Below are 54,816 nucleotides of genomic sequence, written 5' to 3'. Positions count from 1 at the left end.
AATACACAATTTCTCTACGATACTATTGCTCCAACTGGTCTCTTCGTTGCGCCTTCGCTACGCTCCCGACGAGTAGGTTCCGCACCAGTGCTCGGCGGCCAACTCGCGAAACTGGTGTCCGTTTCCGTCACATCCGAAGTGTTTCCCTGGCAGCGGTCTCGACGTCCTCGGGCGAGACGGCGAGAACGTCGTGCGACCAGAACCCACGACGGCGCTCGACGAATAGGCGAGTTACTACTGGGTGCTGGTGGCAACCTCGAGGAGCGGTGGACCAAAAACAGAACATAATCGCACCTGGATCGAGGCTCGAGTCGTCTGTCGACCGACGGCACCGGTATTGACAGCACGTAGCGTACTACGCCCGTTACTTCACGAGCGAGACGAGTACGAGCACCAGTCCGCTCGAGACGATCGCCGACTGGATGAGTCCGGCCGAGAGGATCGAGAAGCCAAACGTGTGGTAGATGAGCCCCTCACAGACCGCGCCACCGGCGATGAACACGAACCCTGCCGAGACGTACAGCATCGGCTGACTCTGGTTCCGACGGTAGCCGTGGTAGGCGAGCAACGCGACTGCCAGCCCCAGGACGAACGTGATCAGTTTCGCGGCGACGAGCGACGGCCCGATCATTGTGATATTCGCATGTCGTCCCAGAGTTCCGTGAAGTTGTCCGCCAACGTATCGCACGTATCGACGGTGAGCGTGAACTCGCCATCCGAGAGGTCGACGTGGAGTCCCTCGAGGACGGTTTCGAACTCGCGTCTGTGCGTTCCGTCCGAATCGATCGACGTCCGCTCGTCGAGAAGTCCGTGATCCTGCAGCGTAGAGACCCGACGATATACCGTCGCGAGCGAGGCGTCACACGCGTCACTGAGCGCTTTTGCGGTCATTGGCCCGTCGTCAGCCGCGACGAGGATTCGACGGGCGTAGTCGTCCGCCAGGACCTGAAACATATCCGACGAATCTGCCATTGCCTCCTGGTTCACGGCCAATCGGTCACCCAACGTCGGCAAATAAGCTGCGATTTTCCAGTCCAGCAAAAGACCAAGGGTGTTTTGTGTATCTCTCGATTCGGTACGAGTATCGAAACCAGTCGCCACCATGACGGATTATCTACTCGCATTTAAACCCGCGATTGGACTGTACGGCCAGCACGATCCCAGTGCGGTCCTCTTCGAGGATGGCGTTCCTGTATTCGGCGTCGAAGAAGAACGCTACACGCGGGAGAAACACGCCACCGAGACGTTCCCCTCCAATGCTATCGAGGCGTGTCTCGAGTACCAAGAGCTGGACATAACGGACCTCGACCGGATCGTCTTGCCCTACGATCCCACGCTTCGCGGGAGGATCACCGCTCACTACGTGACCGACGCAATCCGCGCACCCGGATTCGGCCGGACGATTTCTGCACTCGAGGAGGCGCTCGTCACGCAGGTCCGGAGTCGGTTCTTGCCGACGCGACAGATCGAGCGTCGACTCGAGGCCTTCGGTACGCCGTTACCGCCGGTCGAGACGATCGCCCACCACCGTTGTCACGCGACGAGCGCGTTCCATCCCTCGGGGTTCGACGAGGGGGTCGTTCTCACGATCGACGCGAAAGGCGAGTACGACTCGACGGTCGTCTGGCACGCCACCGAGGACGGCCTTCGGCGGGCTCGGACGTACGAACACCCCAACAGCCTCGGACTGTTTTACGCCATCATCACGGAGTACCTCGGCTACCGCATGTTCAACGGCGAGGGGAAGGTCATGGGGCTGGCACCGTACGGCGAGGACAACACCGAAATCGAACACACCCTCCGTACGCTGATCGAAACGGGCGTCGACTACGACGTGACCAGCTTGACGAAACGCTGGGGGACCGGTCACGGCGTGGAAGCGCTCGAGGAGGCGTTCGACCGACCTCGAAACGAGACGCCCGGCGAGTTCGACCAGTGGGAGAAAGACCTCGCTCACACGGCCCAGAAGTTGCTCGAAGAGACGGTTATCGACATCGTCGAAGCGGCCGTCGACCGCCTCGGGACGGGAAAAGTCGCCATGGCCGGCGGCGTCGCGCTCAATTGCAAACTGAACCAGCGCGTTCGCGAGTTGCCCGTCGTCGAGGAGACGTTCGTCCAGCCAGTCGCTCACGACGCCGGCCTCGCGCTGGGGGCTGGCTGGGCGCGCCAGCGGCCGATTAACGTCGACCGGCAGACGCACGTCTACCTCGGCCCCGAGTACGAAACCGAGGAGATCCGGTCGACTCTCGAGACGAACAAACTCTCCTACGTCGAACCCGACGGCCTCGAGCGCTACGTCGCCGAACGGATCGCCGACGGCGACCTGGTCGGCTGGTTCCAGGGCCGGATGGAGCTCGGGCCGCGGGCCCTCGGCGCCAGAAGCATCCTCGCCGATCCGCGAACGGCAGCCTCCCGCGACCGAGTCAATCGGTTCGTCAAACACCGCGAGGAGTGGCGTCCTTTCGCGCCGTCGATGCTCGAGTCGGCCGCCGAGGAGTACCTGACCGACGGAGAACCGGCCCCGTTTATGATCGACGCGTTCGACGTAAACCCGGAGACGGTCGGCGATCTCGAGGCCGTCTTGCATCCCGCCGACGATTCGACGCGACCCCAGACGGTACGGAAAGACCAGCATCCACGATACCACCGGCTCATCTCCGAGTTCGCCGACATCACGGGTGTTCCCGTCGTCCTGAACACGTCGTTCAACGACCACGCCGAACCAATCGTCAGAACCCCGACGCACGCGATCAAGGACTTCTACGGGATGGGACTGGACGTGCTCGTCCTCGAGGACCTCGTCGTGGAGAAAGAGTCGGCATAGAACGCGAGTCGCCGACTACCGCACCCACGTCGGCAATCGAACGACCGAGAGCCAGAACGTCTCGAGCGACTGGATCGTCTCGATGAACTCGGTGGGATCGACCGGTTTGGTGACGTAGGCGTTCGCGTAGCATTCGTACGATCTGCGCATGTCCTCGCGGCTCTCCGAGCTGGTGAGTACGATCACCGGAATCGTCATGAGGTCGGGGTCGGATTTGAGTTCCTCGAGTACTTCCACGCCGTGTTTTCGGGGCAAATTGAGGTCGAGTACGACGAGATCCGGGCGCGGCGCGTTCTCGTACGCACCGCGGCGGTGACAGAACTCGAGCGCCTCGATTCCGTCTTTCGTGACGTGCAGTGTACTCTCACTGTCACCGGTCGCGAACGCCTCGGTGACGAGCCGAATATCACCCGGATTGTCCTCGACGAGGAGCACGTCGGCCGAGGGTTCGCCTTCTTTCATCGTCTCTAGTCGGTAGATGGGGTAAATGAGTATATCGGCCCGAATCGAGGATTCGGCCAGGTGGAAGACGATCAGGGACGCGTCGCCGCAGTCATCTACTATCGATGGAAGGCACTCGAACATCGTAGAGGATTGATCCGATCGATTCCTTTTCGACCTGCGTAGCCTCAACACGGACTCTATCGTTCGTGAAGAAAATTAGCGTCGATACCGTCGGGAGAAATCCCGGTTCTCACGACAGCTATCGTTGGCAACGTCATCGGCGGGTCGAACGTTGATACGTGGGAGGAGACGGCTACTGGCGGAGTAGTCTCAAGAACAGTAGGTGGTATCGGTCGGCTGCTCACTGGCCAATTGGAGGTCGAATGTCGGTCTCCACTGAATTTTGAGAATTCATTGACAGCTCACTCAACTGTATTTCCTCCAAATATACAGGTGATAGATTATATACTACTGTATTGAGTCAGAGCATGCATTATGGGATTAAAGATACTGAAGGAAAGACTGTCGCGACGAACCGTACTGAAAGCGAGTGCAGGCGCACTCGGCCTTGGATTGCTAGGCAGTACTGGAAGCGCACAGGGTGGTCGAGAAGCGGACCGTAAATCACGAGACGGGCCCTACATAACGGCTCACCGAGGATACAGAGACGTGTTCCCCCAGAACACGATTGCGGCCGTCGAAGGTTCGTCGCGACTCGGCGCTGAGAGGATCGAAATCGACACAGAGGCGACGAGCGACGGGGAAATCGTCGTCTTCCACGACGCACGTCTCGATCACCTCACGGACAAAGAAGGGCTCGTCAGCGAAACGCACTCCGACTCCGTCCTGGAAGCGGAAGTACTCGACTCCGGGGAGACGATCCCGACGCTGGCCGAAACGTTCGACGCGGCCAGACCGAACGTCACGATCAACATCGAATTCAAAGATCGAGGGCCCCTCTCCTGGGAGGAGTTCGCGGAGCGGACACTGCGTATCGCGTCGCGATATCCTGGCGACTACTACGCGTCCTCGTTCGATCCGGACGCGCTCAGAGCGGTTCGTAACGTCGACCCGAGCGTCGCCGTGGCGCCGATTTTCGGGCGGAACAAGGACGAGAATCTGGCGATCGCCAGGGAGCTGGATGCCGAAGCGGTCAATCCATCGACCGGCGTGCTCGACCGTGACCTCGTGGAAACCGCACACGCGGAAGGTCGCGAGGTCAACGTCTGGACAATCGATAGCTGGCGAGAGGCACAGGAGCCAATCGAGTTGAACGTCGACGGCCTCATTGCGGACTATCCAAACATGGACACCTTCGCTACCAACAACTAACCCGATCCTCGAGAGGTCACGATTACCGACCGAATTTCGATTTCGACGGCATCGAACCTCGTGGACGCAAGTTTCACTCGAGTGGTGCGACTCGTCGATTCAAATCCAGAGCGTGTGCGTTTGGCTCCCTCGCAACACTCGGTCGAGTAGTGCTCCGTCTGGGATTTGAACCCAGGTCATCGGCTCGAAAGGCCGAAATGATTGGCCGGACTACACCAACGGAGCGAGTCGCATCCAATCGTTTCCCGGGGCTAGTAAAAAGCGTTCCGTTCCGCGGCGAGGGTGATAGCCCGTGACGAACGCCTCGAGTCCTCCGATAGCGCGTCGAATCGTTCGCTGGCGCTTCGAGCCCCACTTCCGACGGGAGCCTTCGCCACCTTCTCAACGCTTTTCGTCCAGGCGCGCGAGCACGCACGTACAGCATGAAATTCGTCAGATTTCGCGATCCGGCCGGAGCGATTCGACGGGGCCGACTCGAGAACGGCCGCGTCCAGTTCGGATCCGATAGCTACGACCTCGAGAGCGACGAAGTCGACCTTCTCCCGCCGTGTGAGCCCTCGAAGGTCGTCTGCATCGGACGCAACTACGCCGACCACGCCGCGGAGATGGACTCCGACGTCCCCGACCGCCCGTTGCTCTTCCTCAAACCGCCGAACACCCTGGCAGCCCACGGCGATACCGTCACCGTCCCCGGCGGGAAGGAGCGAATCGACTACGAGGCCGAACTCGGCGTCGTCATCGGCGAGCAGTGTCGCCACGTCCCGGTCGAGGACGCGATGGACGTCGTCGAGGGCTTCACCTGCGTGAACGACCTCTCGAACCGCGACGACCAGCGCCAGGAGAAAAACTGGGTCCGCGGGAAAGCGTTCGACGGCGCCGCGCCCATCGGTCCCGTGCTCGCGACGCCCGACGAAGTACCCGCGGACGCGTTCGTCCGCTCGCGCGTCAACGGCGAACTGAAACAGGATGGGGCGCGCTCCCAACTCATCTTCTCGATTCCGGAACTCATCGCGGAGATCACGACCTACCTCACGCTCGAGGCCGGCGACGTGATCGCGACCGGCACTCCCGAGGGCGTCGGGCCGCTCGAGGACGGCGATACCGTCGAAATCGAGGTCGAGGGTGTCGGGACGCTCGCACACGAGGTTCGGATCCCTGACGCGCCTCGCTGACGCTGCGCACCATACTACACGATATATTTTGTAGTATCGACCCACGAGTCGGCGCCGTCGATTTCGATTCCAGAGCGTGCGCCGACCGACATTTATCGTCCCCGAGAACGAATCGAGGCGTATGCGACGAGACACGGCCACGAACTCGAGCCCGTTCGCTCCGACTCGAGACGCGAATTCACGTGCGACGGCGGAGGCGTACTGATGGCGATTACGTTCGACGGTCCCATCCTCGTTCCGGCGGCCGACCCCGACGATGCCGAGCGAACGGCGAGGGCGCTCGCACCGCGTATCGGCCCGGAAAACACCGTCCTGGTCGTCCACGTCGTCGAGAAAGGCGGCGGGGCGCCCGACAAGGCGCCGCTCGAGGCTCGACGAGAGTTCGCCGACGACGTCTTTTCGCGAGCACGCGGTCCACTCGAGGAAACGGGTGCCCGCGTCGAGACAGAGGTCCTGTACGGGACGGACGTGGTCGACGCCATCTTCGAGGCTGCTGACGACCGCGGGGCCGACGGGGTCGCGTTCGTCCCGCGGAAGGGGAACCGGCTGGTCGAAATGTTGAGCGGCGATACGACCCGACGGCTGATCAGAAAGGCGACGCTCCCGGTACTGGTGTTGCCGGTCGAGGAGTGAGTCGGTCCGCAGTCAGCCACAGTCGGCCCACTGTCGGTCCACGGTCGGGCCCAAACCCTAGAGGTACCCGTTCTCGAGCAACAGTTCGCCGTTCAGCACGCTCGCGCCCGCCGCCCCGCGAATCGTATTGTGGGCGAGGCAGTTGTACTGCAGGCCGAAGGTCGACTCCTGGAGCCCGCCTACGGAGATTGCCATTCCCTCTCCCAGGGTGCGGTCGAGGCGAGGCTGGGGTCGCTCGAGGTCCTCGAAGACGTGGATCAGCGGCTCCGGCGAGGAGGGGAGGTCGAGCGAGGGGTACGCCTCGAGTGCCTCGGCGGCGGCTTCGTGCGTCAGGTCGTCGCCGGCCTCGACCCAGACGTTCTCCAGGTGACCGTCCAGCGTCGGAATGCGGTTACACGAGGCGCTGACGTCGACGTCGTGCTGGGAGAGTGCCGCGCCGTCGAACGTACCCAGGAGCTTCTTCGACTCGGTCTCGAGTTTCTCTTCCTCGCTCCTGATGTGGGGGATGGCGTTGTCGATGATCTCCATCGAGGTGACGCCGTCGTAGCCGGCTCCCGACACCGCCTGCAGGGTGGCGACGTGGACGCGTTCGAGGTCGAACTCGGCCAGGGCGGCGAGCGTCGGGACGAAGGTGATCGTCGAGCAGTTCGGGTTCTTGACCAGCGCGCCGTCCCATCCGCGCTCGTCGCGCTGGACCTCGAGCAGGTCGAGGTGCTCGGCGTTGACCTCCGGGATGATCAGCGGCACGTCCGGGGCCATCCGGGCGTTCGAGGAGTTCGAGGAGACGACGTAGCCCGCCTCGCAGAAGCCGGGTTCGACGGCGGCGCCGACGCTCGAGGGGAGCGAGGAGAAGAGGAGGTCGACGTCGTCGGGAACGGCGTTGGGGTCGGTTTCGGTGACGGTCACGTCGGCGACGGCGTCCGGAATTGGCGTGTCGACGCGCCACTTCGCGGCCTCGCGGTAGGGTTTGCCTGCACTCGAGTCGCTGGCGGTGAGCGCCGCGATGTCGAAGTCGGGGTGAGGTTCCAGAAGCTGGATGAGTCGCTGTCCGACGGCGCCGGTTGCGCCGAGGATGCCTGCTCGTACGGTCATTGTCGGCCCTGGGAACCGGGCGCGCAAAACGGTTTGGATGGTGTCACCGTTTGCAGTGGTTCGTGGGGTGTCACCTTGCAGTGACTACAGTGATGTCACGGTTTGCAGCGACTCGAGGGGCGTCACTGTTTGCAGTGACTCGAGGACTCGTGACGCGAACGACAGTCGCTCGAGGCGCGGGAATTCGTTGAGAACGAGTCGGCTGAAAACGAGGTAGGGGGTGGGAGCTGCTCAGTCGTCCGCCGGCGCCACTCGCGACTGCACCTCGAGGTCGCCCTCGTCGAGGCGCTGCTCGACGTTGCGGGCGGCTTCGACCATGTTCTTCATCTTCCCGTAAGCAACCTTGCGGGGGAGGAGTTTCACACCGCAGTCGGGCGAAACGACCAGCTGTTCCGGGGGGACGACCTCGAGGCCCTTCTCGATGTTGCGCTCGATGTCCTCGACCGACTCGACCTCGGCGTCGTGGACGTCGACGACGCCGAAGGCCAGGTCCTTCGTGAACTCGGGGTCTTTGAACACCTCGAGCTGGTCGTAGTCGCCGTTGGCGAGCTCGAGGTCGAACTCGTCGACGGGGAACTCCAGTATTTCGGGGTAGATCCGGGAGTAGTCGCCATAGCAGACGTGGAGGCCGATTCGCACGTCCTCGGGGATGTCGGCGACGATGCGCTCGAGACACTCGCCGACGATAGCGTGGTCGTCGGGCGTAGTCGCGAGGGCGGGTTCGTCGATCTGGATGTACCGCGCGCCAGCCTCGACGAGCTTTTCGATCTCCTCGTTGACCAGATTAGCGAGGTCGTACGCGAGGGCCTCCTCGTCGTCGTAGGCTTCGTTGAACGACCAGTTCGCGAGGGTGTACGGACCCGTGATGGGGACCTTCACCGGGCGGTCGGTTGCCGACGCCGTAAACTCGTACTCCTCGACCAGCCACGTCTCGTCGTACTCGACCTCGCTGACGACGGAGGGCTTGTCGAAGTAGTTGTGGCCCCAGACCTTAACCGGACCGTTGAACTCGTAGCCGTCGATCCGGTGGGCGAAGTACTCGACCATCTCGTTGCGCCGCATCTCGCCGTCGACGACCACGTCGAGGCCCGCGCGCTCGTGTTCGTTCGTGATGAGACGCGCCGCGTCGTCTTTGGCCTCCTGGTAGTCGTCGGCGTCGAAGCCGTGCTCCGGGTCCTGGTACAGTTCCTTCGCCCGGTTGAGCCACTTGGGCTTGGGGTAGCTGCCGACGACCGTCGTCAGCAGGAAGTGCTCGGCCGCGTGATCTTCGGGTCGGAACTGGTCTTTGTTCGCGTTCTCGTGTCGACTCATGCGTGGGTCACCTCCGCGAGCGCGGCGGCTTCCGCGAGGGCCTCGAGTTTCGCCTCGAACTTCGCGTACGGCAGGTAGAACGTCTCGGTGTTCGTCGTCAGGTACGTCGTCTCGAAGTCGGTGACCGGAATCTGGTCGAACACCCAGTCGGCTCGCTCGCGGATCGCTTCGGGTTCCTCGAGGAGGGTGTTCTGGCCGTCGGCCAGCCCCAGCGAAACGTCGTCGGTTGCGCCGTACTCCTGCAGGTTGTAGAGATTCTGCTCCTGTTCGGTCACGAAGTCGAACCCGATCGCGTCGAAGTCGGCGTCGAGCAGGTGGGCGTAGACCTTCTCCTCGAGCGCCCCGTAGAACGGCTGGACGATGACCTCGGCGTCGGTCGCGCTCGCGACGGTGTCGACCGCCTCGCTCGCGCGTTCGTCGAGACCGTCACTCGGCGCGTTCTCGACGAGCGACGGCTCGAGCAGGAACAGCGTCTCGTGGGCCGGGAACGCCTCGACCTCGCCGGCCAGGAAGTCGGCGACGGCCGACAGGAACGTCTCCTCGTCGCCGTAGTGGTCGTCGGTGGCCAGGTCGAAAAGCGAGTACGGGCCGGGGAGGACCGCCTGGTGCGGTTCGTCTGTCAGCGCGGCGGCGGCCTCGAGTTCGCCCGCGACGTCGCCCGAGAAGCCCAGTTCGTCGGTGACCACGGGGTCGCGATAGAAGTTGTTGTTGTCGTAGTAGCGGACGATGCCCCCTGTGTCGACGGCGTCGTGGACGGTCAGCGGGTGCGCGAGCATGTCGTCCCAGCGAAGCTGGCCCTCCGAGATCAGGTCCAGTCCGGCCTCGACCTGCGTCTCGACGACTTCGGCGCGCGCCTCGTCGTAGATGCTCGTGACTGCCTCGCCCTCGTCGCCGCTGATGAGGTCGTGTTTCTGGTGTCCTTTCGCGTCGGATAAGTCCTCTTTCGCCCAGTCCGGGAGCGGAAACAGCCCCGGCGTGGTCGATACGTACTCGGTCATGCGTAGGCAGGGCTAGGCTATGCCGGTGCTTAATATTTTCCATACTCTTGTATGCCTACGAGTTATCTGTGGTGGACTCGAGAAGGCGGTTAGTCCATTTGAAGATGGCATCGAAACGGCGGAAGTCTCGCTCGAGGCAATCACTCCGTGACGCGAATGGCCACAGAAGGCAAATATCGAACCGACTACCGAACCAGTTCGAGCACCGTCAGCGTCTCGAACGGGAACGACTCGTCGGCGACGGCGACCGCGCTGAACCCCTCCTCGCCCGCGCGTTCGACCACCGCGTCGACCCCCGTGAGACTGCTGACCAGCAGGAGGACGACGCCGTCGGGGGCCAGTACCCGGGACACCGTCTCGAAGAACGGGTCGATCACCGCCCGGCCGTCCTCGCCGCCCGAGAGCGCACGCTCCATCCAGTCGTCCCACTCGTGATCCGGGTCCGTGGGCAGGTACGGCGGATTGAACGCGACGGCGTCGAAGGCGCCCGACTGAAACGGTGAGACGAGATCCGCTCGCACCGCCTCGAGTCCGCGCTTGCGGGCGTTCGCCGCGGCGTGTGGATTGACGTCGGCGGCGACGACTCGAGCCCCGACCTCGGTGGCGATCCGATCGGCGACGTACCCCGAGCCGGTGCCGACCTCGAGGACCAGATCCTCCGTCTCGAGTCGGTTACAGGCCGCGTCCGCGAGCAGCTGCGAATCCTCCGCCGGCTGGTAGACGTCGGTTTCGAGGCCACGGCGTTCGGCGAGATCCTTTCCCATTAGTCGTCCTCCGGGGACCGTCTGGACGCTGCCCCTCGAGCCGTCGATTCGCTCACCGGGTCGTCGACTCGCATTCGAAAGCCGTCGGTCTCCTCGCGTCCGCTCAACTCCCGCTGTGGGTACGGGATCTTGACGTCGGCTTCCTCGAACTGGGTTTTGATCGCGCTGATGGCCTTCGTCCGGGCCGTCCAGCGCCGTCGCGCGCTCGGTCGATCGATCCAGAAGCGGACGCCCAGGACGACCGACGACTCGCCGAAGTGTTTCGTGACGACCATCGGCTCGGGGACGTCCATCACCTCCTCGATCGGCTCGAGGGCGTCTCGAGCGAGGGTCGCCGCCTGGTCGACGTCGACGCCGTAGTCGACGCCGACTTCGACCTCGATGCGAAGGCGCCCTTTCTTCGAGCGGTTCGTGACGATGCTCGTCGTGACGACGTCGTTCGGCACGACGATGTACTCGCCGTCGAACGACTGAATCTGCGTGTTGAAGATCGAGATGTTCGTGACCGTTCCCTCCCGGCCGTCGATCTCGACCCAGTGGCCGATCTCGAACGACCGGGAGAACATCAGGACGAACCCGGCGAGCAACGCACCGAGGGTCTGCCTGGCGGCCATCCCGACGACGATCCCCAGGAACCCGGCCCCGACGAGGAGTCCGCTGAGGTCGTCGATCCAGATGCTGAGGACGACAACGATCGAGACGGACCAGATGAAGACCTGGATGACGCGATTCGACACCTCCTCCTGGTGTTTTGTGACCGTCGTCGAGGAGGCCACCACGTCGTGTAACAGCCGCCTCACGAATCGCCAGACGATGTACGTCAGCACGACCATCACGAACGACGCTGTCACCCGGGGGAGGAACGTCCCGTCCGGATCGAACCGCGAGAGGACCGTCGACAGTTCCTCGGTCGCCCCCCAGACTCCGACGGCCACGTACAGCGCCAATCCCCCCGTCCCGAAGAGGAGAATCGTCGCGACGATATCGGCGTACAGCGCCCTCGATCGGTCGGAAATCCAGGACTGGAGTCGTCGGTGGGAAATCAACACGAGCAGAAACAGTCCCGTAACGATGGCCGTCGCTACTCCCTTCTGGAACTGCGTGTGGAACGTGTTTTCGAGCCACTCGAGCCCGGTGAACGCGTCTACCACGGATTCTCACCCCTCATCCGAACGGCCCACCTCGTCGGCGAGCGTCGCCAGTTCGGCGAACTCGGTGGGCGTGACGGCTCCGGCCCGTTTGCCCAGCAGCTCCTCGTCTGCTGCCTCGACGACGGCGTCCGCGTCCTCGAGCCCCGAAATGTGAGCCGTATTTCGAATCGCGTTTCGCATCGTCTTCCGACGCTGGGTGAACACCGCCTTGACGAACCGCAAGAAGAACGCTTCGTCTGCGACCTCGTAGTCGGGCGTCCGCGGGGTCGACCGGACGACTGCACTCTCGACCTGTGGCGGCGGCGAAAACGCCTCCTTCGGGATCGTTTCGACGATTTCGACGGCCGCGAAGTGCTGGGCCGACACCGACAGCCGCCCGTACTCGGGCGTCCCCGGTTCGGCGACCATGCGCTCGGCAAACTCCTTCTGGAACATCAGGACGAGCGGGCGCTTTTCGGGGAGGAGGCGAAACGCGATTTCGCTCGAGACGCCGTAGGGAAGGTTCGAGACCGACGCCGAAAAGGAAGGCAGGTCGACCTCGAGGGCGTCGCCCTGGACGACGGTCAGGCGGCCAGCCGTGACCTCCTCGGCGAACTCCTCCTCGAGAAACGCAGCCAGCCGTCGGTCTCGTTCGACGACGGTCACCTCGTCGGCGACGGCGAGCAGTCGATCCGTGAGCGCACCCGTCCCGCCGCCGATCTCGAGGAGGTGGCTCGTCACCTCGCGGGTGGACTCGGCTGGTTTAGTCGGTTCCGTTGATTCAGCCGATTCGGCCGGTTCGGTCGATTCCTCGCCCTCACCTGACGACGCGTCGCGGTTTGCCGTCTCGAGATACGTCGGCAACCGGTCGAGGACGCGATCGTCGACGAGAAAGTGTTGATCGCGGTCGGGATCACCGCGAACCCCCGCCCTCGCGATCAACCCGTCTGGATCTCTCATTGCCCGGGCATAGGTGGCAGGGGGCCGTAAACGCACCGTCTCGAGAGCGCGTCACTCGCGTGAATAGTCGTTCGTCGTCGGACAAAAGCCATCGCGCGAATAGTCGTTGCAGGAAGTCGTCGCGTGAATAGCCACTGCTCGCAACCGGTGGCGAAACGAAAAGGAGAGCACGCTACTCGTCGCGCTGGTCTCGGCCCACGAACGTCCGATACTTGAGGTCCTCGTCCCGCAACTCCTCGAGGATCCGATTCGCCAGCACCTCGTCGGGGTCGTGCAGTCCCGAAACCCGATCTTCGAGGTCCTCGAAGCTCTCGAAAGGCTTTCGCTTTCGCTGGTCGAGGATGTTGTTCCGGAGTTTCTTCCCGATGCCCGGCAGCAGGTTGAGCTGGTGGAGCCGAAGCGTGATCGGCTGGGCATCGTTGTAGAAGTCCACGAACCGCTGTTCGTTTTCCTCGATGAGGTCGGCGATGACGTACTCGAGTTCGGACTGGGCACCCGAGGAGAGGTCGTCGTACTCGACGGGGTGACACTCCTCGACGACGTCGCGCTCCGTTGGCGGCTCGACGACGACTCGGGTGCCGATCGTGAGCCGCGCATCCTCGTCGAAGGCGACCTGGTACAGCGTGAAGTCGTCCACGCCGAGGGCGTAGCCGGCCGGTGACTGCTGGTAGCGACGGCGGCCACCTGAGAGCCCGTGGGCCAGATAATCCAGCACGACCGCTCGGCGCACGTCCACGTCCGTCTCATCGCTGTCGGCTTCGCTCATTGACTCGCAGTACGGCGACGGAATACTTAAAGAGTCGGCTCAGCGACGGTTCGCGCGAACGACGTACAGCGAGCCGAAGTCGGACACGGCGGCGCCCGGGGAGCCTTAAACGTACTTCGCGATGACGTTGAGGATCTCGTCGAGTTCGTCACCGGAAACGGAGTAGCGCTGCTGGGCGAACACGGTTCGAAGCTCCTGTCGGTCCCGCGGGAGCAGATTCACGATCTTGTATGCCGTCGGCTCGTCGACCTTCTCGAGGTCCTGGAGGTCCTCGACGAGGGCGTTCGCATCCTCGGTCTCGAGGATGGCGAAGCGGTTGACGTGTTCAATGGCACGCGCGAGTTCGTATCGCAGTTCGCGCTCGTCGTCGAGTGCTCGTTCGGTTTCGATGTCCTCGAGGAGGTCCTTCGTCTCCGAGACCGTCAGGTACTCCTCGTCGACGATCTCTTTGAAGATCGTCATTCCTGGGCGCGGAGGTGGGCAGCGGTGACGATCAGCGTCTTTGCCTTCCCGCCGTCGGTGATCTCGACTTTGAAGGCCTTGCCCTGTTTGCCGACGACCTCGCCGGTGTGGCCGTCGAATCGCGGGTGATAGCGCCCTTTCGGAACGCTCGGGTCGATCTTGAGGTGGACCTTCTGGCCCACGTCGTACTCCTGAATCGCACGTTGCGGTGGCGAAGTCCCGCGGTCTCGGGGGTCGTTCGAGAGCTTTCGCCGGGTTCCCTGACGAGGTCCGTTCGAGTTCGGCATAGTCGTACGACGCTCTTGACCGGTGACGGTTATAAAACGCACGTTCTCGACCCGTCTCGTCTCGAGTCACGGCGGCCGCTCGAGGAAGCTATAGGTGAGGCTATTCGTGGCCGAGTAGCCCCGAACCTCCGGCGCGAAGGGGAACAGTAATCCCGTCGGCGGTTGCCTCCGTACGTATGAGCGACGATCACGGTACCGACGATGGCAACGGTAGTGGTAACGGTGGCGGTAACGGTGGCGGTAACGGTGATAGTGGCAGTGACGGTGACGCCACACGGACCTTCCGCTTCGAGACCCGGTCGATCCACGCGGGTCAGGAGCCCGACGACGAAACCGGCGCCCTCATGACGCCGATTTTCGCGAACTCGACGTACGAACAGGACAGCCCCGGTGACCACCGCGGCTACGAGTACTCTCGCACCGGCAATCCCACGCGCGACGACCTCGAGGCCAACCTCGCGAGCCTCGAGGGTGCCGAGTACGGCCGCTGTTTCTCGAGCGGCATGGGATCGATCAACACCGTCTGCAACCTGCTGGAGTCCGGCGACCACGTCGTCACCGGGAACGACGTCTACGGTGGCACCCACCGCATCTTCACCCAGGTCTACGAGCAGTACGAGATCGAGTTCACCTTCGTCGACATGACCGATCTCGAGGCGATCGAGGCGGCCTTTCGGGACAACACCGAACTCCTGTGGCTCGAGACCCCGACCAACCCGCTCATGTCCATCGTCGACATCGAGGGCGCTGCCGAGATCGCCCACGAGCACGACGCCATCTGCGCCATCGACAACACCTTCGCCACGCCGTACCTTCAGCGCCCGCTCGAGCTGGGCGCCGACGTGGTCAGTCACTCGCTCACCAAGTACCTCGGCGGCCACTCCGACGTCGTCGGCGGGGCGCTCCTGACGAACGACCCCGACCTCGACGAGCGCTTCGGCTTCTACCAGAACTCCGTGGGCGCGACGCCCGGCCCGTTCGACGCCTTCCTCGTGCTCCGCGGAACCAAGACTCTCCCCGTCCGGATGGATCGTCACTGCGAGAACGCCCGGGCGATCGCTCAGTGGCTCCACGAGCACCCCGACGTCGACCGCGTCTACTACCCCGGCCTCGAGAGCCACCCGGGGCACGACGTCGCCGCGAAGCAGATGGACGACTTCGGGGGCATGCTCAGCTTCGAACTCGACGGCACGCTCGAGCAGGCCAGCGACGTCGTCTCGAACACGGAGGTGTTCACCCTCGCCGAGAGCCTCGGCGGCGTCGAGAGCCTGATCGAACAGCCGGCGCCGATGACTCACGCGGCTATTCCACGAGAAGAACGCATCGCGGCCGGACTCACCGACAGCCTGATCCGCGTCTCCGTGGGTATCGAGCACGTCGACGATTTGATCGTCGACCTCGAGCAGTCGATCGAAGCGGCGTTCGAATGAGTCAATCCGAATGAGCCAACTCGATCGATCCCTCCCCGTAGACGAGTCTACCGTTCGGCGCGTCGTCGCCGTCGCTCGAGAGAACGGATTCGCTCTCGTCGCCGCGGGCGTCGCGTTCTACATCTTCAACGCCCTGATCCCGCTGGTCATCTTCGTCCTGATCGGGATGACGACCGTCGGCTGGCTCGAGAGCGCCCTCCAGCTCGCGGCACCCGCGTTCGGAGCCGAACCGGAATCGCTGGTCTCGACGATGAACGGGATGATTGGCGAAGGGTCGGGTCGGGGCCGGGCCGCGGCGATCGCCGCCGCCATCCTCGCCTGGAGTTCGTTCACGACGTTCCAGTCGGTCAACCGCGCGTTCGGCCACGTCTACGGGGTTCAGGCAGAACGATCGTTACGCCGGACCGCTCGAGACACGGGGCTGGTCCTCGTGACGGTGGCCCTCGCCGTCACCGCGATGGTCGTCGTGCAGGTCGGGTTAGTGGCCGTCGCCGGAGAGACGGTCGCCCTCCTGGCGAGCGTCCCGCTCCTTGCAGGGGCGCTGTTCGCTATCTTCTTCCCGATGTTCTACCAGTTTTCGCCCCCGGACGTGACGGTTCGGGAAGCGCTCCCCGGCGTCGTCCTCGCGGCCGTTTCGTGGACCCTGGGTGCGTTCGGCTTCCGCATCTACCTCACGACCTCCGAAAGCGTCGAGCTGTACGGCGCCGCCGGCGCCGTCATGTTGCTCCTGACCTGGCTGTACGTCGGGGCGCTGGCGCTGCTCGCCGGAATCGGCCTCAACGCCGTCAAAGCAGGTCGAGTCGAAGTAGCGGACCGGTGGACGTTCGATTGACGTACAACGACCGCCGCTCGAGGCGGCGATGACGGAACGGAAAATCGATCGGACCCGATCAGATACGGCCGACGTTCTCGACGTTGACGCTCTCGACGCCCTCGACCTCGCTGAACGCCTCTTCGACGCCCTCGGTGCCACCGGCACCGTCGGGGACGATCACCGTCGGGTAGAGCGCGACGAGCCCGAACGCGACTTCCTCGCGCTCGACGCCGTTGATCTTCGCGCCCTCCGAGAGAGCGGTCTCGAGGCGCTCCTGGAGCGCGTCGAGGTCGATATCGGGACTCTGCGGCATGACTTTGATCTTGGCGGCTACTTTTCCCATGGTATCAGGGGCCGAGGAACCCACAGTCGGGGCACTCGTAGAGGTTGCTCTGTTTGCGACACTTGGCACAGCGGTAGATCTGTGCGCCACAGTCGGGACACTTGAACGACGCGGCGTTCGTGCCCGCGATGTTGATCCCACAGGAGACGCACGAGCGAGTCTCCCGTCGGTCCGTGGAACTCATACTCGCTTCTTCCCGCCCGTCGCTTTTAACGGTTGTCTTTCACGCTACCGCCGTGGGTAGCGGTCTCCGTGGTCGTCCCTTCTCAGAGTCCGGCGAGAGCCAGCGGGCCGATCAACACGCCCATCAGGTGGACGCGCCTGGCCCGCAGGCGAACGGGAACCAGCCCGACGACGGTGGCCACGCCGAACGTGAGAACGCCGACCGGTCCCGTGAACAGGAAGGCGAGGCAGACGAGCAAGGAGAGCACTACCGCCGAAATCCGCCAGTACTCGAGGCGACCGACCAGTTCCAGGTAGGCGTCGCCGACGACGATCACCAGCGCGAACCCGATGACGCCCGCCAGTACGATTCCCGAGATGAGAATCGGGAGCTCGAGCGGCGCGTCGACGCGCTGGAAGGCGACCATGACGCCCGAACGCGGCTGGCCGATGGCGACGAGCGCGAAGAGCGCGAAGATCGTATTCCGAAAACTGCGAAAACAGCAAACAGTGGTGGATTTCCCACCCACTGTTCGATACCTGTTCTTCACCAGCGCTCCAGTTAGCCGTTGCGCCTCATCTCGGAAACTCGGCACGTGCCGATGAATCTACTCGCGTCCCAGGGACGAGGACCGACCTGGAATCTCGTGCAGGTGACTCGCCGGTGGTCGCCGCATGAGCGACTTCGACGTGCTCGTATGCGCAACGTGCAAACAGACCTGGATACACGAGACCGGGTGGCGCTCGCAGACTTCTATCTCGTGCCCCCACTGCGGGAAAGAGCGCGTCCCAAAGAAGGTGAAATGCGAGAAGACGCTCGGGTCGTGGGACGCTGCCGCCGAGTGGCGATCGCGTTATCACGCCAAAGAGGTCGATGAGGCGAAACTGTACAACGACTTCGTCCTCGAGAACGGCCAGTACGGGCAACAGGAGGCCGATCTACTCGAACGCGCCGAGTCCCTCGTCGATAGCTTCGACGTCGATCTCGAGGTGTCGGACTACAACCGCTTTGAAGAACTCGTCGACGTCTCGATGGCCGAGGAACGCGAACGTTACGCCGACCTCGTCGATGCGTGGTGTTCAGAGCCCGGCGACGAATTCGCCGATCTCGTCGACCTTGAGGACCCCGATCACGAACTGTTCGAGAGCGAGATCAGAGACGACCTCGAGGCGTGGGCCGCCCGGCCCGATCGGGACGCCCTCGCACGCGGTGAGGTCACACCGACCGACCAGCCTCCCGTTTCGACGCTCGCAATGCTCGAGTTGGACGCCGACGCTACGATCACCAGCGTCTGGGAGTCTCTGTTCGAATTCGAGAGCGTGCGCACGGCGCTCGCCGACAGCCTTCGCGACCTATTCGCCGGGGCCGACGTCGCCAGTGTGTACGATGCACTCGAAGACCTGGGGATTCCCTACTGGATCCGGTCGGAGATCCTCAACGCCGCACGTGGAGACACGAACGCACTCGGCCAACTCGTCGGCGAACTCGTCCCATCGATCCACCAGAGCCCGATGGCCGCGACCGAAGACCTCCTCGCGTGTGCGCAACTGTTCGCTGGCACCGACGGGACGCTCTCGGTCGCCGTCGACAATGCCTGGCTCGAGAGCCGGCGTCGCGACCAGCGGGTCGACGTCTGTCACCTGCTCGCCGTTCTGGCCGACAGTTTCAATGTCCGCGTGGTCGCGAGCGGCCTCACCCTCTCGAAGGTCGTCGATTCCCACCGCGTCGACCTCCCAGGTGTTAGTGAGTGGTGCAGTCGTCAGCGTACTCGACGCTCTGGCGATGACGCTGCGAAGGCGATTGCCGCCGACCTCGAGGCCGACTCATTCGAGGTCACGATGCTCCGCGAACTGTACGCCGACCCGAGTGGTATCCTGTCGTACGCGGAGTTGTACGACCTCTATCCGGGCGATAACGACTCGCGTGTTCGCCAGATCGTCGGCCAGTTCGTCGACGACGATCTCGTGAACCGCTTCGGTCCCCAGCGTTCGAAGAAGGTCGAGCTTCGGCCCCTCGGTGAACAGGTCCTCGAGACGTTCGAACGTGAAACCGCCAGACAGCGGTCGATTTCGTCTTTCGTTAATGGCGGCGGTAAACAAGACAGACAGGACCGTGTATGCACCGGAACGGGATTGGGTGGGGGAGGGGACGACCAGGACAGCACCGCCTACTACCGGACCCGCTACCTGGGCCCGGCGGCGCACGCGGCGGTGGCGGCATGTGGGGAAAACGGCGGCCTGACGCTTGTACGCGGGGGGATTGAGGACCACGAAAAGAAGACCCGGTACGTGAGTTACGACGATGAACGCCGGGAGGCAGTGGTGGCTGTGAGAGCAGGCGAACCGCTGCCACTGACGGTGAGCAGTGCACTGGCGTTAGCCAGCGAGGAGTTTGTAGACCGGGTGTTGACGCCGTCCCAACTGGAGTCGATCGACGACCCATCCTCGATTATTCGCGATGCACGGTGTATCGGTGCGGCCTCCGATGAAGCGCTCGAGGACGGACAGACGTTCCGGGACAACCTCATCGAGTGGGGAGACGAGCTCGCTCTCCTCACGACCCAGTACAAGCGAGGCGAGTACGACGACGGCGATTCGTTCCGGTCGGCGATCGTCCGCTCCGCACACGGACTCTGGGGCACGATCGTCCATATCCTCGAGGCACTGGATATCTCGATCCACCGCGAGATCCGCGTTCCGGAGGGGCTAAAACTCGAGAAACGCGAGGCCTTTGCCGACTCACTGGCTCACGCGGCGGCCGTCCAATCTCTGTACGGCGCCCACGCCTGCTACCGCCAACTCTTCGAGGACCGCACGGAGAAGCGAGAGGCAGCCATGACGCCCACCGTCGACGCCGACGACCCGACCGGTTCCCTGATCGGCTCATTCATACTCCGTGGGCCCGACGTCCACAAACTTGAGGAACCGCTTCGCGACCGTCTCGAGTCACCGAAAGAGGTCCACGAGGACGCTCCCGAGTTCGGCGTCGCGATCGAGGTTCGCTCGGAACCCGGCCGAGTCGCCTACGCCAACACGCTCCAGCGCATCCTCTCTCGAAAGAACCTTCGACCGACTGCCGAGGCCGTCGCGACGACTCACGCGCTTGTCGAGACGCCCCAGGACGCCGCCCGCGTCCTGCATCGCTACCTCTCTCCGGAGTCCGATCGCCGCGAGATCCGTCCCGATGAACTCCGGACGGCCTTCGCGAACCTTGAGGCCGACTGCCTGGTCCCCGATCTCGGCACCGACGAACGCAGGACGGACTCGGCGGGCAAGATCGTGAAGGGACTGCTCGAAGCCGACGAATCGATCTCGAAAATGGAGCTCGCCGATCGGGCCGACGTCTCCCCAAAGACGGTCTACAACTATCGCGACGACCTCGAGTCGCTGGGCCTCTTGCTCGTCACCGACGACGGCTACCGACTGGCACTTTCGTTCTCGACGAGCAAGGAACGCGCGGACCCTGTCCTTCCGTCGTTCGCCGATGGATCGTTCCTCGAGGCTGTCGACGAACTGCTCATCGAGTCACTGCCACCGGATCGCTACGGCGACCCATCGGACCCGATCGGCGGCGTCCTCTTCTGGCCACAAGACCCGTGGGCGCTACTCGACCACGAGGAGTACGGTCCGTGGATCCGACTCGCGGCGAAACTCACGGGCGAATCATCGCCCAGTGCCGAGGATTCGGACCTGTTAATGGGGCCGGTAAATAAGCAACAACCGATCAAAACCGCCATGCGACAGGCCTCCGCCGACTAGTCGGTCTCAACGTTCTCTCTTCTTGATCGATGTCCGATTCTTTACCTCTGCAATTGTACGACCCACTGACTTTTAGGGCGGTGATGAGGTTGACTCCTATATAACATTAGCAATGGCCATACAACACATAACAATATCTACAATAGTAATTGGCTCACAGATGATCGATGGATTACAAAAATTAAATATAGAAAAAGAGAGTTGTCAGCGATAGATGGGGGTAGAGGGAGAAGGTGCCGAACAGTACCTAATAATCGGAGGAACTGATTCAGTTGATACCGATATCATTGCGACAATTTTGGCAAGTGAGGACGCAGTTTCAGTTGATAGGGCTAATAGTAAGTCAGCAGCAGCCAAATTCCTGAACACAAAATCATATTCTGGGATCATTAGTGCGATCCCCAATACAGATCCACTATACTTTCTTAATTGGATCTCAACACGGACAGGGAGTTCACCGTTGATTCTGTTATGTACGACTGCGCACACAGAAGCTCTCAATTGGGCGGCTGTCTCCGAAGACACTCACACACTGTGGTACGAAGCAAACACTGTTCAGCAACTCACGAATCATATCCAGCAAATTGTCGCGGGGTCAGCCCTGAATGAACAACTTCAACAGCATCGGAGGCTTCAAGAGACCATTCATGAACTCACCTCACGCCTTTTGACACTGACGAAACGCGACGAAATCGAAACAACCGTCTGTAATCAGCTTGCGTCTACAGACCTATATCAAATTGCATGGTGTTCAAGATACATTCAGGACTCAGATAAGCTCAGGCCACGGGCAGCTGTCGGCATTAATCCTCGTCACACACCAGAGTTCACAACATCCGATTTTGCCCTTGATACCGTAGCAATCGAAGAAAACAGCAGTACAGGGACAGACGGTTCCACAGTATCAATTCCCCTTCGTCATGAGACAACATTATTTGGTGTACTTTTTCTTACAACCTGTCGAACCATTGATGAGGTAGAACGAGAACTTCTTGCAGATATCGGAGCGACTGTAGGAGCGGCCATCCACACCATCGAAACGAGTATACACAGCGACGGAAGTCAGCCCCCACTCGAGACGTTCACTCGCGTGTTTTCCCATGAACTTCGGAATCATCTCCAGGGGGCCAGAGCGGCCCTCGAAAACGAGCACGATATTGCTGAACAACGTGATCAGCTTCTTGCCACCATCGATCGAATCGAACACTTAAACCGCGAGGCATCAATCATTGCTCAGAACTCACTCGACGAGGCCGATCAAACCGTTGTACAACTCTCTACGCTCGTTGACGCTGCCGCGTCTGGGCTCGCAGAATTCTCTCCGCAGATAACAGTTATAGCTTCGACACCAATTCTGTGTTCTCGTCCGCTCGCCGTATTACTCTTCGAAAACCTGTTCCGAAATGCAGCCGATCACGCTGGTTCCGATGTAGCCGTTCGGGTTGGAACCTGTCAAGAAGGATTTTTCGTCGAAGACACGGGTTGCGGGATTTCTCCAGAGAAACACGATGCAATCTTCGAGTGGGGCCATACAATGAATGGGGGGACGGGAATAGGGCTAGCGCTTGTAAAGCGAATCGTCGAACTCCATGACTGGGATTTAACGGTTACTGAGTCGGAGGAGGGTGGCTTTCGAATCGAGATTATAAACGTTGATACCCGCGAAAAAGACACGCTCAGCCCACAAAAGATAAGCAGTTATACGGATTCATTTTCGAGGGATTGAAATGCGGCCCGGAAACTCTCATCATCAAATTCCTGGAACGTCTTTGATAATGAATTTTGCATTTGGCGAAATTCAGTCTTCAGTGCTGTATACTTGCTGCTATTTGCGAGTTCATCTTCGTCTAGCTCTGTTTCAAGAACGCCAACGGTAGAGGCGATCGCGAACCCCTCCTGGATGTGATCACTATACTCTGAGCGGGCGCGAAGCGCCCGGACTTTCTGTTGTAACTCTTGTTCCAAAACTGGTTTGACAAGATAAGAGTCAAATGGGAGTTCTAGAAGATCAAGATCAGGTTTGACGCCGGTGAGCATCGCAACTTGACAATTCACCCCTTGATCCCGGATTGCCTCAAGGACTTCATCTCCACTCAAATCCGGCATTTGGCGATCGAGCAGGACGATATCGACGGTCTCGTCAAACAGCTCTAAAGCAGCTTTGCCACCGTACGCCGTGCGAACGGTATATTCAGATTCTAATTGCTGAGCATATAAATCGGCGATACGCGGTTCGTCATCGACAATCAGTATCACTGTATTCGAATCGTTAGGCATGCTTATTATATCGAGTTTCGTTTCTCATTCCATATATAGTGGCATCTCTAGACAATTATCACCTTTTTCGAAATTCTATTATTCATTAAGTTATTTACAATGTAATAATTGTCTATGGTCAGTACAGAGCGGTGTTCAATTCTCAATAATCGCTCTTTTGATTTAATCCCGCACATAGCTCTTAGTTACCTACTATTCGGCGTTGAGGTCCTCTTTACCAAGTCGCAGGAAGAGACTCACCACTGCCTTCGCGAATCAAACCGGATACCATGCGACATTCGCGCCCTGTATTCAACGGATCGGGATTGAACTACCGAGGTGTTGTCAAAAGTGGCGTGCTGAATACAGTGCTCTGTAGGATCGGTACCTGGCGGTGGATTCATCGGTAGCGGACGCTGCGGCGGAGGTTGTAGACGGTGGCCTTGAGCACCATCTCGCGGAACTCCAGGTGCCACGTTCTGGCTCGAACGGCTGCCCCGAGCGTCCGTTTGACGCTTGAGAAGGCGGTTTCGACCATCCAGCGTCTGTTGTAGCGGTCGCTGTTCATCCGGGCATTGTGTGCGTGGTCGAGCGCCCAGTAGATCCGATGTTTGATCAGCGGGCGGATTCCGCGTTCACGGAGGGCGTCGCGGAAGGCTTTGTCGTCGTAGCCGCGATCCGCAGCGAGGCTCCGCAGGTCGGTTGCGTTGCGTCGAGCGACCTGCGGGCCGATTCGGAAATCCGACGGCGTACACGTCGTCGAGTGGATGTCGGTGATATACAGCGTCTCGACATCCACGAGGGCAGTGACTTTCAGCGTCCGAACGCGGTAGTGTGAGCGGGTTGCGTAGTGACGGCTGGGCTGGTCACGGTCGAAGCCGGCCGAGTCGATCGCTGCGTGACCGCTGCGAGTCTCGACCGATGCAGCGAGAAACGCTCGCCACGTCGCCATCGTGATCGTCTCAAACCAGTCACGGAGCACGGTGTAATGGGGTACCCGAGTCAGCCCGATTTCCTCGAGCACACCGGGCATTTCGCTCAGCAAATCACACGTCACGCGGTAGGATTTACCCAACTCGATCCGCAGCGCATGGAGCGTCAGCATCGTCCACTCGGCGAACCCGCCACCGCCGACGGGGTCGGCAGGGGCATCCGGATTAGCGACAACGTGTTTAGCTTTGGCGACCGACTTCCGGGTGAAGCGGCGGATTTCAGAACTCAGAACACTCTGCCGCTTCGCTTTCTACGGAGATAACCCAGTCGTCACCTTCCAGTCTAGCGATCCTACAGAGCAGAATACAGAGGATGAGTTCAGCACGGTACTCTCGTTTATTCCACACGTTCATGCCGAAACCAATCGCTACATGCAGCTGCGAACTGAACATAGTATCGAAGAACCAAGTTACCAGTTCCGCTTATTCACACTCGAATTGATAATATACGGTTAGTTCAGAAAAGATGATTTCTGACACTACCGATGGTTATCGTGTCATGCTCAACCGAGACAACGTGGTTATGGTGGGTTGCACCCTTGTGATAAAGTCCACACCGGGTTTCGCTTGGTGGATGGTGGGCCCACACTGCTGGGTCGTGCGACCTGTCACTGTGGAAAAAGCAGCTTCATCGAAATCGACGATTCGACTTGACCGGAACACTTCATCCCGAAGGTTGTGAGTGCGGTATGTATTTGCCGAATGGTACTCGGTTTGCGTTTTTTCGAACGGTTTGCTCATCCGCACTCTCGCTTGATCGAGGTGCAGTAACTGCACACTGCGTCACCGAGTACCCGCTTCAACAAGTGGGGGAGATGTCCTCTCCAACGATCGAAATGCTGATCGTATTCTGCATCATCGCCGTCGCGCTGGCACTCTTTATTACGCAGCCGATCCCGCTCGACGTGACGGCGCTGCTCCTGATCGTCGTTCTCGTCCTCCTCGAGCCGTGGACGACGATCTCTCCCGAGGAAGGTATTGCTGGCTTCGCCAATCCCGCGACGATCACCGTGCTGATGATGTTCATCTTGAGTGAGGGGGTGCGCCGAACCGGCGCAGTGCAATTGTTGGGTGAACGACTCGCCGCCTTCGCCGGGGATAGCGAGCGACGACAACTCGGATCGATCATCGGCGTCTCCGGCTTCTCTGCGGGCTTCATCAACAACACACCGGTAGTAGCGATTATGATCCCGGTGGTGAACGATCTCGCACGCCGGACGAATACGTCGCCATCTCGGCTCCTAATCCCGCTGTCGTTCGCCTCGATGCTGGGCGGGATGCTCACCCTGATCGGCACCTCGACTAATCTCCTCGCGAGCTCAATCGTGGCTCGACCAGAGTACCTGGGGCGCCCCTTCTCCATGTTCGAATTCACCGCGCTGGGGGCGCTCGTCCTGGTTTCGGGCTCGCTCTATCTGCTCGTTGCGACCCCCTACTTGCTCCCGGAACGCCTCACTCCACGGAGAGAGTTAACCGACGAGTTCGAGATAGCGCCGTACCTCACCGAGGTCGTCGTCCCCGACAGGTCGCCGGTAATCGGTCAAACCGTCCAACAAGCGTTAGCGGACGTTGACGTGGAGGTCGAAGCCGTGACGCTCCTCCGCAACGGTGACACGTTCGGTACGGCGATCGAGGAAAAGGTGCTCCAGCCCGAAGACGTCCTCCTCGTTCGGACCGACAGGGAGGCGATTCTCGACGTGGTCGACCTCGAAGGGTTTGACCACGTTTCACAGAGCGTCGTTCACGACGCGAACCTCGAAATCGATGCCAAAGCGGTCTCCGGCGTAGATGCCGTCTCGCACGGGGCGGACGCAACCGACGAGGGGCGAGCGACGCCACAGGTGCTCGCGGAAGTGGTAATCGCACCGGACGGGGCGCTCGTCAGAGAGACGCTGGCGAGCGTCCGGTTTCGTGAGCAGTACGAAGCGACCGTACTGGCGATTCGTCGCGGCCCGGAAATCGTTCACACGCGAATGGATCGGCGACCGCTCCGCGGTGGCGATATCTTGCTGGTGCAAGCGAGTCGCGAGGCACTCGATCGGTTAGGGGTCGATCGAGACGTCATCGTCGCCCAAGAATTTACGCAACCGGCGTTCCGCCGAGCAAAACTCCCGCTCGCAATCGCCATCATCGCCGGGGTCGTCGGACTGGCCGCTCTCAAGGTGGTCCCTATCCTCATCACGTCAATCGCCGGTGTGATCGCAATGGTTGCAACCGGCGTCCTCGAACCGGAGGAACTGTACGATGCGATCGATTGGAGCGTGATCTTCCTGCTTGCCGGCGTCCTCCCCCTGGGCGTCGCGATGGAAGAAACCGGTGCGGCTGCCTTTCTCGCTGCCCACGCCATCGGCCTCGCTGGTGGCCTCCACATCGTGGTCGTCCTTGGGTTATTCTACCTGTTCACAGCGCTGTTGACGGAAATGCTGAGCAACAACGCGAGCGTGATACTGATGATTCCGGTGGCGTTCGACGCCGCCGTTCGCCTTGGCGGCGACCCGTACGCGTTCGTGCTGGCTGTAATGTTTGCGGCGAGTACACCCTTGCTCTCTCCCGTGGGGTACCAGACGAATTTGATGGTATACGGGCCGGGTGGCTACAAGTTCACCGATTTCGCACGGCTCGGTGCCCCGCTGCAACTGCTCCTGACGATCGTGACGACGCTCGGCATCGTCGCAATCTGGGGCGTCTAAAGCATGTCACACGCAACCTTTTTACTACGGGCCTCGCTCACTCCGTTCGATCGATTGCAAAAAGCAAAAAACCGTCCGCGCGGGCTCCGCCCGTTTCGGCGGGGCCGTTCACTTCGTTCACGGATGCCGGTAGCGGTAATGGGTCTACTTGTACTGAGCGACCACCACCTTCACAAATTGGGCCGGATCTCATGCGATATTCGCGCTCTGTATTCAGCACAGATACTAAAAGCCGTCAAGCTGCGTGGATTTCCACAAAGCCAAAGGCACCCTTTAGAAAAGTGAAAGTGAAATCAGTCGAGCCACGGCGCCGAGGACGGTTCCAGGTCATCAGCGTCCTTCATAGTAGCTGGGGTTCCCTCCACGAGGACGCTTTTCGAGTACAGAAGGAAGAGATGACGCTCGATATGTCGGCGTTGGCATGTCCAGCGATGAATGACGTGGACTTGCTGACAGTCGAGTAGTCCTGAAAAACGCTTATCTTTAATCACGTCTATTATTCACACACCGGTGGCACTAATCATGTGCTCGTGATTGGATCCTTACAACCCGCCACCGGCCATCTGTATGAGCAGATGATTGTTTTGAGACTACAGCGGTGTTGAGGTGCACGAGTAGACGGAGACACAGTTCCCGCAGTGGCTCACTGGCATCGCCAGTTCAGTGAAACTCCTTCAAGGTCGTGTGGTTGGCTATGAGCCTACCATCCTGATCCGTCAGTAACGTCGTAGCTCATGTCGATAGGTTCCAGAATTCCGCCACTCGTCAGGACATAAACAACATCGCCTTATGGGTCGCCAATAGACCAGAGCCTCGTACCCGTTGTTTCGAAGGGCAATAACTGTCCTTGGTTCAAGCAGCTCCGGAGGATGTAGTCCACATTCCCCGAGACGTCACCGCCTCGGCCATCACTACAATCGCTGTCCGTCTCGACATCAATACCAAAACTGCTACCGGCGACTCCCTTCTCAGCCAAGAATTCGATGGGTTTTCTTTGGCTTACAATTTCTCTGTGGGCCATGAGTAACTCCAGCCTATAAATCCGCTTTCCCCCGCTTGTTAATAAGCCCTATTGTGGTAGAATGGTTGATACATGACCATTGAGGTTGTCAAGACGAATAAACCAGAAGAATGGGATTCATACGTCACACAAGCATCTCATGCGACGCCATTTCACCAGTACGCTGCTCTTGACCTATTTGCTAACCACACGAACACCGATCTTCATCTCCTAATCGGCTACAAGGGTCAAGAACCCGTTGAGCTGCTTCCGCTCTTCGAGACGAACCGAGGGCCCTTTACCAAGATACACTCTCCACCCGACGCGGCAGAACTCGCACATCTCGGCCCGGTTCAATTACACTCGAACGGTGTGAAACAGCGGAAGGTCGAGAAAGACCACCGACGGTTCGTTAACGCCTGTTGGGAATGGATCGAAACCTCGATTGAACCCGATTTTGTGTCGTTGTGGAGCAGCGATCGGTACACCGACGTCCGACCCTACCTTTGGAATGACTTTGAAGCCTCGCCCAGATACATATACATCATCGAACTTGGCAGCGGTGTCGAAGCACTCTTCAATGATCTGACTAAGGAGACGCGGCGACGAATCCGGAATACCGATGAGCAAGCCTACGAGATCATTGAAGGCGACCTCGACGCTACTCAACTGCTTGTTCGACAGCTTCAGGATCGGCATAAAGAACAGGGGATGACCTATGGTCTCACCCCCGAGTTGATGGCGGAATTCCACGCTCGGCTTCCCGATGAGCAACTGCATCCTTACTGTCTCTGCATTGATGAGGAGATGGTGAGTGGGTTGCTGGCGTTGGAGTTCGGCGACACGATGCACGTCTGGATCGGTGGCGTGAAAACTGATGTCGACCTCCCGGTGAATGAACTACTCTACTGGCACATCATCGAACAGGCCGCGGCGAAAGACCTTGATCGTGTAGACCTAACGACGGCAATGATTCCCAGTCTGGCAGACTACAAAGCCAAGTTCGGCCCTGAACCCCGAGTGATGTTTGAACTGCGATGGGAGTCACAGGTCTGGCAGGCGACCAAGTTCGGTTATCGACGCCTCCCAAAGCGGGGCCACGAACTCATCCAATCGTTATTGTCTTAGGACTCCAGAGACAGCAGCTCACCGGCCGTAGACGACCGCCGTCGGTGCTTTGGAGTGCTAATCTTGCTGGCGGCAGGCGTTACCGGACGCGTAGGGGTGTTGGATTGTCAAATCTGGGCTCAAAGCGCACAATAACGTCAATAACCAGCTCATGAGACAACGAAATGATATCTCAACCTCGATTCCAGCGGCTGACGGTCATTCAGCCTGAAGTACCGCATAGCGGAAGGGGTGGGATTCGAACGCCACGAGGCCGACTGGCCGCCGCGATGACAGAGTGCACCACGGTGCTCTTCCATCGAGCAACCCTTCCGTAGAAAGACCATCGGTAAAATCATTGTTTGTAATGGGCTATCTATTGGTAGAGTAGGCAGTCTCTATCCTTCGAACCCAAAGGGGTTCTAAACAACGTGGTAGATGACTCGCTTGAAACATTCGTCACTATGGTGCTCAGTCTGGCGGAGGAACCTCATGAGCAGATAGAGATATAGAAGGAACGAAGTTGATTAGTTTCGACTGCCACCAAGACAATTCAGACGTTCGAGAAGGTAACGTGACGTCCCCTGTGGGGGTGGAGAGTACTACGAATCATCCAGGATGCAATTGGGATTGGCCGGAATTTGAATCTCAGCAGCTCCCCCTCAGGGGGGCTACAGATCCTCAGGCGAGAAGATCAGCTGTGTACTGTGCTCTTTGAGCCACTCCGTGGGTGGCGTACTCGGGGTCATGCTCGGCGACGAGCGCCCAGAAGGCATCCGTGTGATTCACCTCTTGGAAGTGAGCGAGTTCGTGGATGACCAGAATACCGTCGAAACCCAGCTTCGCGGGAGTCTGTGTGAATCGCTGGCCGGCAACGGTGACTGCCCCCTCCATTGGGACCCGCGTCCCGACATCCAGCTCGTAGTGCTTGTATACGTACTGCAAGTCGGACCCTCGAGTGTGATCGCGGTTGCCGTAGATGTAGAGCAACCCGTTCGTCGTTCGATCCTCGATGAGGCGAAGGTATTCCTCGACGGCTTAGAGTTGCTGGACACCAGCCTCTAATCCGTCTAAGTACGCATTTGTGAGGCCACCAACATGAATGACGAAATCAAAGGTCTCTCTCGGTATCCTCAACGACTTTCGCCAGTGAGTCCACGTCGCCGTGGTTATCCCCATCACGAGAATGGGCTGATCACCCATATTCATTCGCATTCAGTAACAGGATTATGAGCTAATCGGTACGGGGGCTCCCACTGGAGCGACAGTCGGGTCCCACCACCTACTCGGCGATTCACAGGGTCGCGACTCGGGTGTGCTGCGTACCGTTGGTTAGTCGCCGCGTAGGCTCTGCGTCATCGCCTGGAGTCGACTAATCCATTCTTCCTCCCACTCGAGCCGAGCCGTTTCGAGGTCAGCGACGAGCGCATCGTACGTTTCGTGGTGCATCCCCGCTGGCCGATCGGGGACGTGAGGAACGGTCTCGTTGTTCGGATGGGGACGTCGCCCCTGGGGGTCGAGCTTCGCGTACGCCCGTCGAAACCGCAACTCGGCTTGCTTCAGATCGTCACCGGACGTTCGGCTCGACGTATACCCGAGCCCGTAACAGTGGCGACACAGGAAGAGATCGTCGTGGGGCGGGCGATAGAGTTTGCCCACGCGGCGCTCACAGGTGTCACCGTCGACGACACCGGGGCACTGAAACCACGGGCGCGCTCCTCCAAAGTGGCACTCGGTATACTCAAGTGAGACCTGGTACTCGTGGGGGCGCTGTTCGCCAGTCCAGGCATCGGTGACTACGTACGCAAGTCGAATCCAGGGGCACGGTCTCCCTCCGAGGGGGGACTGAGGTGGACGGTGACGCTAGCGTCGGGATCTGCACGAGGACCCCACCACAGAGTCGCCGACTCCCCCGGAGAGGTAACCAGATCAGTGAGGCGGTCGATGTTCAAGTGGCGGCACGCCCCGATTGTCGGCGTCGTCGCGTAGTCGTACCGGCCAGAGCCAAGGCCACCCATCTGCGTCAGTCGGCGAGATCCTCGAGGAAAGACGTCGAGGTGGGACCAGCGGCTTTCCCACCGACATCGCGCTCGGCGGCGTGGGTGGTGGTCTGCTTGGCTTTGGTCACGCCGGCACGATCGAGGATGGCTTCAGCGGCACGGATGCGGACACGTTCGTCCTCGGCCTCAAGCAGCTCGCGGAGGGTTTTCGCGGCCTCGGGAACGGCGGCTTGAAGTTCGTCGCGGGCGTCATCAATGGAGGGACGGTCGGTGACGGGGATAGTCGCCATACACACCTTTCGGCCTCTGTTTTACATAAATCGATTGGTGACTTTGGAATTGCCCTCGTGTTCTCGTCCACCCTGATAGCTCAGATAGCGGCCTCAACAGTAGGTCGAAGTAGTCGCGTTTTGATAACTACTACATTGCCACCGGAGAGCGTTTGACGTTATCGTCGACGCCTCGAGGACGGCATCGGAACGGTACTATCCATTCGGATCTACCCTCGGTTCTAATCAATTGTCCAATTGTATTGCACGACGGATGCCTTCGCCGTTCACAGCGTTCAACGTTCGCCCGACGAGATCATCCAGCGTTGTTCGTAATGGAAAACGGGGCGAGAGCGCGTTCGCCTCCCAAGGGTCGCCGTACTGGACCGGGTGTTCACTTTCACGTAATCAAGCCGTTTCGGGGAGAAAGTTGGTTCAATTGCCCCGCCATGACCTGACTCTTATTGCTGGTTCGGATCGGTCCAGTGGCGCTGGACGACGGCATGAGCGGTTTACACTGCGATTTAACGGTGGGTTGAGCACACTACCGAACACGCTCCGTGAGACCGTATCTACCAAGACCCCTCGAGCGAGCACCCGGATTCGAACGAGGAAATCATTACCCCTCTCTGTCCGTGTGTTTCAGGTGTAAATGTGTCCGTTACGGTGGCGGCCGTCGGTTCGGTGAAGAAATCAACAGTTACAGATCGAATTCGATAGACGAGAGAGCGCCGCTACAGCCATTTTTGAGTCCGCACGGAGTATTATTCACCGACTGTTTGCGAAAAGAAGTGAAACGAACGAACTTACTTATACGAAACCTTGGCCAAACAATCGACCGCCCAAACTGGGCTGAGAGACATGGAAGAAGAACGAGATCCAGACGACGGAAGACGGTCATTCATGAAGAAGAGCGCGTTAGCAACAACCGCCCTGGCTGTCGGTGCCGGTGCCAGCACGAACGTGGCGGCTCAGCAAGATGACGAGAACGGTGAAGGACTCCAGGAAGGAGAAGTCGTCATCCACGGTCGCGATTACTTCCCGGACACCGATTTCACGGTGCTCGCCGAGATGGACTCGGGAACTCGAGACACCCTCGTCGAGGCACTCGGCGACGAGTTCGACGACGATTGGGACGTGTACGTGATCCAGGCCAACATCGGCTCGGGCGGCCCGTTAGGGCACATCTTCGTCGACGAAGACGAGGCGCAAGTGAGCGAAGGTGATACGGCAACGATGTCGTCTGACACCGTGTCGTACCGCAATCCGGAGCTGAACCTGCTCGAGCTGGATATCGGCGCTGCTGGAGGCGCTGCAGGAGGCGCCGAGGACGAGGAGGAAGAGGAGAACGGAGCCGGAAACGGCGGCGGCGCTGGGAACGAAACCGAAGATGGTGCCGGAAACGGCGGCGGCGCTGACAACTAAGGCGCTTACTCTTCGTCTTGTAACTTTTTATTCGAAACCCGCGGACCGAGTGGTAGCTGACACGTGTTCCAAACGCCGGTCTGTTGAGTTCGCGCTCCCCACGTTCTTGGAGCGCCACGTCTTTCCCACCGTGGACGACACTGTGGTGTATGAGCACCGAGCCAAAGCAGGAACTCACCAGCGTCGACCTCGCGGCGCTCGTCGGTGTACTCGGATCCTCCGAGGGGCCAAGTGCGGGGGACTCGCAGGCAGCGGGGTCTACCCGAGTCGCCTCCGTGTGAACCTGTTCGAAGACCGAGATGGCCCAGTCACGGGCCTTCAAGGCGTCGGTGTCGATGACCGCCACGAACCCCCAGTCCCAGCGTCGTGGCAGCAGATGCCGGCCCGAATCGTCCACGATGCCGAGGCCGCAGCGGTTGCCGTCGGGGAGGTGGTCGTAGACGAGGGTGGTTTGTGTTCTCGCAAGCGGCGACCTCCGTGACCCGATCCGGGTTCCAGACGAACATCCCATCCAGGAACTTGGGTGTGAACACGTACTCGTCGTCATTCCCTCGAGGACCGCACCGCACCCCTCTCCACGCCTTGTATCTTGCAGCGGCTCGACTAACTATCGAACTGGTGTTAAAAGCGACGTGCAAAATACAGTGCTCTGTAGGATCGCGAGACGGCGCTGAGATCAGCCTAATATCATCGGAGAACAGTCAACCACTTGGCTAGTATCTGAAATTCATCGCAGTCTCTTGATTTTGCAGGAATCTGTCCATCCAGCTATCATTATCCAGGATATATTCGGTCAGATCCTATCGCGATTAACCAGCCCCAATTGCTCCAAAGTCGCCGCAGTCTAGTGGTCCTACAGAGCAAAATACAGAGGATGCATGCAGCAGATCATTTTGAACAGGCGAGCGTAATACCAATATCAAGTTCATGGACTGCGTACGGCTGGAAGCGTAAATGAGAAGGTCGCGCCCTCCCCGGGTTCGGATTCGACCCAGATGTCACCGCCGTGGCGCTCGACGATTCGCTCGCACAGTGCGAGGCCGATGCCAGTTCCATCGTACTCGTCCTGGCTGTGAAGGCTCTCGAATACCTCGAACACCCGGTCGGCCTGCTCCGGGTCGATGCCGATCCCCCCGTCACTGACCGAGATCACCCGCTCGTCGCCGTTGTCAGTCTGCTCGACGGAGACGTGCACTCGCGGCGGGAGGTCGCCGCTATACTCGATCGCGTTGTCCAGCAGATTCTGGAAGAGCTGGCGGAGTTGCTCGGCGTCGCCTATGACGTGAGGGAGCCCTTCGGCAGTGATCTCGGCATCGTGCTCCTCGATTTTCACATGGAGGTCCTGATAGACGTCCGAGAATACGCTGTCGAGGTCGACCGGTTCGAGGGACTCTCCGCGAGTGTCGACACGGGAGTACTCGAGGAGACCGTCAATCATCGCTCGCATTCGGTCGGCGCCGTCGACGGCGAACGCGATGAACTCCTGGGCGTCTTCGTCGAGGCTGTCGGCGTAGCGGTGCTCGAGCAACTGGAGGTAGCTTGAAACCATCCGTAGTGGCTCCTGGAGGTCGTGGGAGGCAGCATAGGCGAACTGTTCGAGGCGTTCGTTGGACTCCTCGAGTTTCTCGACCACCTCCTCTAACCGTCGCTCGCGCTGCCTGCGTTCGGTGATGTCTTGGACAGCCCCTCGTAATGAAATAATCTCACCGTCGACGGTCTCCGGTACGCCCTGGAGTCGAAGCCAGCGCACGTCGTCACTGTCCGTTCGGATCCGTGCCTCCACGTCGAAGGACTCACCAGAGTCGAGCGCATTCTCGACGGCTTCCTGGACGATCGGCTGGTCGTCCTCGTGGTACATGTCGATTGCTTCCTCCAGCGGCGGTTCCTCGTCGGCGTCCACCTCCAGAACCTCGAAGATGTGGTCGGTCCAGAACACGTCCTGTGTCTCCACGTCGATCTCCCAGCCGCCGACGTCTGCGATGCGCTCGGTCTTCTCGAGCAAGTCCAGTGCTCGTTCGAGTTCTCGTTCGCGATTCTTCTGCTCGGTGATGTCGCTCGCCATACCGATCCATTCGACGATATTTCCGTCATCATCCAGCATCGGTACCGCACGCGAGAACGTCCAGCCCAGGCTTCCATCGACCTGCTCTACCCGGTGTTCCAGTTCGAAGGCGCTCTTGGTCCGGATCGCTTCGTTGATAGCCTTCTTGACACGCTCCATATCGTCCGAGTGAATGTATTTGTCGAGCCAATCGCTGGTCGATTCGTGTGTATCGGCGATGAAGTCCCGGCCTTCGAGATGGTGCATTTCGCTCCAATCGGGACTCATCCGATATACGACATCCGAGCTGGCGTTGACCAACGCTCGGAATCGCTCCTTGCTTTTCTGAAGCGCCTCCTCGGCTTTCTTATGGTCGGTGATATCACGCGTTGTCCCGGCGATGGCTTCGACTTCCCCCTCATCGTTGAGGACCGGTGCGAAGATGTAGTCATAGATTCGGTGGCCGAGTTCGGCATGTTCGAACGCTACCTCGCCACGGATGGGTTCTTTTGTCTCCACGACCTGATCGATCTCGCGCTTGTGCATCTCAGCGTGCCACGGCTCATAGCCAATTTCCAGCAGGGTCTTTCCTATGGACTCTTCGAGGGTCTGGCCCCACATTTCCAGCAGTGCCTCGTTTGCAAATATGAAGCGGTAGTCGAGGTTGAACGCGTAGACGAGGTCGGGAGTACTGGTGATAATGGTCTCGTAAAGCCGCCGCTCCTGTTCAGGCTCAGCGGTCACTCTTGTCAACTCTGTCTCCGAATCTTTGTGTTCGGTGCTATCAGTATTCGCGGGCGACTCCGCAATTTCGACGGCGTATGCGATTGTCACTCCTAACTCTGTGAGCGATTCTCGTTCAGCCGTCCCGAATCCTTGCGACCGGTTGGTGGCCAGATGCAAGACGCCGTATAGCGTCTCTTCGTAAACGAGGGGGATGAACGCACACGTTTGGTAGTCGTATTTGAGGGCGTGGTCGCGCCAATTCTCGCAAGGTGGGTCGTCAACGAGATTCTGTCTGACCGTGACCTCCCGTGTGCGCGCTGCTTCGTTTGCCAGTTTCTGTGGAGGTGATTCCCCTATGTCAAGCATTCCATCGAGCGTATTCTCTGCAATTCCGGCGGCCCCCGCCGGAATTACCCCCTCTTCCTCTGGATTATAGCGTCCAATCCATGCAAAGGCGTACAGCTCAGATGCGGCGAACTGCTCGCAAACTCGTTGGTGAATCTCGTTTTCGGTGTTAGCAGGAATCAACGCTCGGGTGACTCCTCCTATCACCTCGTTTATGGAGTGTCGTCCGAAAAGGCTCATTGATGACTCCATAATACTATAATTGGTTTACTCTACCGATTTCTGAAGTTGAGATATTATATCTTTTCGAACCAGTCTGATCGAGATTGAACAGTCCCCGTTTGTTCGACGCATCAAATGCGACATTCGCGCCCTGTATGCAGCAGACGCTCCAAGAATCGGAAGTAAACTGTTAGTTATCGGTGATGCGCTTGCCGGAGTGCATCTGCGGTCGCTGTTCCGGAAATTCGGATGTATTTCTGGGCGGTAGCGAAATCACTCCACCCCATCAAGGCCTGAAGCGGAACTGGCGCAACTCCTTGATAGGCGTGATAGCTCGCAGCGGTTGCTCGGAAACAGTGTGGGTAGACGCGCCCCCGAAGATCGGCAGTCTCCGCAGCTTCGTTCACCCGCCTATTGATCGTCGAGCGCGAATGTGGAAATGAATCGTAACGATTGACGAAGCGTTCGAGACACAATTCGAGACGCAACGACGGGTCGAACGGGATCGCCCGAGCGGACGAGACCGTCTTTGGGTGCCACCGGGCCTCTACTGCCTTGTCCTCGGTGAGGTCGTCACAGTGGGTCGCTTCCTGAGCTGCTTGGCGACGACAGTACCCACAAGCACACGGCTCGTGCTGTGGAATTTGGAGGAGCTTCCGATCCCAGTCAAACCAGTCGGTATTGAGATGTGAAATCTCGCCCCCACGGAGTCCGAGCCGACCTGCGACCAAACAGATGAACCGCGCTTGGAAATCATGGGGGCTAGGTAACTCCGAACAGGCTTCGAGCAACAACTCGAACTCTCGGTCGGTGAGAACATCTTCGTGAGAATGTCGTGTCGTCAATGCTCGTCGATGTCGCTTCGCCCACGATGATGACTCAGACTGATGCTGTGTCATTACAGCCAGAGGTGTGCGCGGTTACCAGAGAAACTATTCAAAGTTCAGATTGTTCTACAGTGCTGAATAGAGAGGGTATATTCACCAAGATACCTGATTTCGTCGTTTCCGGCTCTATTGGTTGATAATCGAGCAGGACAAGACAGTAGGTGATGGCGGGCGTACATTGGGTATGGATAACGACAATCACGATCCGGAGTCCACAGTCACTCACCACGGTCACGATGCTCCTCACGGGTACACTGACGCGGGTAGTTATGCTCACCCAGGTGGACTAACCGTCGCCGCAGATCAACTCCAGCTTGAGGCATCCGAGACGCGATTGGAGCCGGGGAAAACCCACGAGTGGACGTACCAGATACACGATGAGAATGGTGGCGTGGTCACGGAGTTCGAAGATACGCATGACCAGCTTGCTCACTTGATTCTCGTCCGTCGTGACCTCACGCGTTTCCAGCATCTTCATCCGACACTGGCCGACGACGGGACGTGGTTAGTAGAGTTGGTCCTTCCCGATCCCGGCGTTTACCGGGCATTCGTTGACGTCCTGGTAGATGGTCAGCCGACGACACTCGGTGTAGATGTACTATCGTCGGGGCCGGCTCAGTACGTAGAGCGTCCGCAAACCACACGAGAGGCCGCAGTCCAGGGATACAGTGTCGAACTTTCATCAGACCAGATCCCTGTGGGTGAGACTGTCGATATCGAGTTCGAGGTGCATCAGGGCGGAGGCGGCGTCGCTCATCTCGATCCGTATCTCGGTGCACTCGGCCACCTCGTAGCGCTTCGAGACGGTGACCTCGCATATCTTCACGTTCACCCCGAAGAGACAAACCCAGAGGACGGTATCGTTCGATTCGCCGTTCGATTCCCTACCACCGGTGGATACCGTCTCTTCCTCCAGGCGAAGCCCGATGGCGAGCTGATTACCGCCTCTTTCGACGTACAAACTGGAGAACGCTAACCCGTTTTCGGGCTACACCAGGTACAACCGTAAATGGAGAGCAAGAGATGCGCCGTGGGTCTTGTTTAGACGCGCGAAATCAGCCGGGTTAGGCCCTGATCGATTGTTCGATGTTTCTGACGGCAGCCTTTAGGACGAGTTCTCGAAACTGTCCAGACCACGTTCTTGCCTTAAGTGTTGAACCGAAACGCTTGCGCAACGCGAAAAATATCGATTCTACGATAGATCGTTGGTGGTAGGTTTCATCATCAATCCGAGCATTGTGTGCGGCGTCGAGCGAGTAGAACTCACGATGCTTGATTACCGGTTTAATCCCCTCGTTCCGCAGCATCTGCCGGAGTTCATCCCAATCAAACCCTTTGTCAGCGACGACAGTTTCCACGGTACTGAGATTTCTTTCAGGACTTGCCACGCAATCTGCGTGTCATGTGGTAGGTTCATCGAACAGTGGACATCGAGGATGGCTCGCGTAGAACAGTCTACGAGAATAGTGGTATTGACTGACTCAAACGTCCCTTTGACACGTTTTGCGTAGTTATGACACGACGAGCGATGAGCGATGCTGGTCGAGTCGATTACCTGGACCTCTCCGGTATTGAATAGTTCCGCCGACAGCTGCAACAGCATCCGCCAGACTGGCATCTTGAGCTCTTGTTTTCGAGCATAAACAGTCGTGAAGTCCGGCAGCTCATCCGGTGAAAGGCCGAGTTTGGCGACGATATCGGGCATTTCCCGAAGCACATCTAGCAACTGTCGATAGGAGTGATCGAGGTATTCTCGAAGGCCGTGAATCGCCACGATCACCCAATCAGCGTAGCCATCTTTTCCTTTGCTGAGGGGTTCTTTCGGATCGCTTCCGACAGCTTTTTGAGATAATTCGACGCATCGTTCGGTGAAGCGGGCCAGTTTAGAGTGCACATCCGACCGTGCTCGCTTCATTTCCTAGAAATCCCGACATAGAGGCAATATTACTAGCGTCTAAACACGGCCCGCGCCTTGTATCCAGCAGGCGAGATCAGAACTGACGAATTGGTGGTAAGAGCGGCGGACTAAATAGAATGGATGCAGCAAACCGATGGTGGTTCTCACACGCAATTTATACTGAACCAGCAGCGCAGTAGAGGGGCAAATCGATTACTGCTCGGTCGAGATGATGGTTTCACTGACTGTAGACAGTTCTTCACTCGCCTGTATCACTGATGGAAGCCGGTCGCCGGGCCACACAACGTCCACATCAGGCTCGTAGTGAATCAGTCCGCCGGCGGCCAGTTTCGGGAGTCGAGAGTGGACTAAATCGGTCCGCACCTTCTGTGGGTCCGTCTCTTCGAGCGTTGCAATCTGGGTAGCGAGTGATTCGACGCCGAGTGGCTCTTCGGCCAGTCCGAGTGCGCGGATAACGTACCACGACCGAGTATCTGCTGCGAGTTCGGCGAACGCCTGCGCGTCGGCGGAGAACGATTCAGCACCCGCTGCGACTAATCGGTTTGCATCGGTGCCGAGGGCAACATCCAGATGTCGCCGTTCGTTCGAGATCGCCGCGAACAACGACACGGCTCCCCCGCCGAGTGCGCCGAGAAGGGCGAGCAGTTTGGAGTCGAGTACAGTCGTGCCTCCGATCTGTTCGGCACTCACATATCCAAAGAGAAGGACTGCTGCGACGACTGTCCCCGTGAGACACCACTTCGCAATGTTCCAGCCGTCGCTACGAGGCACTTCGTGCGCCGCGATCCAGTAGCCACCGTAGACGATTGCCGCCGCTGGAGCGCTGACAAGGACGAGTTCGATCCCCCACGTTGTTATCGGTTCTGGATGAGCGACGAGATACGCAACGCCAGCAATCCCCAGTACAATGCCGACAGCCGTGACGAGCCATGATGCCAAATCGTAACGGACGTTCAGGCTCTCACGAGTGGTATTGGCTCCCATAAACTCTCACATCGATATTCGCAGCCACCGTCAAAAGACTTTCTTACAAAGAAATAAAAAGTCAAGAAATATGGCAGTGTGAGTGTCTTCCCTCTACTGACCGATCACTACTTTCCCAGGTCGACTTTCAGTCCTTGCAATATTCGTGCTTTGAGTTCAGCACGGCTGCTGAACACATCACTGACAGGGGATTTCAACAAGGCCAGCTGTTCAACAGCAAATCAAAATACTATTGCTCGAAAACACCTTGACCACCAAACAAACGCATAACCGTGCTCCTCTTTCCGGCTCCTCTTTCCGAATGCGACCGTCTTTCTCAAGTTCATTCTTAGATGCCGAGTCGAATTCCGATGAATATCGAAGTCCTCAGCAACCTCGCCAATTTGAATTGCAAGCCGGCTATCTGGCATATTGGTAATAGAAGCGGGGATGTTGTTGTCTCGGCTTGGACAATTAGTCGTCTATTTCGATATCCTGACAGGCTTCTACGATCTGGTCGAGTAGTGGCGAAAAGTTTCGGCTGCGAATATCGCCAGTCCGCCGATCAAACTCGATTGCACCGATCTCAACGAGCTTCGGGAGATCGGTATGAACCAAGTTTATTTGCACCTGTTCTCGAATATCGTTCGAAACTTCGGTGGTCGAAACGCTTTCGATTTCTGCTGACATTTCAATTGCAAGGGTCTCTACATCGGTAACTTCGACCGCGAGAAGATGATAAAGGAGATCTCGCCTGCGTTGGTTGGAGAGAACGGCGAGGAGTTTGTCGAGCTGACGGCGAGTTTCATCACTCGCGAATGGTGGCCCTCCTCTATCGTTATTCATAGGGGTAAAACGCCGTCACCGACTATAAATCAGAGGACATCGAGTTGTCAATGATCTTCGCGTGAACTGACCGAATGATACTCAACTCTTGATCGCGATTACTTTGCATGGATACCGAAGAGCGGGGGGTGCGTTGGCCGTTTTTGACCGCTGAGCGGTCACTTCCGTCGCGGCCCTTTGACCCTGACGTAGAACGTGCAGCCACTGCGCTCGTCCCGCCAGTTGCGGCGGCAATGGAAGCCGATCCATTCGTCATATCTACATTGAACGATCGTATCGACCCGGATAGTGTTGATCGTATTCTTACGGATTTCCCATCCGATTCGCAGTCGGGTGTTCGAATGGCGATCGAGGTGTCGTGGGACGGTGCCTCCGTGTTAGTTCGTGATGATGGACATATAGAAGAATACCCGACCGATCAAACGTCGGACCACAAAGAAGCTGCGGTGACGCTCGAGCATGACTGGCTGGGGAAGAATTCCCTCCTCTGGTCGGTTAGTCGGGCAATCGCGGCCAAATCGGGTAAGTCCCCAGCTGAGATCAGTGAGTTGCTTCGGGGGCGGCTTGATCCGGACGCCCTCGATCGCCTTCTTCAACCACTTTACGATGAATCAGAACGTCACGACAGTCGTCTTTTCCTCTCGGTGGATGGATACGAAGCCGTGATCGATCCTGATGGGAAGATCATAGTCGAGCCCTCGCTCGCTGTGCTCAAACGGTCAGGGACGACGCTCCTCGTTGTCGGTACCGTCCCCGAACAGGAGTTGGACCGAGCCGCTGCGACGTTGCTCGGCAACCCTGATGCTGCCCGCTCTCCCGTGTTCATCCAGCATGGACAAGATATCGAAACCGCCCGCCGACGCCTGTCGATGGCAGGTCTGACTGCGTCAAATGCCACGGCCCTGGTTGATCAATCGACTGCGAGGGCAGGCGCAGCAGCGGCCTCTGACGGGCCCAATACTGGTGACGATCACGGGCTGACGATTGTCCCGGTTTCGGACGGAATAAAAGCCTTCCCCGATATTTTTCACGAAACCATTTCGACGATCAGCCCGAGTGTGCCAGGAGAACTGAGAGTTAGCGTTGATTCCGTTCGCGCCATGCTCGTTTCGAGCGGCCTCAAGCAAACCAGTGAGGTCCTTAAAAACATCAGCCATATGGTTCGTGATCACAACGGAGTAGGGCACTTCCTGCTCCCGGTCGAGGCAGACAGCGACGAAGTTGAGGCGCTCACACCGGTATTCGATGCGATCGTCGAACTTCGCATGGGTGACGTCGGCATTGAGCAGCAGTGGCGGCTCACGGCGACCGGGTACGAGACGCCCTGGTTCTCTCTTGGATGACAGTCGAGATTCGCGAGTGCGACGACGAGTCTGGGATCAGCGTCATCGACCACATCGAAGGCCGACGGTTTTCGCTGTTGACCCAGCCGACGGTCACGCTCGAAATGGGCTCGAAGAACCGGTTTCGGGCTCCAGTCGACGATGCTGTTTCATGCCAAATAGATGAACTCGAACTGCCATATGTAGTGGCTGTCCTGGTTCGTGATGCGAGCGGCGAGATGGTAGCCGAGTGCCACGACTTCGCCCTGGAAGAACTGCCAGACGGCGAGTACGAAATCGAGATCGCAGCCCCAATCAAGCTCTATCTGCGGGTGTCGGGGCAAGTGACCATCCGTTCGTTGAGCGACACGATGTCCCTCTCGTTCGGTGAAGCGACTTCGGTTGACCTGGCAGCCCGATCGTATCACGATCAGCCAGCGGCGACGGTCACAACAACAGCTACTCCCGAAGATCTGATGGCGGCTATTTCGACGTTTGGATCGGCGCTCAAGACGACTAGTCCGGAGCGATCGTTCCCATCTCTTCGGGGACACCCCCCCGCTATCGAGCTTGGTGAATCACTTTCAATTCCGGATGCAGTCACTCCACCCGAGACCGACCTGCGAATCGAGGTGCCTCCTACCCGCTCAGCCGTGTACTCCGTCGCGACATTGGCTCACTATCTCGGCGCTCGCGTCGTACCAGGTGAGACTGCTCGCCTGCTTGCCGATGATGCTATCGTACGATCTCTGAAGGGGCCAGACGGTCTCCAAGGAGCCGTCACTGAAACATTACAGCAGGTGTTCCTGCTCGATTGTGTCGTCCGGACGGTAGGGCGGTATCCGTTGGACCTCCACGAACGCCGGGAACTCACAGAACGAATGGATCTTCCGCTTCGAGACCTCTACGATGCGCCGATCTCTGAGCGCGTCACTCGTTATCTGGACATCCCCTCGGAACCGGTACTGGATCTGGTTCCGACGTGGTACTTGTCGGTGCATCTGTCGCCAGCACCGGCTTCGACGGAATTCCTCTCGTATGCGGCGAACGCCCTGTCGATCATCAGCGTTGAGCAACGGGAACCGATCGACCCCCACCCAATCTCTCCACCAGGATATGAGGAATTTGTCAGGTCTACGATGTCGTCGACTGACACAGCCAATTCGTCGCCGGAATTATCGTACGTTCAGGTTTCAGCCACCGATACACTTGAGCGCACTTGGTTCGGCGAGGGACGTTCTGTGAACGCGAACGATCTGCACTTGGGTGGCGTCCGGAATCGATTCGACTCTCAAGCAACCGGCGATCCCATCAATATCGGCGTTGTTTGTAATGACGATCAAATGAGTGCCGAGGTAGACGATGGTGATCTCTACGGTGACCGCGAGGAGCTTCCATTTACGGTGACCGTCCACAGGGGACTCGCCTGCGATGATCTACGGGACCTACTCGCAACAGATCTCGATTTTCTCCATTATATCGGCCACGTGGAGCGTGGCGGATTCGTCTGTCGTGATGGGGTGCTCAACGCATCCGATCTCGATACCGTGGGTGTCGACACGTTCTTCTTGAATGGGTGTCGGTCCTACGATCAGGGTCTGTCTCTCATCGAAAGCGGAAGTATCGGCGGGATCGTAACCCACGGTGCGGTCGATAACACGAACGCGACCGCCGTCGGCCAGCTCGTAGCGGGGCTGCTCAATGCCGGTTATTCGCTTAGATCGGCGCTTACGGTTGTGGGGTATCGCTACACCGTCGAAGGTCGTTATACCGTTATTGGTGATGGTGGTGTCCAAATCGCACAATCCGAGAACGGGACACCGAATCTCTTGCGGATCTCCCGGCCGCCCGACGACGAGGGATACGAGCTTCAAATAGCGACGTATCCAACGCTTGGGCCCGCCATGGGCGCCTGTTACACGCCTTACGTTCCCAGCGTTGACCAACATTTTCTCGTCGGTGGTGAACTTCCGCCAATCAGGCTATCGCTGCCAGAAATCGTCAATCTCCTCTCTCTTGAGCGAGTTCCAGCGATTGTGGACGACGAGTTTCACTGGTCGACTGATGTCACTTCTGCCGACCTTCCTTAGCCGATAGTGGATCCGTTGCCGGCGGCTACAGTGCCTGCTTGGGACAGGAGGAGGCATATCATAAACAATACGCCCATTAGTCGCGGATTATTGGCTAAAGTTGCGGTGAGGGAACTGTTTTCTGCCATTGCATCCGTTCGTTACGATCTGGATCCCATGGACTTTCGGGTGGACATTTGAACGTAACTAATACCCCACTACTCTACTGGCTATCCAATTATACGAAGTAATATACTATTTCTTAGGAAATGACGACAATAACTCGGCTAGCTCCGCACACAATGCCGAGATGGAAGACAACCCATCAGACTGTTCTTTAAACGTTAATATTGTCAAAGACCCATCGTATGATGCTTCGATTGTCTCCATCGATGAAGAAAATTTGAGGGAGGCCGTGATTATGACCGGATTCTTTAGGAGGCCACAGATCAAAAAACAGTGCGAGACGGAGAAGATGGCAAGTGGAGATACGAACAATTTACTGTGATACCAAAATCAACCGACGCATTTTAACAGGTTGACACGACGGTTGAATCGCTCCCCTACTTTGATGATTTCGATCACCCCCTTAGGTGTCTATGTGCAGTCCGATAGTGATGGTATCGTGGTAGCAATCGTTGACCACTGGCAAACATAGCCCTCGTGCATTTGTTTCTTCTGTATTGAGCGATCGATCTCCCGTCTGGTCGGCCACCAATTTCTGCCCAATTCGCGCTCTATATTCAGCACACCCTTGTGCACACCTCCTGAATCTGGTAGAAATCTTGGCGACCACTAAGCATCTTCACACACCATACATTCAATCTCTTCGAAAATCTTCGGGTAGTTCTCTCGCAAGACGTCTATATCCTTCTCGAGATCGCGGATACGCTGGCGAGCTGTCGATTCAACCTTGTATCGATAGTTGTCTTTCACATCAGCATCTCCAGCAAGAATTTCTCGTTCACGGTCGGTCAACAACGCCCGGCCAGATGACATTACACCCGCTTCAACGGCATCATTCATACATTATATGGTATATACGGCCACTGATAAGGGGCTTACGGAATTTAGTATATACTATATCTAGAAAGAACTAAGACCCTCCAAACGAATGAACTATCCATACGAGCCACTCAACGGTGCAATTGCGCCGTAGAAACGCCAAGTTAGGGCTTGGCGCGGGTCGGTTCGTGTACCCCTGGAAGGATACGCAGAACCATGCGAGAATATAACGCCAATCCCCTTAAACTAGCGGGGAACGAAACACAAGCAGAGAACGGTTTCCGACGCTACGGCCGGTCGGACGCCGAAGGAATCCACATCGACGTCGAGTTTTCAGCGACGCCAGGCTACGGCTCGAGCGGCGAACTTCGAGCCGATGGCGGCGACGAGTTCGAACAGACCGTCTGCCGCTGCGGCGGCTGTGAGCGTACGTTCAGTAAGGACGGTGCCATTCACGCCAATGCGAAAGATGGCGAACTCGCCCAGTACGACACGCCACGATGCCCGTTCTGCGGGACGGAGATCGATAACGAGCGCACCCAGACGCGTACGGTCACCTGGGATCTCGAGGCGATCGACCGATGAGCGTGAGCGCATACAACCCAGCGGTTCGCGAGCTCCCGACGTCGGAACCCGTCGCCGAACAGTACGGCGAGGACCCGGCCCGATTCCTCTGTCTCGACGACCTGCATCTCGCGTTCGCACGCATTCGCGGGATTAACGATCTCGAACTCCTCGAGGCCTGGCGAGCGGTCGAGACCTCGAAAGGCGGCGACCGACGCCGCGTTCACCGAGCACTCGACGCTCGTGAGCGCGAAATATTGGGGGAACCGGTTGATTCATCTACATCATCGGAGAAGACCGAAACGGGTCCAGCGTTCCCAGACGTACCAGAGGCACCCACCCCGGACCCTTCTCCCAACCACCCCGATTCGCGCCTCGAGACCGACGAGGTTCTGGTCATCCCGCGAGGCGACCGAACCGAGTATGTAACGCCCGCGAGCGCTGGCGCCGACGCGCCCTACGTCTCCCGGACGCTCGACGAGAACGGCGACGTCTGGAACGAGAACGACGACCTCCGGAACGACGATCTCCTCCGGCGGCTCAACGGCGAGCACGAACGAACGACGACTGACGAAGTATCAGCGGCACTCGGGGGTGGTGCGTAGATGGCCCACGTTCCGAACGAGACGATCGCAGAGAACATCCTGGAGACGATCGATCGACTTGTCGACGCAGGCGAGACGGACGCCGCCAACGGTGGTGTTGCCTCGAGCCGGATTGCTGAGGAACTCGAGCGTTCGCCGACGACGATTACACGATACTGTACGGCACTCGTCGAACGCGGAGACCTCGAGCACTGTCGTGGGATCGGCCCGATGGGCGTCCGGGACTCCTACCTCCCGGCCGACGGCGAGCCCGAACCCGAAGAGCAACCCGTCTGGGAACGACAAAAACTCGTCACTGACGGCGGCTCGATCGAGACTGACCCAACGAGAGTCGCCCACTGCAAGGCAGATGAAACGGATGTCTACGTCGGTCGCGGGCCCGGTGGGAGACACCTGCTGAACTCGCTCGTCGACGATCGTGGATGGCTCGGAAACCCGTTCACAGTAGACGAGTACGACCGGGCCGAGAGCATCCGAAAGTTCCGAACCGAGTTTGAAGCGAAGCTAGAGCGCGACCCGACGTTCGCCGAAGCGGTGGCAAATATCTCGGGGAAAACGCTCGGGTGCTGGTGCCAACGCCTTACTGACGATGAACCCGCGTGCCATGCGGAAGTAATCGCGGAGTGGGCCGACCGACTCGACCGCTCACAACAGGCTGATACCGACGCCGCGAGGGCCGACCGATGACCGACGACGAACACCCGCTCGAGGAACTCCTCACGAACGCCGACGAGGAACTCGAACTCGAGGACGTCACGATCGACACTGAACAGTTCCACACCGATCTCGTCGAAGTGGCCCAGGCCGCCGAGTCGATCGAAACCCTCGCGACGGATCTGCGAGCGCTGCGCCGAAGTGGCCTCACCGACGAGGACGTGGTCGCGTTGCTCTACGGCCGGAACGCGAGTCTGAACAAGTCCACCATCGAGACGGCGCTCGAAACCATCGACGAGACGATCGCCGACCTCGAGAGCGGGAAGCGCAAACCGAAACGCGATCTGCTGGTTCGACTGCTCTACGATCTGTCGGGACTGGGGAAACGGGAGACCGAGACGGTCGTCGACGAACTCGAGGCGCTGGTCGAACGCTACGGATACGATGACCTCCAGGAGGGCAACGATGTCTGAAGATTCCCTCACCGTCGTCGACCTCTTCGCAGGCGCGGGCGGGATCTCGACAGGCGCCATCGACGGCGCGAAGAATCTCGGCTACACGCCCGGCGAGGACTTCCACCTCGCGGCGATCAACCACAACGAGTACGCGATCGCGACCCACGAGAAAAACCACCCGTGGGCCGACCACTACCATACAAAGGTCGAGGCAATCTTCCCGCCGGACGTTGCCAAGCCCGGAACGGTCGACCTGCTGACGGCTGGCCCCTCGTGTACGCATTTCTCGAACGCACGCGGCGGCAAGCCCGTGAAAGACCAGGAACGCGCCTCGCCGTGGCACGTCCTCCGGTGGGTCGAACTCCTGCAACCCAAACACCTGTTGATCGAGAACGTCGGTGAGCTCCGATCGTGGGGGCCAGTTGAAGAGAACGGCAGGCCCTCGAACGACGGCTCGATCTACGAGCGCTGGATCGGAATGCTGCATGCGCTCGGGTACACCGTCGTTCGTGACGACAAGGACCGCTACGGCGTCAAGCTCCGGGCGGCCGACTACGGCGACCCGACGACCCGACAGCGCCTGTTCGTGATCGCCTCGCGAACCAACCGCCCGACGCCACCGGAACCCACGCATTCGAACGACCCGACCGACGACCTCGAGGACTGGGTGCCAGCCAGCGAGATAATCGACTGGAGCGACCGGGGCGAGTCGATGTTCACGCGCTCGAAGGCACTCGCGAGCAAGACGATGGTTCGCATCGCGAAGGGCATCCGCGACCACTGCAACGACCGACTCGCGCCCTACGCGGAGGCTCTTGAGCGAATGGACGAAGCAGACATTTACGCGCTCCAGGATGACGTCGTTCCGGTCGAAGACGTCGAGGACGCGATCGAGAAGCGGACCGAACCGTTCCTGGTCCGTGGCGAGGTCGCCGTCGACGACGAGACGTCGACGCCGATGGTGATGGGCCAGCACGGCGGCGCCTACCCGAGAGACGCCGAGACGAAACCGGTATCGACCATCACGACACGCGGCGCCATCCACTACATCGAGGCACAGGCGTTCGTCCTCCCCCGGAACGGTTCGGCTCGTGGCAAGCACTCGAACCCGGCCTACGACCCCGACGACCGACCGTTCCATACGGTCACGGCCCGCAATCACGACGGTCGGCTGTTCTCGCCGTTTCTCGTCCAGTACAACGGGACGCCAGAGCACTCGGTGAAGTCGATCGACGATCCACTCCCGACGCTCACCAAACGTGCTCGGTACGCACTGGCCGATCCGGCGGTCTACCCGTTCGGAATCGACCTCCGGTACCGGATGCTCGACCCGCCAGAGACCAAACGAGCACAGGGCTTCCCGGCGGACTACGAGATCACGGGCGACACGAAGAAAGACCGGCGGGCCCAGATCGGCAACGCCGTCCCGGTCGGGATGGCGCGAGCTCTTTGTGAGCACATCCTCGCGACCGAGGCACCGTCGCTGTCTACCTACGGCGCCGGGTTTCCCACTGACGCCGACGTTGAGATCCCTCCGTACGAGGAGGTGGCGAGCGATGACTAGCCGGACGCTCTCGTGTCCATCGTGCTCGAGCACGGTTCACACGCTGAACACGCGGTGTCCCTACTGTGGGACGGGTCTCCCGGAGGCGATTCGGTCATGATCCAGACCCAGACCATCGACCTCCCGGAAATCGACCTCGAGCGAGCGATGTGGGGCCTCGCCGCGATCGCCCTGGTCGCAGATATCGCGACGACCGCGCATGGACTCGAGGCTGGCCTCACGGAATCGAACCCGATCGCGAGCGACGTGATCGACGGCCACGGCATGGTCGGGATGGTGGCGATGAAACTCGGGGCTGTTGCGGTCGCTCTCGCGTGCCGGACGGTACTCGACAAACAGTACCGACCGATAGCTCCAGCAGGATTGGCCGTACCATGGCTCGTCGCCGTCTGTCTCAACGTCTACCTCATCGGGGTGGTCGCATGAGCACCGTACCGACGGTCTACGGCGCCGATCTCACCGGGAACCGCTGTCTCAACTGCGAGACGCGAGTGCTCGAGGGGACCATCCGCGTGTTCGGATCGAACGACGGCGACCTCTTCGCATGTCCAGCCTGCACGCCCCTCCGCGACCTGCAGCGCGGCGCCGGTTCGAATCCGGACTTCACGCGCCAGGAGGACGGCCAATGAGACGCGTCATCGAGGACAACGGCCGGTTCAACTGGCAACTCGCTGTGACGGGCAACGATGTCGTCGCGTCGTTCCACTATCCGGGCGACAAGTCGATCTACTACTCAACGGAGCGCATCGCGAACAGGCTTCGCGACCCCAGCGAGTTCGGATTGCTTCCGCTCGAGGTGATCGAGCGGTATCACCGCAAATCGCAGACGGACACGCCGATGGGCGTCCTCGCCCGGAAGGTCCGGGCGGCCGTTCACGACGATGCCAGCGAGGTGCCGGCATGACCGACGACCTCCCGGAGGCGACCCAGCAGGACGTCGAACAGGCGATCGACCAATTAGAGGAGGACGACGATGCACGATAGAACCCCACTCGACGATCTGGACCGCGAACTGACCGAAGAAACACTCACCGAGCTGTGCGCCCGGCGACTCACCATCGAGGAGATCGGCGAGTTCACGGGTGAGGGCGAGCGCCACGTCGAGCGGGCGTTGAACCAGTACGGACTCGAGGCGACGGGCTACCGACCGCCCTCCGGCAGCGTGGCGGCGGACCTGCTCTCGAGTGGGTCTGAGGAGGAAAGCGAAGAGCCGACGACCCAGCGGACGACACTCGAGAAATTTGCAGGTGGTTCAGCATGAACGAAGAGTGTCAGTCCTCGAGCGGTATTGATCAGCCAGTCTTACCAGTTGGGTCCGCCTCATCGTCGCTCGAGGCGGCATCTAATTTTTTGAACGATGGCTTCTCACACGAGCACCCGTTTCTGCCGATGGGGAGGATCGTACCATCTGTATATTCGTGTGCAGCATACATTGCTTCACAGTTCACACAGAGGCACACTATCCGCTTTTTCTGCCCATTGCGTTCACTCATATCGTTACACTTCCTGAAAGTGATATACTCTGTATCATGGGCTGTAATAACATATCATGCCGGCAATTTCAAGGTTTCATTACAGCCGGGGACTGATCGTTCGGGGGTGGACAAATGAACGCAAAAGCCTGGATAGAGCAGACCCTCGAGCGCCTGGAAATGGTCTCGTGGGACCGGTTCACCGAGAGCTACGACGATGGGCTCGGGAAGTTCTACACGGTGTACGGCTGGATAGACCGCGAGAAGGACGATTACAAGGACTTCGTAGTTCTTCGATTCTTCCCCGATACCGACGAGCACCTAATCAGCTACACGACGTCATCCGATAAGTACACCCACGAGATTCACCGTCTCCTTTTCGACAAGGGCGACGGTCACAACGACTGCCAGCGAGTCGAGCACACGTTTGACGTTTCGAACGTGATCGAGCTCGAGGAGACGAAACAGATCATGCTATCCGCGACGGAAGAACAGCCAAACGACTAACAGCCACCAGCTCGCTCACGGCGACACGAGTTCACGACTCACTGTGGCTTTCGGCGCGTCGGCTCGAGCGCCGATCCACCGGCCACGGCTGGCCCCCGAAACCAGGCCCGGAGGCGCACAATCGCCCGAGACGACCCCTGGCCGCGCTGTAGGTCCATCATGCACCTTGCGCACCACCACATCGGGCCAGCATGGTCTCCCACCGTTGCCTGTTACCTCCACTTTCGTTCCGAGGCTGAGTGTTTCTACCCAGCGCTGCGAACGACAGCGTATGCTCTCGTGCGAGTGGCGTGACTGCGACCGGAACTCAGACTACCGGTTCAACGTGAAAAACCGACGTCGAGTCTCCCAGCGCATCGAGTACTACTGTGAGCGTCACGCCTTCGACCGGATCGAGGAAGCAAACCGAGACCCGTGGCTCGAGATCATGTCGTCGACGAAGGAGTGAAGTCGTGAACTCAGACTATTGGCCCTACAATTTACCAGTAAGCATATCCTGGTTAGAATATGAATCCCAACAGAACTAGTGATAGAGCAAAACGGCCCTCTATTTCCGAAGAAGCGCTTATAGACGATATCAAGAGGTTAAAAAAGCGGTTTGGTCGACCTCCGAAACAGAAAGAGATGGACAAGTTTGGAACGTTCAATTCGGGAACGTACAGATACAGGTTCGGGTCGTGGAATAACGCAATCCTGAAAGCAGGATTCGAGCCACGGACTAAATCCTCCGGTGTCTCTGACGAAGAACTCCTTTCCGAATTGAAGCAATTGAACGAGGATCTTGATCGCATTCCAAGACGGGACGATATCACCGAACACTCGAAATATAGCCTTCATCTATACGATTCTCGGTTTGGTGGTGTGGTCAAATCCTTAGAAGAAGCTGGGATTGAGGTTCCTGAACACAGAAAGGCGTCTTCGACGACCTGGATCATGAGTAGCGAACTTATCAAAGAGATCCAACGGTTAGCGAACGAGTTTGGGAGGCCACCATCTTTCTCTGAAATGGACGAACACGGGGACGTCAAAGCGCGAACTATCTCAAAGCGGTTCGGCTCATGGGCCGAGGCAATCTCGGAAGCTGGCCTGGATCCTGACGAGGTACCAACGTCAGGAATCGATCCAATACCGGAAAAAGAACTACTCGAGGAAATTCGGTCGTTGAATAGCAAACACGGAAAACGGCCAACGGCTACGATGATGAACGAGGAGGGCGATTACTCCGCCACAACCTATTACAACCGGTTTGAGGGGTCATGGTCGGACTTTGTCGATTTGGCCCTCGATCAATAGCTCGGGCCAATCGGAGAAATGAGAGCGGATCTATCGCTGAACCTTCTCTGTGTAGACGCCAAACAGCATCAGGACAAATCCAGCCAACCCTACGAGTCCTCCAATTATGCTGGAGCCTTGAGCGGCAATCATGATTCCAGCAAACACCAGGAAGAACCCGCCAATATACCCGAAAGCCAACTTTGCAACCCATCCCAGGAACCTTACGAATGACATGATCTACCTCTGTACGTGAAATACCAAAAGCATTAGGGCTGTGAGCGTTCTACTTTCTAGAATCCTTACTTCTATAGACACGTATCCCTACAGGTAGCATATGCTTCGTGCCGTAATAGTACTGGCAATCGGACTGGCAGTCACACTCGTCTTTGCTGTGATGGGAACAGCTGGAGCAACAGAGTGGCTAGTTTGTGACACACTTGGAATGGATTGGTTCACGATCTGCGAATAGCCCTCGAGTGAGCGCTGGGCCGATCGGCCCGAACGCCTTTGCGTTTCTATGTAGTACTACATGACGAGATGCCCGCGATACGGATGACCTGCCACAAGTGCGGACACGAATGGAACTACACCGGATCGAAGCCTCGAGGGGCGTACACGAACTGCGCGAACGCGGACTGCCGATACAAAACTCAAATCCCGGAGGATGAATGATTGTGACGCCACGATCGTTCGTGTGTCCGTCGCCGGATTGTTCGCACTCCACTGGCGGCGCTGCCGAGCTGGCTGAGCACGTCAACACCGAACATCCGGGCGAATTCCGACGCAAGGACTGGCCGGCGACTGAAGCGGGCCAGGCGTCGCGGGCCCGCAATCGAGCCGTCGACGAGGAATAGCTTCTCAAGAGAGTATCTGGCCGTACCACTCTTCAGTGGGTTGTGGGAACGCTATTCCCCAGGACCACCACACCGCCTCGCTGGCGGGTGCGCTACTCAACTGTAGCCACTCCCGGGAAGTAGCACGTTGGAGGATGCGACTCTGATATTTAATGTCTCGTACGCCCAGATCAGAAATTCAGACTTATAGTCAGAAATAAGGCCTTGTCAGATCATTACGTTCTATACATCTTCACTCAATAATTACACCGTCTTACCGAAGTTCCATTCCATCGACAGCCTCGACGAACTCGCCAGCGCTCATGTCCTCGATCGCGTCGACGCCGTGTTTGACGGCTATCGGGTAGTAGTGCTTGTTCTTCTTCGGCTTCCAGTCCAACTCTCGCCCGCACTCGTAGACCAGCCGGTCGTACTCGTTATCGAACGTCGAGTCGATCTCGTCGGGGAGATACATGTAACGGCCTGTCCAATCCTCTTTGACGTTCACACCACCCTTGGAACCCCCATCATTGTTGGAACTCTCGGACGGATCGGCTCCTTGTGCCTCTTTGGAGTCTTCGGACTCTTGTACGTCTTTGGAAGGTTTGGAACGTTGGGAACTACCAGAAGATTCGGACAGTTCGTCCTCATCGGATGGTTCGCCGCTTTCGAAGCGTTTGGCGAGCCGATCCGTCACATCCCGACCTCGCTCGTTTCGGTCGCTCATTCGTCCTCACCTCGAGCAACCGCTTCGAAGTGCGCGGCGATCTGGTCGAGCTCGTCTTCCATGTCACACTCCTCATCGAAACCGAAGATCGACCGGCCGTTGTTCCAGGCGCGTTTGATGGCCGCCCGGTTCCGGATCTCGAAGACGGGGATGTACTCGCCGAACTGGTCCTCGAACCACTCGAGCATCCCGCGTTGCTCGCCGTCGAGCGGGTAGTCGACGTTCGAGACGACGAGCGCCTGCTCGTTGATCGAGGCCTCCGAGAAGTTCGCCTCGAGAGAATCGACTTGCTTGAACAGCAAATCCAGCGCTCGGATACTCGTGTCCTCGGCTTCGGCCGGGATGAGTAGGTTCCCGCATGCGAGAAGTGCGTTGTCGGTCAACAGCCCGAGCGAGGGCGGACAGTCGACCACGATAAAGTCGTAGTCGGTGACGTCCTCGAGGAGCATCTGGAGACGTTTGCGCCCCTGCATCATCGAGACGAGCTCTTGCTCGAGGTTGAACATATCAATGTTCGCCGGGAGGACGTCGAACTCCTCGTGCGCGTGGACGAGATCGGCGACGTCGTGCTCACTCGGATCTTTGAACGCGTTGTACTGCTTCACTCCCTCGTCGGTGTAGAGGTCGTCGAAGCCAGTCCCGCTCGTCAGGTAGCCCTGCGGGTCCAGGTCGATCAACAGCACGTCGTTCCCACGGTTCGCGAGCGCGCCGGCCGTGTTCAAGGCGATCGTGCTCTTCCCGACGCCGCCTTTCTGGTTCGATACAACCAATCGGTAGGGTTCGGACAGTTTGGAACTCATAACGTCTTAGGACTCACAACTATTCCGAACGTTCCTAACTCTCTTAATACTTCGGCAGACGTCCGGGCTGTAGAACGAAGATCGAGAGGGAGAATTCTGAAAAACCGAGTAAAATATTTAAATCTACCCGCTTTTCCCCGGGTAGTGTTTTAAATAATCCAACACCAGTAAGTATAATACGGTATGCGTGTTGTATCGTTTCATATCTATAAACCAGACACTCGATGCAGATGAAGTGTACCGCCGAATGCCGACAATCAATCTCATCGACGATGGCGACGTTCGCCACATCGTCGGCGAGCTCACCGCCGACGCACCTGATTACTTCTGGGAGGTTCCGGCCAGCACCTCTGGGTTCCACCACCCAGCCTGTCGCAACGAGCGCGGCCTCTGGGCGCACACGTTGATGCTCTCGACGGTGATCGACCGCCTCGCCGATAGCTACACCGGACAGGGCCGTCTCACCGAGTACGATATCGATCTCGCTCACGCGGCGGCGATCCTTCACGACCAACGCAAAAACGGCGACCCGCTGAACCCGTCGCCGAAATCGACGTCGGATCACGACCTCCAGATGGCAGAGGTCGTTCTCGA

The 54,816-nt window shown here is 58.9% G+C and carries 59 protein-coding genes, 1 tRNA gene and 2 pseudogenes (1 of these 62 running past the window's edge); 31 read left to right on the top strand and 31 right to left on the bottom strand.

The genetic code is table 11. The features are described 5' to 3' along the window. Window positions 1-364: 364 nt before the first annotated feature. On the bottom strand, window positions 365-631 hold the full coding sequence (locus J1N60_RS14680) for a DUF7521 family protein (protein WP_425499301.1): 267 nt from the start codon (window positions 629-631) through the stop codon (window positions 365-367). Beyond that, window positions 628-972 carry a helix-turn-helix domain-containing protein gene (locus tag J1N60_RS14675; protein ID WP_312912594.1) on the bottom strand — a complete coding sequence of 115 codons (345 nt, stop codon included), beginning with the start codon at window positions 970-972 and terminating at the stop codon, window positions 628-630. Before J1N60_RS14675 ends, J1N60_RS14680 begins: the two co-directional genes overlap by 4 nt. 130 nt (window positions 973-1,102) lie before the next feature. On the opposite strand from J1N60_RS14675, the gene J1N60_RS14670 reads away from it, so the two are divergent. Beyond that, the gene (locus J1N60_RS14670; protein WP_312908554.1) at window positions 1,103-2,824 is read left to right on the top strand and encodes a carbamoyltransferase family protein; all 1,722 of its coding nucleotides are present in this window, start codon (window positions 1,103-1,105) and stop codon (window positions 2,822-2,824) included. A gap of 15 nt (window positions 2,825-2,839) precedes the next feature. On the opposite strand, the gene J1N60_RS14665 is transcribed toward J1N60_RS14670, so the two are convergent. Continuing rightward, the gene (locus J1N60_RS14665) at window positions 2,840-3,286 is read right to left on the bottom strand and encodes a response regulator (protein WP_312912593.1); all 447 of its coding nucleotides are present in this window, start codon (window positions 3,284-3,286) and stop codon (window positions 2,840-2,842) included. 651 nt (window positions 3,287-3,937) lie between these two features. Between J1N60_RS14665 and J1N60_RS14660 the strand changes: the two genes are divergently transcribed. Continuing rightward, window positions 3,938-4,600, top strand: coding sequence for a glycerophosphodiester phosphodiesterase (locus tag J1N60_RS14660; RefSeq protein ID WP_312908553.1), 663 nt, complete (start codon window positions 3,938-3,940; stop codon window positions 4,598-4,600). 150 nt (window positions 4,601-4,750) lie between these two features. Here the strand turns inward: J1N60_RS14660 and J1N60_RS14655 are convergent. After that, window positions 4,751-4,825 (bottom strand) — tRNA-Glu (locus J1N60_RS14655). Between the two features lie 197 nt (window positions 4,826-5,022). Here J1N60_RS14655 and J1N60_RS14650 point away from each other — a divergent pair. After that, window positions 5,023-5,772 carry a fumarylacetoacetate hydrolase family protein gene (locus J1N60_RS14650; RefSeq protein WP_312908551.1) on the top strand — a complete coding sequence of 250 codons (750 nt, stop codon included), beginning with the start codon at window positions 5,023-5,025 and terminating at the stop codon, window positions 5,770-5,772. 204 nt (window positions 5,773-5,976) lie between these two features. Continuing rightward, entirely contained in the window at window positions 5,977-6,405 is a 429-nt protein-coding gene (locus J1N60_RS14645; protein WP_312908550.1) for a universal stress protein, read from the top strand. A 57-nt stretch (window positions 6,406-6,462) separates the two neighbouring features. On the opposite strand, the gene asd is transcribed toward J1N60_RS14645, so the two are convergent. The 9 genes from asd to J1N60_RS14600 all read right to left on the bottom strand — a co-directional run bounded on the left by asd (window position 6,463) and on the right by J1N60_RS14600 (window position 14,175). Then, entirely contained in the window at window positions 6,463-7,497 is a 1,035-nt protein-coding gene (gene asd, locus J1N60_RS14640; protein WP_312908549.1) for an aspartate-semialdehyde dehydrogenase, read from the bottom strand. Window positions 7,498-7,728: 231 nt separating this feature from the next. After that, window positions 7,729-8,808: a methionine synthase gene (locus J1N60_RS14635; RefSeq protein WP_312908547.1), complete on the bottom strand. Its 1,080-nt coding sequence runs from the start codon at window positions 8,806-8,808 to the stop codon at window positions 7,729-7,731. After that, window positions 8,805-9,806: a 5-methyltetrahydropteroyltriglutamate--homocysteine methyltransferase gene (locus tag J1N60_RS14630; RefSeq protein ID WP_312908545.1), complete on the bottom strand. Its 1,002-nt coding sequence runs from the start codon at window positions 9,804-9,806 to the stop codon at window positions 8,805-8,807. Before J1N60_RS14630 ends, J1N60_RS14635 begins: the two co-directional genes overlap by 4 nt. Before the next feature lie 185 nt (window positions 9,807-9,991). Then, window positions 9,992-10,570, bottom strand: a complete 579-nt coding sequence (locus J1N60_RS14625) for a HemK2/MTQ2 family protein methyltransferase (RefSeq protein ID WP_312908544.1) — start codon at window positions 10,568-10,570, stop codon at window positions 9,992-9,994. Next, window positions 10,570-11,721, bottom strand: a complete 1,152-nt coding sequence (locus J1N60_RS14620) for a mechanosensitive ion channel family protein (protein ID WP_312908542.1) — start codon at window positions 11,719-11,721, stop codon at window positions 10,570-10,572. The genes J1N60_RS14625 and J1N60_RS14620 overlap by 1 nt, the downstream gene beginning before the upstream one ends. A gap of 6 nt (window positions 11,722-11,727) precedes the next feature. Further along, complete coding sequence (gene rsmA, locus J1N60_RS14615; RefSeq protein WP_312908540.1) at window positions 11,728-12,660, bottom strand: 16S rRNA (adenine(1518)-N(6)/adenine(1519)-N(6))-dimethyltransferase RsmA; 933 nt, start codon at window positions 12,658-12,660, stop codon at window positions 11,728-11,730. 172 nt (window positions 12,661-12,832) lie between these two features. Further along, entirely contained in the window at window positions 12,833-13,426 is a 594-nt protein-coding gene (locus tag J1N60_RS14610) for a DUF655 domain-containing protein (RefSeq protein ID WP_312908539.1), read from the bottom strand. A 105-nt stretch (window positions 13,427-13,531) separates the two neighbouring features. Further along, a complete protein-coding gene (locus tag J1N60_RS14605; RefSeq protein ID WP_254156851.1) occupies window positions 13,532-13,888 on the bottom strand; it encodes an RNA polymerase Rpb4 family protein in 357 nt (118 codons plus the stop codon). Then, complete coding sequence (locus tag J1N60_RS14600; RefSeq protein WP_312908537.1) at window positions 13,885-14,175, bottom strand: 50S ribosomal protein L21e; 291 nt, start codon at window positions 14,173-14,175, stop codon at window positions 13,885-13,887. The genes J1N60_RS14605 and J1N60_RS14600 overlap by 4 nt, the downstream gene beginning before the upstream one ends. A gap of 176 nt (window positions 14,176-14,351) precedes the next feature. Here J1N60_RS14600 and J1N60_RS14595 point away from each other — a divergent pair, with 176 nt between their 5' ends. Both J1N60_RS14595 and J1N60_RS14590 read left to right on the top strand, forming a co-directional pair. After that, window positions 14,352-15,605, top strand: coding sequence for a cystathionine gamma-synthase (locus tag J1N60_RS14595; RefSeq protein WP_312908535.1), 1,254 nt, complete (start codon window positions 14,352-14,354; stop codon window positions 15,603-15,605). Between the two features lie 10 nt (window positions 15,606-15,615). Further along, window positions 15,616-16,437, top strand: coding sequence for a YihY/virulence factor BrkB family protein (locus J1N60_RS14590; protein WP_312908534.1), 822 nt, complete (start codon window positions 15,616-15,618; stop codon window positions 16,435-16,437). 58 nt (window positions 16,438-16,495) lie between these two features. On the opposite strand, the gene J1N60_RS14585 is transcribed toward J1N60_RS14590, so the two are convergent. The 3 genes and pseudogenes from J1N60_RS14585 to J1N60_RS14575 all read right to left on the bottom strand — a co-directional run. Beyond that, a complete protein-coding gene (locus tag J1N60_RS14585; protein ID WP_254156846.1) occupies window positions 16,496-16,762 on the bottom strand; it encodes an elongation factor 1-beta in 267 nt (88 codons plus the stop codon). Between the two features lie 4 nt (window positions 16,763-16,766). Next, window positions 16,767-16,946 carry an HVO_2753 family zinc finger protein gene (locus J1N60_RS14580; protein ID WP_253436037.1) on the bottom strand — a complete coding sequence of 60 codons (180 nt, stop codon included), beginning with the start codon at window positions 16,944-16,946 and terminating at the stop codon, window positions 16,767-16,769. A gap of 82 nt (window positions 16,947-17,028) precedes the next feature. Next, window positions 17,029-17,409 (bottom strand): annotated as a pseudogene (locus J1N60_RS14575) (tripartite tricarboxylate transporter permease); the annotation flags it as partial. 190 nt (window positions 17,410-17,599) lie between these two features. On the opposite strand from J1N60_RS14575, the gene J1N60_RS14570 reads away from it, so the two are divergent. Together J1N60_RS14570 and J1N60_RS14565 are read left to right on the top strand one after the other, a co-directional pair. Beyond that, window positions 17,600-20,683 (top strand): HTH domain-containing protein, encoded by a 3,084-nt coding sequence (locus J1N60_RS14570; RefSeq protein ID WP_312908532.1) that lies wholly within the window; start codon window positions 17,600-17,602, stop codon window positions 20,681-20,683. Between the two features lie 214 nt (window positions 20,684-20,897). Next, window positions 20,898-22,409, top strand: a complete 1,512-nt coding sequence (locus J1N60_RS14565) for a sensor histidine kinase (protein WP_312908531.1) — start codon at window positions 20,898-20,900, stop codon at window positions 22,407-22,409. Here the strand turns inward: J1N60_RS14565 and J1N60_RS14560 are convergent. Together J1N60_RS14560 and J1N60_RS14555 are read right to left on the bottom strand one after the other, a co-directional pair. Then, window positions 22,382-22,960, bottom strand: a complete 579-nt coding sequence (locus J1N60_RS14560) for a response regulator (RefSeq protein ID WP_312908529.1) — start codon at window positions 22,958-22,960, stop codon at window positions 22,382-22,384. The genes J1N60_RS14565 and J1N60_RS14560 overlap by 28 nt on opposite strands. A 379-nt stretch (window positions 22,961-23,339) precedes the next feature. Next, window positions 23,340-24,161 (bottom strand): IS5 family transposase, encoded by an 822-nt coding sequence (locus J1N60_RS14555; protein ID WP_312912592.1) that lies wholly within the window; start codon window positions 24,159-24,161, stop codon window positions 23,340-23,342. A gap of 585 nt (window positions 24,162-24,746) precedes the next feature. On the opposite strand from J1N60_RS14555, the gene J1N60_RS14550 reads away from it, so the two are divergent. Both J1N60_RS14550 and J1N60_RS14545 read left to right on the top strand, forming a co-directional pair. Beyond that, window positions 24,747-26,621, top strand: coding sequence for an SLC13 family permease (locus tag J1N60_RS14550; RefSeq protein WP_312908527.1), 1,875 nt, complete (start codon window positions 24,747-24,749; stop codon window positions 26,619-26,621). Between the two features lie 1,093 nt (window positions 26,622-27,714). Continuing rightward, on the top strand, window positions 27,715-28,749 hold the full coding sequence (locus tag J1N60_RS14545) for a GNAT family N-acetyltransferase (protein WP_312908526.1): 1,035 nt from the start codon (window positions 27,715-27,717) through the stop codon (window positions 28,747-28,749). 660 nt (window positions 28,750-29,409) lie between these two features. Here the strand turns inward: J1N60_RS14545 and J1N60_RS14540 are convergent. Continuing rightward, window positions 29,410-29,673 carry a M48 metallopeptidase family protein gene (locus J1N60_RS14540; RefSeq protein WP_312908524.1) on the bottom strand — a complete coding sequence of 88 codons (264 nt, stop codon included), beginning with the start codon at window positions 29,671-29,673 and terminating at the stop codon, window positions 29,410-29,412. Window positions 29,674-30,336: 663 nt separating this feature from the next. Between J1N60_RS14540 and J1N60_RS14535 the strand changes: the two genes are divergently transcribed. Then, complete coding sequence (locus tag J1N60_RS14535) at window positions 30,337-30,477, top strand: hypothetical protein (protein WP_312908522.1); 141 nt, start codon at window positions 30,337-30,339, stop codon at window positions 30,475-30,477. Window positions 30,478-30,751: 274 nt separating this feature from the next. Here the strand turns inward: J1N60_RS14535 and J1N60_RS14530 are convergent, their stop codons facing one another. Next, complete coding sequence (locus J1N60_RS14530; RefSeq protein ID WP_312908520.1) at window positions 30,752-31,018, bottom strand: hypothetical protein; 267 nt, start codon at window positions 31,016-31,018, stop codon at window positions 30,752-30,754. A gap of 840 nt (window positions 31,019-31,858) precedes the next feature. Between J1N60_RS14530 and J1N60_RS14525 the strand changes: the two genes are divergently transcribed. Together J1N60_RS14525 and J1N60_RS14520 are read left to right on the top strand one after the other, a co-directional pair. Beyond that, complete coding sequence (locus J1N60_RS14525) at window positions 31,859-32,422, top strand: twin-arginine translocation signal domain-containing protein (RefSeq protein WP_312908518.1); 564 nt, start codon at window positions 31,859-31,861, stop codon at window positions 32,420-32,422. A 149-nt stretch (window positions 32,423-32,571) separates the two neighbouring features. Beyond that, window positions 32,572-32,703: a hypothetical protein gene (locus J1N60_RS14520; RefSeq protein ID WP_312908516.1), complete on the top strand. Its 132-nt coding sequence runs from the start codon at window positions 32,572-32,574 to the stop codon at window positions 32,701-32,703. 644 nt (window positions 32,704-33,347) lie between these two features. On the opposite strand, the gene J1N60_RS20685 is transcribed toward J1N60_RS14520, so the two are convergent. Continuing rightward, window positions 33,348-35,774, bottom strand: a complete 2,427-nt coding sequence (locus tag J1N60_RS20685; RefSeq protein WP_425499299.1) for a sensor histidine kinase — start codon at window positions 35,772-35,774, stop codon at window positions 33,348-33,350. Window positions 35,775-35,950: 176 nt separating this feature from the next. Further along, window positions 35,951-36,655, bottom strand: coding sequence for a tyrosine-type recombinase/integrase (locus J1N60_RS20680; protein WP_425499298.1), 705 nt, complete (start codon window positions 36,653-36,655; stop codon window positions 35,951-35,953). A gap of 172 nt (window positions 36,656-36,827) precedes the next feature. Between J1N60_RS20680 and J1N60_RS14505 the strand changes: the two genes are divergently transcribed. Beyond that, complete coding sequence (locus J1N60_RS14505; protein ID WP_312908514.1) at window positions 36,828-37,619, top strand: hypothetical protein; 792 nt, start codon at window positions 36,828-36,830, stop codon at window positions 37,617-37,619. 88 nt (window positions 37,620-37,707) lie between these two features. Here the strand turns inward: J1N60_RS14505 and J1N60_RS14500 are convergent. The 3 genes and pseudogenes from J1N60_RS14500 to J1N60_RS14490 all read right to left on the bottom strand — a co-directional run bounded on the left by J1N60_RS14500 (window position 37,708) and on the right by J1N60_RS14490 (window position 40,370). Continuing rightward, window positions 37,708-38,537, bottom strand: a pseudogene (locus J1N60_RS14500) (IS5 family transposase). A 216-nt stretch (window positions 38,538-38,753) separates the two neighbouring features. Beyond that, window positions 38,754-39,545, bottom strand: a complete 792-nt coding sequence (locus J1N60_RS14495; protein ID WP_312908512.1) for a DUF7344 domain-containing protein — start codon at window positions 39,543-39,545, stop codon at window positions 38,754-38,756. A 453-nt stretch (window positions 39,546-39,998) separates the two neighbouring features. Next, window positions 39,999-40,370: a DUF7344 domain-containing protein gene (locus J1N60_RS14490; RefSeq protein ID WP_312908510.1), complete on the bottom strand. Its 372-nt coding sequence runs from the start codon at window positions 40,368-40,370 to the stop codon at window positions 39,999-40,001. Between the two features lie 107 nt (window positions 40,371-40,477). Here J1N60_RS14490 and J1N60_RS14485 point away from each other — a divergent pair, with 107 nt between their 5' ends. Both J1N60_RS14485 and J1N60_RS14480 read left to right on the top strand, forming a co-directional pair. Continuing rightward, the gene (locus tag J1N60_RS14485; RefSeq protein WP_312908509.1) at window positions 40,478-41,713 is read left to right on the top strand and encodes a DUF7504 family protein; all 1,236 of its coding nucleotides are present in this window, start codon (window positions 40,478-40,480) and stop codon (window positions 41,711-41,713) included. Further along, window positions 41,710-43,782 carry a hypothetical protein gene (locus J1N60_RS14480; protein WP_312908508.1) on the top strand — a complete coding sequence of 691 codons (2,073 nt, stop codon included), beginning with the start codon at window positions 41,710-41,712 and terminating at the stop codon, window positions 43,780-43,782. The genes J1N60_RS14485 and J1N60_RS14480 overlap by 4 nt, the downstream gene beginning before the upstream one ends. Here the strand turns inward: J1N60_RS14480 and J1N60_RS20675 are convergent. Then, window positions 43,779-43,910 carry a DUF7503 family protein gene (locus J1N60_RS20675; RefSeq protein ID WP_425499297.1) on the bottom strand — a complete coding sequence of 44 codons (132 nt, stop codon included), beginning with the start codon at window positions 43,908-43,910 and terminating at the stop codon, window positions 43,779-43,781. The genes J1N60_RS14480 and J1N60_RS20675 overlap by 4 nt on opposite strands. A 161-nt stretch (window positions 43,911-44,071) precedes the next feature. Between J1N60_RS20675 and J1N60_RS14475 the strand changes: the two genes are divergently transcribed. Further along, window positions 44,072-44,269, top strand: a complete 198-nt coding sequence (locus J1N60_RS14475; RefSeq protein WP_312908506.1) for a hypothetical protein — start codon at window positions 44,072-44,074, stop codon at window positions 44,267-44,269. Window positions 44,270-44,556: 287 nt separating this feature from the next. Here the strand turns inward: J1N60_RS14475 and J1N60_RS14470 are convergent, their stop codons facing one another. Further along, the gene (locus J1N60_RS14470) at window positions 44,557-44,787 is read right to left on the bottom strand and encodes a hypothetical protein (protein ID WP_312908505.1); all 231 of its coding nucleotides are present in this window, start codon (window positions 44,785-44,787) and stop codon (window positions 44,557-44,559) included. A 195-nt stretch (window positions 44,788-44,982) separates the two neighbouring features. Here J1N60_RS14470 and J1N60_RS14465 point away from each other — a divergent pair, with 195 nt between their 5' ends. From J1N60_RS14465 to J1N60_RS14420, 10 genes are all read left to right on the top strand, one after another. Then, window positions 44,983-45,351: a hypothetical protein gene (locus J1N60_RS14465; RefSeq protein WP_312908504.1), complete on the top strand. Its 369-nt coding sequence runs from the start codon at window positions 44,983-44,985 to the stop codon at window positions 45,349-45,351. Continuing rightward, window positions 45,348-45,935: a DUF8129 domain-containing protein gene (locus J1N60_RS14460; protein WP_312908502.1), complete on the top strand. Its 588-nt coding sequence runs from the start codon at window positions 45,348-45,350 to the stop codon at window positions 45,933-45,935. The genes J1N60_RS14465 and J1N60_RS14460 overlap by 4 nt, the downstream gene beginning before the upstream one ends. After that, a complete protein-coding gene (locus J1N60_RS14455) occupies window positions 45,936-46,622 on the top strand; it encodes a DUF4326 domain-containing protein (RefSeq protein WP_312908501.1) in 687 nt (228 codons plus the stop codon). Further along, window positions 46,619-47,062, top strand: coding sequence for a hypothetical protein (locus J1N60_RS14450; protein ID WP_312908499.1), 444 nt, complete (start codon window positions 46,619-46,621; stop codon window positions 47,060-47,062). The genes J1N60_RS14455 and J1N60_RS14450 overlap by 4 nt, the downstream gene beginning before the upstream one ends. Then, on the top strand, window positions 47,055-48,608 hold the full coding sequence (locus tag J1N60_RS14445; RefSeq protein WP_312908498.1) for a DNA cytosine methyltransferase: 1,554 nt from the start codon (window positions 47,055-47,057) through the stop codon (window positions 48,606-48,608). Before J1N60_RS14450 ends, J1N60_RS14445 begins: the two co-directional genes overlap by 8 nt. Before the next feature lie 96 nt (window positions 48,609-48,704). Beyond that, window positions 48,705-49,034 carry a DUF5658 family protein gene (locus tag J1N60_RS14440; protein WP_312908497.1) on the top strand — a complete coding sequence of 110 codons (330 nt, stop codon included), beginning with the start codon at window positions 48,705-48,707 and terminating at the stop codon, window positions 49,032-49,034. Next, a complete protein-coding gene (locus tag J1N60_RS14435; protein ID WP_312908495.1) occupies window positions 49,031-49,237 on the top strand; it encodes a DUF7563 family protein in 207 nt (68 codons plus the stop codon). The genes J1N60_RS14440 and J1N60_RS14435 overlap by 4 nt, the downstream gene beginning before the upstream one ends. Continuing rightward, window positions 49,234-49,512 carry a hypothetical protein gene (locus tag J1N60_RS14430; protein ID WP_312908494.1) on the top strand — a complete coding sequence of 93 codons (279 nt, stop codon included), beginning with the start codon at window positions 49,234-49,236 and terminating at the stop codon, window positions 49,510-49,512. The genes J1N60_RS14435 and J1N60_RS14430 overlap by 4 nt, the downstream gene beginning before the upstream one ends. Window positions 49,513-49,581: 69 nt before the next feature. After that, window positions 49,582-49,869: a hypothetical protein gene (locus J1N60_RS14425; protein WP_312908493.1), complete on the top strand. Its 288-nt coding sequence runs from the start codon at window positions 49,582-49,584 to the stop codon at window positions 49,867-49,869. A gap of 346 nt (window positions 49,870-50,215) precedes the next feature. Then, complete coding sequence (locus J1N60_RS14420; protein WP_312908491.1) at window positions 50,216-50,587, top strand: hypothetical protein; 372 nt, start codon at window positions 50,216-50,218, stop codon at window positions 50,585-50,587. Between the two features lie 38 nt (window positions 50,588-50,625). Here the strand turns inward: J1N60_RS14420 and J1N60_RS14415 are convergent, their stop codons facing one another. Then, window positions 50,626-50,748, bottom strand: coding sequence for a hypothetical protein (locus tag J1N60_RS14415; RefSeq protein WP_312908489.1), 123 nt, complete (start codon window positions 50,746-50,748; stop codon window positions 50,626-50,628). Between the two features lie 110 nt (window positions 50,749-50,858). Here J1N60_RS14415 and J1N60_RS14410 point away from each other — a divergent pair, with 110 nt between their 5' ends. Both J1N60_RS14410 and J1N60_RS14405 read left to right on the top strand, forming a co-directional pair. Next, window positions 50,859-51,035 carry a hypothetical protein gene (locus J1N60_RS14410; protein ID WP_312908487.1) on the top strand — a complete coding sequence of 59 codons (177 nt, stop codon included), beginning with the start codon at window positions 50,859-50,861 and terminating at the stop codon, window positions 51,033-51,035. 59 nt (window positions 51,036-51,094) lie between these two features. After that, window positions 51,095-51,880 carry a homing endonuclease associated repeat-containing protein gene (locus J1N60_RS14405; protein WP_312908485.1) on the top strand — a complete coding sequence of 262 codons (786 nt, stop codon included), beginning with the start codon at window positions 51,095-51,097 and terminating at the stop codon, window positions 51,878-51,880. Window positions 51,881-51,910: 30 nt separating this feature from the next. On the opposite strand, the gene J1N60_RS14400 is transcribed toward J1N60_RS14405, so the two are convergent. Beyond that, a complete protein-coding gene (locus tag J1N60_RS14400; RefSeq protein WP_312908483.1) occupies window positions 51,911-52,096 on the bottom strand; it encodes a hypothetical protein in 186 nt (61 codons plus the stop codon). Window positions 52,097-52,536: 440 nt separating this feature from the next. Between J1N60_RS14400 and J1N60_RS14395 the strand changes: the two genes are divergently transcribed. After that, window positions 52,537-52,716 carry a hypothetical protein gene (locus tag J1N60_RS14395; protein ID WP_312908482.1) on the top strand — a complete coding sequence of 60 codons (180 nt, stop codon included), beginning with the start codon at window positions 52,537-52,539 and terminating at the stop codon, window positions 52,714-52,716. Between the two features lie 253 nt (window positions 52,717-52,969). Here the strand turns inward: J1N60_RS14395 and J1N60_RS20780 are convergent, their stop codons facing one another. Next, window positions 52,970-53,422, bottom strand: a complete 453-nt coding sequence (locus J1N60_RS20780) for a DUF8160 family protein (RefSeq protein WP_484551597.1) — start codon at window positions 53,420-53,422, stop codon at window positions 52,970-52,972. Next, window positions 53,419-54,222, bottom strand: coding sequence for a ParA family protein (locus tag J1N60_RS14385; protein ID WP_312908479.1), 804 nt, complete (start codon window positions 54,220-54,222; stop codon window positions 53,419-53,421). The genes J1N60_RS20780 and J1N60_RS14385 overlap by 4 nt, the downstream gene beginning before the upstream one ends. A gap of 247 nt (window positions 54,223-54,469) precedes the next feature. On the opposite strand from J1N60_RS14385, the gene J1N60_RS14380 reads away from it, so the two are divergent. Next, window positions 54,470-54,816 carry the 5' portion of an HDIG domain-containing metalloprotein gene (locus J1N60_RS14380; protein ID WP_312908477.1) on the top strand. The gene runs 205 nt beyond the window's last position, so only the first 347 of its 552 coding nucleotides appear in the window; the start codon lies at window positions 54,470-54,472; its stop codon lies off the right edge, out of view.

The organism is Natronosalvus caseinilyticus (genome assembly GCF_017357105.1).
Classification (GTDB): Archaea; Halobacteriota; Halobacteria; order Halobacteriales; family Natrialbaceae; genus Natronosalvus; species Natronosalvus caseinilyticus.
Note: the sequence above shows the minus strand (reverse complement) of the source record. Positions and strands in the feature narration are given on the sequence as shown.

Excerpts from the sequence above, each read along its gene's own strand:
- J1N60_RS14450 (WP_312908499.1), top strand. The coding sequence starts at position 46,619 with ATGACCGACGACGAACACCCGCTCGAGGAACTCCTCACGAACGCCGAC.
- J1N60_RS20675 (WP_425499297.1), bottom strand. The coding sequence starts at position 43,910 with ATGGCAGAAAACAGTTCCCTCACCGCAACTTTAGCCAATAATCCGCGA.
- J1N60_RS14495 (WP_312908512.1), bottom strand. The coding sequence starts at position 39,545 with ATGGGAGCCAATACCACTCGTGAGAGCCTGAACGTCCGTTACGATTTG.
- J1N60_RS14595 (WP_312908535.1), top strand. The coding sequence starts at position 14,352 with ATGAGCGACGATCACGGTACCGACGATGGCAACGGTAGTGGTAACGGT.
- J1N60_RS14505 (WP_312908514.1), top strand. The coding sequence starts at position 36,828 with ATGGATAACGACAATCACGATCCGGAGTCCACAGTCACTCACCACGGT.
- J1N60_RS14545 (WP_312908526.1), top strand. The coding sequence starts at position 27,715 with ATGACCATTGAGGTTGTCAAGACGAATAAACCAGAAGAATGGGATTCA.
- J1N60_RS14565 (WP_312908531.1), top strand. The coding sequence starts at position 20,898 with ATGGGGGTAGAGGGAGAAGGTGCCGAACAGTACCTAATAATCGGAGGA.
- J1N60_RS14470 (WP_312908505.1), bottom strand. The coding sequence starts at position 44,787 with ATGAATGATGCCGTTGAAGCGGGTGTAATGTCATCTGGCCGGGCGTTG.
- J1N60_RS14445 (WP_312908498.1), top strand. The coding sequence starts at position 47,055 with ATGTCTGAAGATTCCCTCACCGTCGTCGACCTCTTCGCAGGCGCGGGC.
- J1N60_RS14585 (WP_254156846.1), bottom strand. The coding sequence starts at position 16,762 with ATGGGAAAAGTAGCCGCCAAGATCAAAGTCATGCCGCAGAGTCCCGAT.
- J1N60_RS14420 (WP_312908491.1), top strand. The coding sequence starts at position 50,216 with ATGAACGCAAAAGCCTGGATAGAGCAGACCCTCGAGCGCCTGGAAATG.
- J1N60_RS14385 (WP_312908479.1), bottom strand. The coding sequence starts at position 54,222 with ATGAGTTCCAAACTGTCCGAACCCTACCGATTGGTTGTATCGAACCAG.
- J1N60_RS20685 (WP_425499299.1), bottom strand. The coding sequence starts at position 35,774 with ATGAGCCTTTTCGGACGACACTCCATAAACGAGGTGATAGGAGGAGTC.
- J1N60_RS14480 (WP_312908508.1), top strand. The coding sequence starts at position 41,710 with ATGACAGTCGAGATTCGCGAGTGCGACGACGAGTCTGGGATCAGCGTC.
- J1N60_RS14425 (WP_312908493.1), top strand. The coding sequence starts at position 49,582 with ATGCACGATAGAACCCCACTCGACGATCTGGACCGCGAACTGACCGAA.
- J1N60_RS14665 (WP_312912593.1), bottom strand. The coding sequence starts at position 3,286 with ATGAAAGAAGGCGAACCCTCGGCCGACGTGCTCCTCGTCGAGGACAAT.
- J1N60_RS14400 (WP_312908483.1), bottom strand. The coding sequence starts at position 52,096 with ATGTCATTCGTAAGGTTCCTGGGATGGGTTGCAAAGTTGGCTTTCGGG.
- J1N60_RS14680 (WP_425499301.1), bottom strand. The coding sequence starts at position 631 with ATGATCGGGCCGTCGCTCGTCGCCGCGAAACTGATCACGTTCGTCCTG.
- J1N60_RS14475 (WP_312908506.1), top strand. The coding sequence starts at position 44,072 with ATGGAAGACAACCCATCAGACTGTTCTTTAAACGTTAATATTGTCAAA.
- J1N60_RS14670 (WP_312908554.1), top strand. The coding sequence starts at position 1,103 with ATGACGGATTATCTACTCGCATTTAAACCCGCGATTGGACTGTACGGC.
- J1N60_RS14600 (WP_312908537.1), bottom strand. The coding sequence starts at position 14,175 with ATGCCGAACTCGAACGGACCTCGTCAGGGAACCCGGCGAAAGCTCTCG.
- J1N60_RS14430 (WP_312908494.1), top strand. The coding sequence starts at position 49,234 with ATGAGACGCGTCATCGAGGACAACGGCCGGTTCAACTGGCAACTCGCT.
- J1N60_RS14530 (WP_312908520.1), bottom strand. The coding sequence starts at position 31,018 with ATGGCGACTATCCCCGTCACCGACCGTCCCTCCATTGATGACGCCCGC.
- J1N60_RS14525 (WP_312908518.1), top strand. The coding sequence starts at position 31,859 with ATGGAAGAAGAACGAGATCCAGACGACGGAAGACGGTCATTCATGAAG.
- J1N60_RS14570 (WP_312908532.1), top strand. The coding sequence starts at position 17,600 with ATGAGCGACTTCGACGTGCTCGTATGCGCAACGTGCAAACAGACCTGG.
- J1N60_RS14520 (WP_312908516.1), top strand. The coding sequence starts at position 32,572 with ATGAGCACCGAGCCAAAGCAGGAACTCACCAGCGTCGACCTCGCGGCG.
- asd (WP_312908549.1), bottom strand. The coding sequence starts at position 7,497 with ATGACCGTACGAGCAGGCATCCTCGGCGCAACCGGCGCCGTCGGACAG.
- J1N60_RS14590 (WP_312908534.1), top strand. The coding sequence starts at position 15,616 with ATGAGCCAACTCGATCGATCCCTCCCCGTAGACGAGTCTACCGTTCGG.
- J1N60_RS14415 (WP_312908489.1), bottom strand. The coding sequence starts at position 50,748 with ATGATGGACCTACAGCGCGGCCAGGGGTCGTCTCGGGCGATTGTGCGC.
- J1N60_RS14435 (WP_312908495.1), top strand. The coding sequence starts at position 49,031 with ATGAGCACCGTACCGACGGTCTACGGCGCCGATCTCACCGGGAACCGC.
- J1N60_RS14630 (WP_312908545.1), bottom strand. The coding sequence starts at position 9,806 with ATGACCGAGTACGTATCGACCACGCCGGGGCTGTTTCCGCTCCCGGAC.
- J1N60_RS14440 (WP_312908497.1), top strand. The coding sequence starts at position 48,705 with ATGATCCAGACCCAGACCATCGACCTCCCGGAAATCGACCTCGAGCGA.
- J1N60_RS14485 (WP_312908509.1), top strand. The coding sequence starts at position 40,478 with ATGGATACCGAAGAGCGGGGGGTGCGTTGGCCGTTTTTGACCGCTGAG.
- J1N60_RS14605 (WP_254156851.1), bottom strand. The coding sequence starts at position 13,888 with ATGACGATCTTCAAAGAGATCGTCGACGAGGAGTACCTGACGGTCTCG.
- J1N60_RS14625 (WP_312908544.1), bottom strand. The coding sequence starts at position 10,570 with ATGGGAAAGGATCTCGCCGAACGCCGTGGCCTCGAAACCGACGTCTAC.
- J1N60_RS14675 (WP_312912594.1), bottom strand. The coding sequence starts at position 972 with ATGGCAGATTCGTCGGATATGTTTCAGGTCCTGGCGGACGACTACGCC.
- J1N60_RS14560 (WP_312908529.1), bottom strand. The coding sequence starts at position 22,960 with ATGCCTAACGATTCGAATACAGTGATACTGATTGTCGATGACGAACCG.
- J1N60_RS14465 (WP_312908504.1), top strand. The coding sequence starts at position 44,983 with ATGCGAGAATATAACGCCAATCCCCTTAAACTAGCGGGGAACGAAACA.
- J1N60_RS14490 (WP_312908510.1), bottom strand. The coding sequence starts at position 40,370 with ATGAATAACGATAGAGGAGGGCCACCATTCGCGAGTGATGAAACTCGC.
- J1N60_RS14455 (WP_312908501.1), top strand. The coding sequence starts at position 45,936 with ATGGCCCACGTTCCGAACGAGACGATCGCAGAGAACATCCTGGAGACG.
- J1N60_RS20780 (WP_484551597.1), bottom strand. The coding sequence starts at position 53,422 with ATGAGCGACCGAAACGAGCGAGGTCGGGATGTGACGGATCGGCTCGCC.
- rsmA (WP_312908540.1), bottom strand. The coding sequence starts at position 12,660 with ATGAGAGATCCAGACGGGTTGATCGCGAGGGCGGGGGTTCGCGGTGAT.
- J1N60_RS14650 (WP_312908551.1), top strand. The coding sequence starts at position 5,023 with ATGAAATTCGTCAGATTTCGCGATCCGGCCGGAGCGATTCGACGGGGC.
- J1N60_RS14460 (WP_312908502.1), top strand. The coding sequence starts at position 45,348 with ATGAGCGTGAGCGCATACAACCCAGCGGTTCGCGAGCTCCCGACGTCG.
- J1N60_RS20680 (WP_425499298.1), bottom strand. The coding sequence starts at position 36,655 with ATGACACAGCATCAGTCTGAGTCATCATCGTGGGCGAAGCGACATCGA.
- J1N60_RS14580 (WP_253436037.1), bottom strand. The coding sequence starts at position 16,946 with ATGAGTTCCACGGACCGACGGGAGACTCGCTCGTGCGTCTCCTGTGGG.
- J1N60_RS14410 (WP_312908487.1), top strand. The coding sequence starts at position 50,859 with ATGCTCTCGTGCGAGTGGCGTGACTGCGACCGGAACTCAGACTACCGG.
- J1N60_RS14610 (WP_312908539.1), bottom strand. The coding sequence starts at position 13,426 with ATGAGCGAAGCCGACAGCGATGAGACGGACGTGGACGTGCGCCGAGCG.
- J1N60_RS14550 (WP_312908527.1), top strand. The coding sequence starts at position 24,747 with ATGTCCTCTCCAACGATCGAAATGCTGATCGTATTCTGCATCATCGCC.
- J1N60_RS14645 (WP_312908550.1), top strand. The coding sequence starts at position 5,977 with ATGGCGATTACGTTCGACGGTCCCATCCTCGTTCCGGCGGCCGACCCC.
- J1N60_RS14635 (WP_312908547.1), bottom strand. The coding sequence starts at position 8,808 with ATGAGTCGACACGAGAACGCGAACAAAGACCAGTTCCGACCCGAAGAT.
- J1N60_RS14405 (WP_312908485.1), top strand. The coding sequence starts at position 51,095 with ATGAATCCCAACAGAACTAGTGATAGAGCAAAACGGCCCTCTATTTCC.